The sequence below is a fragment of the Orenia metallireducens genome (genome assembly GCF_003001995.1).
Lineage (GTDB): Bacteria > Bacillota > Halanaerobiia > Halobacteroidales > Halobacteroidaceae > Orenia > Orenia metallireducens_B.
Genome location: NZ_PVNB01000003.1, coordinates 173,014 through 219,874, shown reverse-complemented (window position 1 = coordinate 219,874; position 46,861 = coordinate 173,014). Strand labels below are relative to the sequence as shown.

Sequence of the window (46,861 nt, the reverse complement as noted above, 5' to 3'; positions counted from 1 at the left end):
TGTTTGGTTTGTTGAATTATTGGGAATATTAATCATAGTCAGACATCTCCTAGATTTAGTTTTTATTGACTATGATTATTATCTCTAGGATTTAGGTGTCTGACTTTGTTATTTTTAGGTAAATGTTTTATCTGATTTTTGTAAAGTGGTGATATCAAATAATAAAGAGGGGATTTCTATAGAAAAATATGTGGTTAAAATAAAGTTGATAGATTTGCAATATTTTAAAAGCAATTAATAAATTTCTCTAAGATAAAAGGAGAAAATTTCTTTTTATCGTATTAGATAGAGTAGAGAAGTTATTATTTAATTGTTGAGAAGTCACATTTAGAGCTGATTTGAATAAAGATAAATTGATGGAAGATTATTTTGAGCTATTAGGGAAGGAGATATCTGATGCTTAATTCTGCTAAAATTAAGATTATATTTCCCAATGGGGAGATAGTTAAATGTGATGATTTGATTGCATTGACCCGTAATTATAATGATTTTAAGGAGTTCCAGCAGGTATTTGTAGGTGATTGGAGTTTAGAGGATATAATAGATAATAAGTTATTTTTAAGTCAATTATTTGAGAATCAAATTAAAGAGCAGCTACCTAATGAGGATAAGGCCATATTTGATAGTATTATCTCTAAACAAAAAGAGGTACAAGATGTTATAAAGAGTCGATTGTCCTCAAAAGAGAGGGAACTTTATGATGTTTTATTCCCAGAGAATGAGTTATTTATAGCTAAGAGTAATGATGAGATAGATGAGGATGGATTATTGGACTTTTTTGAAGAACTATTAGATGATTTGGAAAATAAAGAACCTTATCAAAAACAAGACAATTCCTATTCTCAAGCAAAAGTGAATTTCAAAGATAAGATAATAGATTTAGAGGAATATAGAAGGAAGAAGTCTTATTAAAATAAGACTTCTTTTTATCTTTATTTGAAGTAGCCCTTAGTTAATTTAGAGAATTAAGAAGGATATCTTTGAATTGGTGTATAAATATGGACATAATTGGGATAATAACCTACTGTTTAATTTTAAAATTCTAAATAGAAGGCAATAAATATTTGTTGTTTAGAATTAAATAGGGGGTAGAAAGCTATGGAAGATAAACTTTACTGGGTCTGGTTAAATCAAATTAAGGGTTTAGGTCCGATCAAGGTTAAGAATTTATTGGATTATTTTACAGATGCTAAAGGTGTTTGGGAAAGCAATCTAGAAGAAATAACTGCTATTGAAGGAATTGGAAGTTCTTTAGGGAACAGAATTATCACTTCCAAAGGCAAATTTGACTTTGAAAAAGAGTATATAAGTTTAAATAAATTTGGAGTTAAGGTTGTAACTTTGGTAGATAAATGTTATCCTAAATTATTAAAGGAGATATATGATTCTCCTCCTGTACTATATTATAAAGGTGATCTATCCAAGATTAATAGACCATCATTATCGATTGTTGGTTCTAGAAGGTATACTACTTATGGCAAAGCGATAGCTAATAAGCTTAGTAAGAGGCTGACTGAGCTAGGAGTTAATATTGTTAGTGGAATGGCTAGAGGAATAGATACTTTTGCCCATCAAGGGGCTTTAGAAGGTGGCATAACCTATGCAATCTTAGGCTCAGGCATTGATCATATTTATCCTCCTGAAAATGCTGCTCTTGCTAAAAGGATAGCTAAAGAGGGAGCTATTCTCACCCCTTTTCATCTAGGCACTAGACCCTTTGCTAAGAACTTTCCTGCTAGAAATAGAATAATTAGTGGTTTAAGCTTAGGAACGATTGTTGTAGAGGCTACCAGAAAAAGCGGGTCATTGATCACTGCTGATATGGCTTTAGAGCAAGGTAGAGAAGTTTTTGCAATTCCAGGAGATATTACAAAAGAGCAGAGTCAAGGTACCAATAGGTTAATTAAGTCTGGAGCAAAATTAGTACAAAATATAGATGATATTTTAGAAGAGCTGCCTTTATTAGAGGGTATAAATAGTTATGATGAAGAATATGGTATAAATTTACAGAAGGACAATAGTCTAGAAAACAGAAAGAATAAATTGATGAAGGAATTAAGTGAAAAGCAGAAAATAGTATATAGGAGATTATCTTATACCCCCCAGCAGTTTGAATATTTATTAAATACTATCTCTTTGAATTCAGCACAGTTAAATACAGTTTTGTTAGAATTAGAGATTAAAGGGATGATAGAGCAGTTACCTGGCAAGAGATTTAGATTAGCTAACTAGATATTTGTGTATTAATATTATGAAATTTTTGAAATTAATTCTATTCTAGATATCTTTACATAATTATATTAATAATGGAGTAGGTAATCATATTATAGCAACCTTGTTTAGTTAGTTGAGTTATACTTAGCAGATAATTGTCAGAGTATGATATCTTTATATTTAAAGATTAATTATCATAGATAGTTATAATGCAATTTATCCTATATCTATTCTTCAAATAGGATAATTAAGAAGTAGGATTATTAGTATAGTACCTTAATTAACAGCTATATTAGAATGTTTGTTTTACATAAAAGAAGAATTATTAAAGGTAAGGGAAGGAGGAAGTATGGTAAACAATTTTATCATACACATACATAAATATGAATCAGAATATATTTGAAATAATTAGTCAACTAGTAAGAAGATTATTATATGATGGAGATATTGTGAGAGATGAGGAGAGTTTAATTAATTCTTTAAGGGATGAAGGTTATGATTTAGATGAGATTAATCAAGCCTTTGAATTTATATTTTCTTCTTCGGAAATAATAGATTTACCGCAAAAAGATCAAAAAAAGACCAAAGTCAAGGTCAATAAGTTTAGACAAAGGGTACTTGACTTTAGGGAAAAATTTAAGTTTAGTTTAAAGGTGCAAGGGATTATCATCAAGCTTAATACTTTAAGATTGATTAAAGAAGATGAATTAGAAAGAATAATAGCCAGATCATTAGTTGAGCAGAATAGAGTTATTGATGTTACAGAATTTTGGAACATATTAGAAGAAGTAGTTGACAATGATTTGAGACTTTTGGCAATTGCCAATCAAATTAGTGAATTTCAAGAGGTTATTGATACAAAGGATAAATATTTAAATTAATTCAGTTATGGAGGTGTTAAGATGCCTAAATCCAAGAAAAAGAAGAAATTAGTAATTGTAGAATCTCCAGCTAAAGCCAAGACAATTAGTAAGTTTTTGGGCAGAGGATTTGAAGTAGAGGCCTCAATGGGCCATGTAATTGACTTACCTAAAAGTCAATTGGGTGTGGATACTGAAAATGACTTTAAGCCTAAATATATCACTATTAGAGGTAAAGGAAAGACTCTACAAAATTTGAGAAAGAAAGCTAAAAAAGCAGAAGATGTATTATTAGCAACAGATCCTGACCGTGAAGGAGAAGCTATTTCTTGGCATTTAGCTCACGCTTTAAAGATAGATGAGAAGAGTGAATGTAGAATAGAGTTTAATGAGATCACTAAAAGTGCAATACAGAAGGCATTAAAAGAGGTTCGTTCTATTGATTTAGATAGGGTAAATGCTCAACAAGCAAGAAGAATTTTAGATAGATTGGTTGGTTATAAGCTAAGTCCATTATTATGGCAGAAGGTCAGAAAAGGATTGAGTGCTGGGCGAGTCCAATCTGTAGCAGTTAAGATTATCTGTGACAGAGAAGAAGAGATTGATAATTTTGTTGCAGAAGAGTATTGGACAATAGATACTAAAGTTCAGGCAGAGGGTAAAGAAGAATTTGATGCTAAGTTACATAGAATCGACAATAAGAAGTTTAGAATAGCTAGTCAAGAAGAAGCAGATAAAATTGCTCAAGAGTTAAAAGAAAAAGAGTTAAAGATTAATAAGATTGAAGAGAAGAAAAGAAGGCGTTATCCATCTCCACCCTTCACCACAAGTACTTTGCAGCAGCAGGCTGCTAATAAGATTAACTTTACAACTAAGAAGACTATGTATGTAGCCCAACAATTATATGAGGGTTTAGAATTAGGTGCTGATGGAACTGTAGGTTTAATTACCTATATGAGAACCGATTCTACAAGAATTTCAGATGAAGCCAAAGGGGAATTAAGGGACTATATTAAAGGAGAATATGGTGATAAGTACCTATCTAAAAAGCCCAAAAGTTATAAGGCTAAATCAGGCTCTCAAGATGCCCATGAAGCAATCAGACCTACCTCTGTACACAGGACTCCAGATAAGATAAAAGATTACTTAAATAAGGAACAATATAAGCTATACAAATTAATCTGGGAACGTTTTGTAGCAAGCCAGATGAGTCCAGCAGTCTATAAGACTTTAACTGTCAACATTAAAGGCGGCAGATATTCCTTATTAGCCAAAGGTTCAATAGAGCTATTTGCTGGATTTTTGAAGGTAGATACCAGTAAACAAAGCACTAAAGATGAATTGCTACCAGAGTTGCAAGAAGGGGAAGCCATTAATTTACTTAAGATTATTCCTGAACAGCACTTTACTCAACCACCAGCCCGTTATACAGAGGCAAAGCTGGTAAAGGTTTTAGAGCAGAAAGGGATTGGTCGACCAAGTACATATGCAACAATTGTTGGAACTATCCAAAACCGTGGCTATGTAGAAAAGCAGAGTGGTAAATTCATTGCAACAGATTTAGGAAAGATAGTTAATGAACTATTATCAGATCATTTTCCCCAGGTTACCGATATAGAGTTTACTGCTAAATTAGAGAATGATTTAGATGAGATTGAGTCAGGCAAAGTGGACTGGGTCAAATTATTGAATGATCTATACTTCCCTTTTGAACACAGACTTGAAGAAGCCTATGAAAATATGGAAAGTATATCTATGGAAGAAGAGACCGATGAAATCTGCGAAAAATGTGGAAAGAATATGGTAGTTAAATATGGTCGCTATGGCAAGTTTTTGGCTTGTCCAGGATACCCTGATTGCAAGAATACTAAGCCTTTTTTGAATAAAGTAGGAATAGAGTGTCCAGAGTGTGGTGATGGAGAGGTAGTTAAACGTAAGAGTAAGAAGGGAAAGGTCTTTTATGGTTGTAGCAATTATCCTGATTGTGAATTTATAAGTTGGGATGAGCCTGTTGAAGAGGGATGTCCTGAGTGTGAAAATAATTTCTTGTTGAGAAAGAATACTAAAAAAGAGACTAAATTATACTGTAATAATGAAGAGTGCGGATATGAAAAGATTGTTGAGGATGAAGAGTGAAGAGTAAAAAGATATTGTTAAATCTTTTACTATTCATTATTCATTATTAACTATTCACTGAATTTAAAAGGGGTGAAGATTATGTTTGAAGCAACTACTGTAATAGCTGTAAAGAAAGATGATATAGTGGCTATAGCTGGCGATGGTCAGGTTACTATGCAGCATACTGTTATGAAGCATGGAGCTAGAAAGGTTAGAAAGATCTATAATGGGAAGGTATTGGCTGGATTTGCAGGAGCAGCCGCCGATGCATTTACCCTATTTGAGAAGTTTGAAATGAAGCTAGAAGAGTATCGTGGTAATCTACAAAGGGCGGCAGTAGAATTGGCTAAAGAGTGGCGAACCGATAAGATGTTAAGGAAGTTAGAAGCTTTGTTAATCGTTGCTAATAAAGAATCTTTACTTGTTATTTCAGGAACTGGAGATGTAATTGAGCCTGATGATGGTGTGACAGCTATTGGCTCAGGTGGATCCTATGCTTTAGCTGCTGCTAGGGCTTTGATAGAATGTTCTGACTTGACTCCTTCAGAGATTGCTGAGAAGGCTTTGAAGATCGCTGCAGATATTTGTATTTATACCAATGATAATATTACTGTGATGGAGATTTAATAGGGAGGTTATAAAATGGAAGAGTTGACTCCTCAGGAGATAGTAAAGAGTTTGGATAAATATATTATTGGACAAAGTGATGCTAAAAAATCAGTTGCTGTCGCAATCAGAAATAGATATAGAAGAAAGAAGCTACCTGCTGAACTAAAGGATGAGGTTGTACCAAAGAATATTTTAATGATGGGACCAACAGGTGTTGGAAAGACTGAGATAGCTAGAAGGCTAGCGAAATTGGTTCAAGCACCTTTTATTAAGGTTGAGGTAACTAAATTTACAGAGGTTGGTTATGTTGGGCGTGATGTTGAGTCCATGGTTAGAGACTTATTACAGACTGCCATTAGAATGGTAAAGAAAGAGAAGATGGAGCGTGTTGAAGATAAAGCAATCAAACTAGCCGAAGAGAGGATTATAGACCTACTCTTACCAAGACCTAAAAAGAGAGGTAAGAATCCTTTTGGTGCATTATTTGGAGAAGGAGAAGGAGAAGAGGAAGATAATTTTAACGATGAGCAGGAAGAGCGTTTTGAAAGGCAGCGCAATAAGCTCTGTTATCAGCTTAGATTGGGAGAATTAGATGATAGAATTGTAGAGGTTGAAATAGAAGATACTCCTTCCCAGATGGTTGAAATCTTCTCTGGAGCTGGTGTAGAAGAGATGGGGGTTAACTTCCAAGATATCTTTGGAGGTATGTTTCCAAATCAAAAGAAGAAGCGTAAGGTAACTATTGAAGAAGCTAAAGTTATTTTAAAAGAAGAAGAGGCACATAAATTGATTGATATGGATGAAGTCAGTAGAGAGGCTATCAAGAGGGTAGAGGAGTCAGGGATTATCTTCTTAGATGAGATTGATAAGATAGCAGGGCAAAAAGTATCTTCTAATGCAGACGTCTCCAGAGGTGGGGTACAACGGGATATTTTGCCTATAGTAGAAGGCTCTACTGTAATGACTAAATATGGACCAGTGAGAACAGATCATATCCTATTTATTGCTGCAGGTGCCTTCCATGTAGCTAGCCCTACAGATTTAATTCCAGAGTTACAAGGAAGATTTCCAATTAGAGTAGAATTAAATAGCTTATCAAAAGAAGATTTTAAGGAGATATTAATCAAACCACAGAATGCACTAATTAAACAATACAAAGCCTTACTCAAGACTGAGGATGTAGATATAACCTTTACCAAAGATGCTATTGATGAATTGGCAGAGATAGCTTTTAGAGTCAATGAACAGACAGAAAATATAGGTGCAAGAAGGTTACATACTATTATAGAGAAATTATTAGAGGAATTATCCTTTAAAGCCCCAGAAATTGAAGAGAAGAAGATAGTTATAGATAAAAACTATGTTAAGGATAAGTTAGATAATATAGTAGAAGATAAAGATTTAAGTAAATATATACTATAATTATTTGAAATAAAAGTATGATTTGTGTATAATTTGATTAACTCCAATGTAAAATGGGTGAGAGTCAAGGGGGAAAAGTCTATGGAAGAGTTATTAAATAAAACCCGCAAGATAAATAGGTTGATTCAAAGGTCTGCTGGTCATCCTGTTAACTTTAAGGAGATGTCTCATGTCTTAAGTGAGACTATTGAGGCTAATGTCTACATAGTAGATGAAAAAGGAAAATTGTTAGGCTATACTTTAGTTGATGCTTTTGAATGTGATTTGATGTTTGAAGAGGTTATTAGTTCAGAGCAGTTCCCTGAAAATTATAATGATTGGTTATTAGGAATTTATCATACTCGTTCTAATTATGAACAAAAAGAAGGGCTTTGTGTATTCAAAGATAAAGAAGACTGTATATTTAAACATAAGCTGACAACTGTTGTGCCTATCAATGGTGGTGGAGAAAGATTGGGTACTTTAATAGCTGCTAGATTTGGTAAAGAGTTTGATTCTAATGACTTACTATTAGCAGAGTATGGGGCTACTGTAGTCGGTATGGAAATATTAAGGTTAAGAAGTGAGAAGATGGAAGAGGAGGCTCGTAAAAGAGCAGCAGTAGATATAGCTTTACAGACCCTATCATACTCTGAATTAGAGGCTGTTGAACACATTTTTGAAGAATTAGATGGGACAGAGGGGTTATTGGTTGCAAGTAAGATTGCAGATAGAGTAGGTATTACTCGTTCTGTGATAGTTAATGCTTTAAGAAAATTTGAAAGTGCTGGTGTGATAGAGTCTAAATCCTTAGGAATGAAGGGGACATATATTAAAATCTTAAATGATCGTCTAATTGAGGGATTAGATAAGTTTAAGTAAGATTTGCTTAAAGACAAAAAGAGAAAGTATAAGAGTACTCTTATACTTTCTCTTTTTATTGAATCATTAATTGTTTTATCCTTTTATTTTCAACTGTTTTTATAAAAAATCAATATCATAAAAATCATAAATTATTCACAATAACACTCATAATTATAGAAATTATATAAAATTGCTGACTGTATTATTATGGATTATAATCCATAATAATACACGGAATAATATAGCCTAATGATTGAAAATCAATATATATTTAATTAAAAAATTATTTTTATTGAAAAAATTATGATATTTTGATAAAATCATACTGGAATGGATTTCAAATAATTTTTTTTTGCAAAGGGCACACTTACTGAAAGGTGAGGTCGCAAAACTGAGGGTCTAAGGTATAACTATATACTATGATTGCCAGATTACCAAAAAAAGTTAGGGTCTATAGCTTATGCTATTCCTTTCATATATTTTGGGGGGGATAGTTTTTTTATGTTTGAATTCATACATCTATTAAGTAGTTTATTAAAAGATCTTATTTTAAATATTTATTCTAAAAAATATGGTGATTTTTAGGTAATATGTTCTAGACTAATATAATTTTTGTTTTCCTTGGATTAATATTTAAACTTTATAACAATGTACTAGTTTAATGGGGTTTATTAGGTTTGACAATTTATAATGATACCTATAAAATTAAAGAGTAAAATATTATACTTTAAAGTAAATAAATTAATAATAGGACAGTTTGATAATGGGATATTTTAATAAAATGCACTATCATATGTAAGCTATCTTTTATTCTTCTGTAGACATTATTATTAATATAGTTATAAAGAAAGTTAAGATAATTAGTAAGAATAAATCGATTCTTCAGCTATTAGATAAAGTTATAATAGTTTGGGTCGAATTTTTTAAAAATTAATTATTGGTTTAAGATGTAGAAAATACTAGACTAAAGAAGGAGTATTTAGCCCCCTTAAGTAGTATTAGGTAGGTTGAAGTAATATTCAAGCAACAACTAACATATATTGGTTTATTTATCAGAATAGCCCTTACATTTATAGAAGATAAGAGCATTTATGACTAATATTAATTTAAAAAATCCAGTTTCTACTAGTTATATATGAGTCTTGGTTATATTTTTTTGCAGGAATTTTAAAAGTAAAGTCGAAATTAGGAGAGTAAGCAGGTTTTAAGGGGGCTAATAATTTAATATTCACATTATATTAAGCAGAATTTTATTGTAACAAATTGTAATAAAAGGAATATATTAGGCTTGCTATAAAATAAACTCTACTTATTAAATCAACTTATTTATGACTTAATTAAAAAAGGGGGGATATTAGATGAAAATATTTAATAATAGGAGTTTTGGGGTTTTAGAAAAGAGTTTAGATGCATTGTCTAAGAATCATGATGCTATATCTAATAATATATCCAATGTAGATACACCTGGATATAAAAGAGAGTACGTATCTTTTAGGAGTGAATTGGCGAATTTGTTAGAGAATAGAAATGATTTGGCAGTAACTAACAAGAAGCATATTTCTATTAATTCTAAAGATTTAAGTTCTTTTGAGGGAAAGGTGCTGACTGAAGAGAATACTTCTGCAAGAAGTGATGAGAATAACGTTGATATAGATGCTGAGATGTCCATGTTGGCTAAAAATACTTTAGAATATCAGGCGCTGGTGCAGAGAATATCTGGTAAGTTTAAAAATTTACAAATGGTTATACAACAAGCAAGGGGGTAGATTTAATTGGGTTTATTTAATGGGATAAATATAAGTGCTTCAGGACTAACTGCTCAGAGGTTAAGGATGGACCTCATTTCTAGTAATATTGCTAATGTCAATACTACTAAATCTGAAGATGGAGAGCCATATCGCCGTAAAATGCCTGTCTTTGCTGCCAGGCTACAAGAAGAGATGGGTAAAATCGGTAAAGATAACAAAACGACTGGTAATGGTGTAGAGGTTGCTGCTATTAAAGATAGTAAAGAGCCATTTAAGTTGATGTATAACCCAAACCACCCAGAAGCTGATCAGAATGGATATGTAAAGATGCCAAATATTAATATAGTTTCTGAAATGACCGATATGATTTCAGCTACTAGGGCTTATGAAGCTAACGTTACTGCAATGAACTCTGCTAAGGCAATGGCTCAGAGTGCTCTAAAGATTGGTGGTTAAATTTAGAGGGAGGTATGATTGATGAAGGTTGACAATATAACTAACCAAAGTATTCTAAAGATAGATGCATTTGACAATAATCAAGATAGTAAAAGATCTTCTTTTACTGATATGTTAAAGAATTCATTACAGAAGGTAAATAAATTACAAGAGGCTTCTGACAAAGCAAATCAAGATTTGGTTTTAGGTCGAGTTGATAGTATTCATGAGGTAATGATAGCTGGTCAGAAAGCAAAAACTTCATTAGAACTAACAACTGCTATAACAAGGAAGGCGATAGATGCATATAAAGAAGTTATGAGGATACAGGTTTAATGTATTTGTTCAGTGAGATTGGGGTGTAAACATGGTTAAAAATTTATCGCAGATAAGGGAACAGATGCAAAATTTGTGGAATAATTTTGACAAAAAAGCTAAAGTAGTAATCATTGTATCTGTTTTATTTACATTTGTTGGGATGTTGTTATTAGCAAATTGGGCTAGTAAACCAGAATATACAGTTTTATTCAACAACCTAACTGTAAAAGATGCTGGTGGTATTGTAACTAAATTACAAGAGAAGCAGATTTCTTATAAACTTGAGAGTAATGGTACTACAATTTTAGTTCCTAAAAAACAGGTTCACAATTTACGATTGGATTTGGCCAGCCAAGGATTGCCAACAGGTGGTAGTGTAGGCTTTGAAATATTTGATCGTAATCAATTAGGGACTACTGATTATGAAATGAAGATTAATCATATGCGTGCTTTATCTGGTGAGTTGACAAGAACTATTCAACAATTAGATAAGGTTATTTATGCCAAAGTGCAGATTACTCCAAGTAAAACTAGCCTCTATACTGATAATGAAGAACCAGCAAAGGCATCTATAGTAGTAAGGTTAAAAGAATATAGCAAATTGACAACTAAAGAGGTTAGAGCTATAGCCAATTTAGTTGCTAGTAGTGTAGAAGGATTAGCTCCTGAGAAAGTAACTATTGTAGATACATCAGGAAACCTATTATCAGCTATGTTAGAGAAGAATGAAGAGAAGTCTGATGTCAGTGATAAATTGGACTTAAAGAAGAAACTTGAAGATGATATCGAGAGAGATTTAAATGTAATGCTAACAAAGGTGTTAGGGGTGGACAAGTTCTCCTTGACAGTTAATGCAGATTTAAACTTTGATAAGAGAAATGTAGAGAGTAAGAGGTATAAGCCAGTTGTAGGTGATGAGGGTATTGTACGTAGTGAGCAGACCAAGGAAGAGAGTAGTGTGGGTACTACTATTAACCCAGAAGGTGTACCAGGAACTACATCCAATATACCTCAATATAGAGTAGATAATCAGCAACAGAACCAGCATGACAAAGAAGAGCGGATAGTAAATTATGAAATCAATGAAGAAGTAGAGAGGTATGTTCAATCTCCTGGGACTATTGAGAGATTATCTGTGGCTGTAAGTGTTGATACTGCTCAAGAAGAGCTAAGTACAGAGAAAAAAGATGCGATTACACAATTAATTTCTACTGCTGTAGGATATGACTCTAATCGTGGAGACCAAATTACTGTTATCGGTTATGACTTCAACAATGATTTAGACCTTATGACTCAACAAGAGATTGAAGCAGAAAGAGCAAGAAAGAGAATTTTCTTATTCTCATTATTAGGTATTGTAGGATTTTTAATTATTCTATTAATGATTATGATGGTTAGAAAGAGAAGGTCTCAATTTGAAGATGATAGCAATCAAGCAGGAGAGAATATTAATTACTTGATTGATGAAGCAGAAGAAGAATTTGCTGTGTCTAATAACTTGACACCAGAAGAGAGAGAAAGGCAGAAATTACAGAATCAATTACGCAATATAATTAGTGAACAACCAGAAGAGATTGCTGGATTAATTAAAAGTTGGTTATCTGAGGATTGATAGGAGGGAAGAGAGATGGCGAATTTAACTGGCAAAGAGAAAGCAGCTATATTATTAGTTTCCTTAGGTCCTGATGCGTCAGCAGAGATATTTAAACATTTAAATGATGATGAGATTGAGGATCTTACCTTAGAGATAGCTAACTTAGATAAGGTTTCATCAGATGTAAAAGATGATGTTTTGGATGAATTTCATCAAATGTGTGTTGCCTATGATTATATCAGTCATGGTGGTATGGATTATGCTAGAGAGGTGTTAGAGAAGGCTTTAGGTCAGAATAAGGCCAATGATATTATAGACCGCTTAACGGCATCATTACAAGTAAGACCCTTTGACCAATTAAGAAAGACTGACCCTAGTCAGATCTTAAACTTTATTCAAAATGAGCATCCTCAAACTATTGCTCTAATTTTAGCTTATTTAGATCCTCAACAATCTGCTATTATCATGTCTTCTTTACCATATGAGAAGCAGACAGAGGTAGCTAAGAGAGTGGCTACTATGGAAAGAACTAGCCCTGATGTGATTAAAGAGGTTGAAAGAGTATTAGAACAGAAGCTATCATCTCTAATGACTAATGAATATACAGTTGCTGGTGGAATTGATACAATTGTAGATATCTTAAATCTAGCTGATCGAGCTACAGAGAAGAAGATATTAGAAGACTTAGATGAACAGAATCCAGCTTTAGCTGAAGAAATCAGGCAGAAGATGTTCGTCTTTGAAGATATTATAATCTTAACTGATAGAGATATACAGATTTTATTGAGACAAGTCGATACTGATGATTTGGCACTAGCTCTTAAAACAGTAAGTGATGAGGTTGCTGAGAAGATATTCAACAACCAATCTAAGAGAGCTGCTGAGATGCTAAAAGAAGACATTGAATATTTAGGTCCTGTAAGAATTAGTGATGTAGAAGAGGCACAACAGAGGATTGTAGGTCAGATTAGAAAATTAGAAGAGGCTGGCGAAATCATCATTAATCGTGGTGGAGAGGATGAGGTAGTTGTTTAATATTATCAAATCACCGCTGGTTAAATCAGGTAAGAAAGTAATTATTAATAATAATGGGATGGAAGAAGTTGTAGATGATAAGAATAAGATTGATGATGATCAGCTTAGCATAGAAAGAGACAAGCTGTTAAAAAATGCTAAAGATGAGGCTAAGAGTATTATTAGTCAAGCTCAAGCAGAGGCTAGGGATATATTAACCAAAGCTGAAGAAGAGGCTACGAGTTTAAAATCTCAAGCCCAGCAGGAGATAGAAGTCGCAATTGATGAGGGCAAAAGTGAAGGTTATCAGCAGGGTCTACAGGCAGGTAGAGAAGAAGGTTTAAATGAAGGTGTTATCCAGTTACAAGAGTTGATAAGTAGCCTTAATAAGCAAATGGTTGATTTTAATCAAAGCTTAGTAGAGAGAGAAGCAGAGCTTAAAGAAGATTTGCTAAGATTAGCTGTTGCAATCAGCAAGAAGGTAATTGGTAGAGAGTTAAAAATTGATAGTGAATTGCTTAAAGGGATAATCCAAAGAACTATTAGCTTACTAGATGGAGAAGAAGAAATTGTAATTAAAGTTGCCCCTAGCGATTTAGAAGTCTTAGCTGATTATAAGCAAGAGTTGTTATCTTCAAATAATAGTTTAGAGAGAGTTAAAATAGTTAGTGATGAAGGAATTAAAAGTGGTGGTTGTATTATCGAAACCGACTTTGGTGGTTTTGATGCTACAATAGCTTCACAATTAGCAGAGGTTGAGGCTAAGTTATTGGAAGTGGATAATGATGAATGATCAATTATTGAGTATAGATAATTTGCTTAAACAGCTAGAAGGTATTAATACAATCAAAAGCTTTGGTAAGGTCAAAAGGGTGGTAGGCCTGATTATCGAATCTGAAGGACCTAATGTACATTTAGGTGAGAAGTGCTTAATTCAACCAAAATTTAGTCAAGAACTTATTCAAGCAGAAGTTGTAGGTTTTAAGGATAATACTGTATTATTAATGCCTTTGGGTGAGATGAATGGAATTGGACCAGGCTGTAAGGTCTTGGCTACTGGACAATCTTTGATGGTAAAGGTTGGAGACCAGCTCTTAGGTCAAGTATTAGATGGGCTGGGTAATCCTATCTCTGATTTTGAAGCTGGTGAAAGATTAGATGAGTATCCTGTAGATAATACTCCTCCTAATCCACTTACTAGAAAAAGAATTACAGAACCTTTATCTTTAGGGATTAGAAGCCTTGATGGTCTTTTAACCTGTGGTAAAGGGCAAAGACTTGGTATCTTTGCTGGTAGTGGGGTAGGAAAGAGTACAACCTTAGGAATGATTGCCCGAAATACCGATGCAGATATAAATGTAATTGCTTTAATTGGTGAGCGTGGAAGGGAACTTAGAGATTTTATTGAACGTGATTTAGGGGCTGAGGGCTTAAAGAAGTCTGTGGTAGTTGTGGCTACTTCTGATCAGCCTGCCTTAGTAAGGTTAAAAGGAGCATTGGTTGCTACTACCATCGCTGAGTACTTTAGAGATCAAGGAAGAGATGTAATGTTGATGATGGACTCTGTAACTAGATTTGCTATGGCTCAACGTGAAGTAGGCTTGGCTGTAGGTGAACCACCTGCTACTAGAGGATATACTCCATCGGTATTTGCTATATTACCAAAACTAATGGAAAGAGCAGGAACAAATAAAAAGGGTACTATTACAGGATTATATACAGTATTGGTAGAAGGTGATGATATGAATGAGCCCATTGCAGATGCTGTTAGAGGTATTTTAGATGGACATATTATCTTATCTAGAAGCTTAGCAGCTAAGAACCATTATCCTGCTGTTGATATCTTAGAGAGTACTAGCCGTGTCATGGGAGAGATTGTTAGTGATGAGCATAAAGAGGCAGCTAACAAATTAAGAAGTGTTTTAGCAACTTATGAAGAAGCAAAGGACTTGGTTACTATAGGTGCTTATGAGGCAGGTAGTGATCCTAAGTTAGATTATGCCCTTGATAAATTAGATGAGGTGAATAGATTTTTAAGGCAAGGAGTTAATGAGGCTAGTAGCTATGAAGATACAATCAATTGGTTGACAAGTATCTTTGCTGGAGAGTGATCTAATTGAAAAAATTCAACTTCAGATTACAATCAATTTTGGATTTAAAGGAGCAAGAAGAAGAGGCTATTAAAAAGGAGTTAGCTACTTTAATGCAAGAACGCCGAAAGGTAGAAGATAAAATCAACTCTTTTAATAATGATAAGGATCAAATGCAGAAAAAATTAGAGGAGTCTGAGAAGAAAACTGTAGATTTAGTTAAGGCTCTAAGGTCTCGTGAATATCTTAAGTACTTACAAGATATGATAGCTGATTTGAAATTGAAGCTGGAGCATTGGGATGAAGAGATTAGTAAATGCCGTAAAAAGTTACTTGCTAAGACAAAAGAGAAGAAGGTTCTAGCCAAATTAAAGGAAAGAAAGCAAGAAGAATATTGGAAGAAGTTTTTAGCAGAAGAACAGAAATTAAATGATGAGCTCGCTACAAATAAATTTAACCGAAAAGATAATAGTTTAGATGGACTTATCTAATAACTTATATAATTATATATTTTGACTAAGATTTTATGATTATTACTCTGCTTATATATAATATTAATTTAATGTTTGATAACTATCTAGATAAATACAAAATCAGGAGGAAGTAATCTATGAAAAAGATACTCCTAGGAATATTGATATTATTGATTTTAGCTGGAGCAACATTATTTTTATTGGATTATTTTAAAGTCTTTACATTTGAAACTATTAAAGAACAGGCATTAACAAAAGTGAAGAGTATTCCTGTAGTTGCTGAGTACATAGTAACTAAGGATAAAAATAAAGAACTAGAAGGGCAACTGGAAAAATTACAAGGCGAATTATCTAAGGTAGAAGAGCAGAATCAAAGTTTGTTAGAAGAGTTAAAATCCCGTGACAATCTAGTGGCAGAGCAGGAAGGTACTATTAGCAATTTACAGTCAGATATCAAAAAAGTTACTGAAGATACAAGAGACTATAAAGCAAAAGTAAAACGCCTAGCAGATGTATATGCTGAAATGGAAGCAGCCAAAGCTGCTGAAATATTGCCTCAATTAGATATACAACTAGTAATTGATATATTAAATAAGATGGATGAAGAGATAGTAGCTGAGATACTATCTGAAATGGATACAAGTGTAGCTGTTGATATCTCTACTCAATTATCTTATTGAAAGGAGGTGAAAAGATGAATAGTATGGTTTCAATGATGAACTCAATTGGTACCAATTCTGTTTCTAAGTCAAATAATAACAGTGTAAAGCAGAGTGATAAGAATGATGACTTTATCTCTTCATTAGAAAGAAATATTAACAACAATTCTAATAAAGTTTCTGATAAAGACTCTAACAAGTCTTCTGAGCCTTCTAATGTCTCTGATAAATCTGAAGAAGATAATAAGGTCAAATTAGATCAAAAAGATATCGAAAAATTAGAGGAAGTGGTTAAAAAAGATCCTGAAGAGCTAAGTCAAGAGGATATAGAAGGGGCAATGGTTGCTTTGGCTAATATTATTGATAAGCTTAGTGAGTTTAAGCTATCAGCAGATGGTACTAAAGGTGAAGAGTTAGCATTAAATCAATCCCTTAAAGGTTTAATTAAAGGTTTGAAAGAATTTAAATCTAAATTGATGAAATTTGATTTAAAAGACTCTAAACTCTTTGCTAAAGATGAATTAAAAGAGCTATTAACTAAACTAAAAGGGAAATTTGTCAATAGTGAAGGTAGTGAAAAACATCGTATTATACACCATAGAGCAATCAATCAAGGTAATATAGCCAAGCTAAGCAGAGATAATCAGAATAAAGTGGAACGTAATATAGATATAAAAGGAAAAGATTTGGTTGTAGAAGATAATAAGAAAATTATTAAAAGTGAACAGGTCTTTGCTGAAAAGTTAAAAGATAGTACTGTCAATACTAGTAATAGGGGAAATACTGAGCAGCAGGGAAGTAAAGAGGTTGATTTTAGTTCTGTTAAGAACTTTGCTGTTAACAATTCTCAAAATTTAGAGACTACTAACCCTAATAAAGTAGTTGTGGGTAATAAAGAGATAACCTTTAAGAACATAGCTAATCAAATCCAAAATCAAGTTGATGTAAGTTCTAACACTAAAGGTAAAGATATTAGTATCGAATTAAGACCAGAAGCTTTAGGAAGATTACACCTCAAAGTTACTGTTAAGGATGGTGTAGTATCAGCTAAAATCTTGGCTGAAAATGGTCAAGTAAAGGAGTTATTAGAAGGTAACTTAGCTAAGCTAAAGCAGAGTTTAGGTCAAAAGAACTTACAGGTAGAGAACTTTGATGTCTCTACTGGTCATAATGGTGAAGAGTTAGCCCAAAGTTTTAGTGAGAATAGGCAGTTTGGTTTCTCTCAAAATAATAGAAAGCAAGGTGGAAGTGGATTTAGCTTAGATGTAGAAGAACTAGCTGATGAAGAGTTTATAGTTGAGGAAGTTAAAGAAGAGGCAGGCGTCATTGAGAATGATGATGTAGATTATATTGCTTAATAGGAGGTAAAGAGATGAGTACAGAAGAAGTAACATGGCAGAGTATTAGTGATGTAATGCAAGCAAACAGCACTACAAACAATACTGATACTGATAATGGGTTAGGTAAAGATGCATTCCTGAAACTGTTGGTTACTCAGTTGAAGTATCAAGACCCTATGAATCCTATGGAGGATAAAGAGTTTATCTCCCAAATGGCTCAGTTTAGTTCTTTGGAGCAGACTCAAAACTTGAATACAAATATGGAGAATTTCATGTTATTACAGCAGAGTAATTTAAAGTACCAGCAGATATTACAGTCAGGTGATTTGGTAGGAAAAGAGGTTAAAGTTATTAAACCAGTAGAGAATGAGGATACAGAAACTGAAGAAACAACAGATACCACAGAAAGTGAAGAAAGTACAATTACTGGAGTTGTAGAAAAAGTAGATTTTTCTGAGGGTACTCCTCAACTAATTATTGATGGTGAGAGTTATCCATTGGGTAATATTCAAGAGATATTGTCTTAAGAGAGAGGGGGGGTAGTGTGAATGAAATTTACTCCAGTCACCCTTTGCGTTTGTCTCAAGACTCAAAGCTAAAATCTAACAATATAAATAATAAAAAACAGACCAGTATATTTAAAGACTTATTAAATAATAAACTTGAAAATAGAACTGATTTAAAACTATCTAAACATGCCCAAAAGCGTTTGCAGTCAAGGAGTATAGACTTTAGTAAAGATGAAATTAATAAACTAGAAGCAGCCATTAATAAGGCAAAAAGCAAAGGTGCAAAAGAATCACTAGTTCTAATCAATAATAATGCTTATATTGTCAGTGTCAATAATAATACAGTAATAACTGCAATGGATAAAGATAGTATGGAAGATAATTTATTCACTAATATAGACAGTGCAATAATTATGAAATAACCGGACCCTTATGGGAGGTTATTGATCGCGGAATGATAGAAGCGATTAAAGTTCAGTTTACAGAGTACAGTTATAATATATTGAATTGGCAAGTAATCATTAACTAGAAAATTTTTAAATTCTTATTATTTATTACTTCATTATTTTTAATTGTCAATTATCAACTGTCAACTAATAAAAAACAGGAGGTTATATATATGTTACGTTCGCTATATGCTGGAGTATCAGGGTTGAAAGCTCACATGACCAAGATGGATGTTATTGGTAACAATATTTCCAATGTTAATACTACAGGCTATAAATCAAGTAGAGCTACCTTTAAAACCATGTTTAGTCAAACTGTTCAGGGAGCATCTGCACCTCAAGAGGGTAGAGGAGGAACCAACCCTCAACAAGTTGGTTTAGGTGTATCTTTAGGTAGTATTGATAAAAATATGGGGCAAGGTAATTTACAATCTACGGGGATCAATACTGATTTAGCAATAGATGGTGAAGGCTTTTTTATTATGGAATCTGGAACAGGACCTGTTTATAGTAGAGCAGGAGCTAGTACTTTTGATAGAGATGGTTATCTGGTTAATTCAACTACTGGTTATAGAATGCAAGGTTGGATGGCCGACGCTAATGGAGATATTAATCTTAATGGTAATTTAACAGATATTACTTTAAAACAATCAATGCCTGCTCAAGCAACTGACAAAATCCCTTATTCTGGGAATTTGGATGCTGATGCTGAAGTTGGCAAGGCTGATGCAACTAATATAACTACTGTGGATGTTTATGATTCTTTAGGAACAACTCATAAAGTGCAGTTAGAGTTTACTAAAACAGCTAATAATGAATGGAATTATGAGATAACTGATATTGGTGGGGTAGATGATATTAATAATGCTACTTTAAATGGTAATGGAGATTTAACTGGTACTATAACCTTTGATGAGACTAATGGTAATATAGCAACTATTGATGGGGAATCAATTGGAGATATTGAAAATGGTAATGCAGATTTTCCAGTGCTAAGTTTTACTCCTAGTGGTGGTGGTATAATTCCGACAGATCCCATTTCAGCAGATAGTCCAACTCCAATTACTTTAGACTTTTCTTCAATAAAACAGCGTTCTGGTGCTATGTCTGCTGATGCAGATACACCAACAGGATATAAAGCTGGTTCGATTAAAAAGTTTGCTGCTGATAGCTCGGGGACAATTACTGGACTCTATGATAATGGTATGAAGCAGACAATTGGTAGAGTTGCATTAGCTACATTCAACAATCCAGCTGGTTTAACAGAAGAAGGATCTACTGTATATAGAACTTCTAATAACTCTGGTTTAGCTAGGGTAGGTTCACCAGGGGATAATGGAGTTGGTGTGGTAAGAGCAGGTAGTCTAGAGATGTCTAATGTAGATTTATCAGGAGAAATGACTGAAATGATTACAACTCAACGTGGATTCCAAGCCAACTCTAAGATTATTTCTACTGGTGATCAAATATTAGAGCAATTAGTAAATCTTAAGAGATAAGTTTAGCTAAAATATTTAAATCTATAAGTAAAGGGATATCCCTTTACTTATAGATGATATATTATGAAATTATAAATTTATTTATTATCTTAATACTTGTTTGATAAAGGATGTGAGTCTTATTATAGAATTAACCAGATTAAATGATTCTAAGCTAGTAATTAATGCAGAGCTGATTGAGACTATAGAGTCCACCCCTGATACTGTAATTACGTTGACTACAAACCATAGATTGGTAGTCAAAGAGGATGTTGAGGAAGTGGTTGCAAAGGTAGTTGATTATAAGAAAAAGATAGCCTTTCGACCTGAATAAAAGTGAGGTGACAGAATGGATTTAGCATCAATTGTTGGATTAGCATTAGCGACTATACTGGTTTTAATGGGAATGTTTCAGCAGGGTAGCTTGATGATGTTTTTGAATATTCCTTCTATTTTGATTGTACTTGGAGGAACCTTAGGTGGCATTATTCTATCTTATTCTTTTAAGCAGTTAAAGAATGCCATAGCATCAATGAAGATAGTGTTCTCTGGGCAGAGCAATGAAGCTGGAGATATCATCTCTATTCTAGTGAGTTTTGCAGAGAAAGCAAGAAGGGAAGGACTACTAGCTTTGGAAGAAGAAGTATATGAATTAGATGATGATTTTCTAAAGAAGGGTGTACAGTTGATAGTTGATGGTACTGACCCACAGCTTGTAAAGAGTATTATGGAAACAGAATTGAACTTTATAGAAGAACGTCATTCAGTTAATAAAGGGGTATTTGACACTGGTGCAGAGTTATCACCAGCCTTTGGTATGATTGGTACTCTCGTAGGATTAATTGGTATGTTAGCTGGCTTGGATGATCCAGGTTCTTTGGGAGCTGGAATGTCGGTAGCTTTGATTACAACCTTATATGGTTCAATGATGGCTAACATGTTCTTTCTTCCAGTAGGAGCAAAATTAAAGGTGAAAAGTGAGCAAGAGATCTTATCTAAAGAGGTAATGATCGAAGGAATCTTATCTATTCAAGCTGGAGAGAACCCACGAATTGTAGAAGAGAAGTTAAAGGCCTTCTTATCACCAAGCTCTAGAACTGGTCTTAATTCAGAAGAAGGAGGGGGTCTGAATGCCGAGGGATAAGAAGCCCAAGCAAGAGGATAGTGGTGGTTCTTGGCTAACTACCTATGGTGATATGATGACATTATTACTATGCTTCTTTGTATTATTATACTCTTTTTCTAGTATTGATGCTGAAAAGTTTCAAATGATGATGGAGGGGTTACAGGGTAAGCTTGGTGTATTAACTGGAGGTAAGACTATAGTAAAAGGTTCTCTGATAGATACTGGATTTGATGCTCAAAATCCAAGTTTTAAAGAATTTGATAATCTACAAGGTAGAATTAGTAATTATATTGAACAAGAAGGTTTGGCAGAGGATATTAGTTTAGAGATAACTGATCGAGGTTTGACTATCCACTTTACTGGAAAGGTATTATTTGATTTAGGTCAAGCAGAGATAAAGGGTAGTGCCCATCAAATCTTAAATAAAATGTCCAGCTTTATTGAAGGTCTGGACAATGAAATAGTAGTAGAAGGGCATACCGATAATTGGCCTATTAGTAACTCTAAATATCCATCTAACTGGGAACTATCTACAACAAGGGCTACTAATGTAATTAGATATTTTATTGAAAAGAATGGGATTGACCCTGTTCGCCTCTCGGCAGCAGGATACTCTAAATATAAACCATTGGTAGATAATGATACTGAAGATCATAGAGCAAGAAACCGACGAGTAGATTTAATAATATTGAAACTCGATGAAGAGGAGGGTATGAATGATGAGTGAAGAAAAGGGAGGTAACAATATAATTATAATAGTGTTAGCTATCTTTATATCTGTCTTGTTAGCTAGCGGGGCGTCCTACTTTATATTTACTAAGTTTGCAGTAGGAGCTAATAACAATAGAGCACAGGTTGATAGCACCTCTAAAGAGTTAGGAACGACTACACCTATTGGTCAATTTTTAGTCAATTTGGCTGATGGTAGAAGATTTATTAAAGTTAATATTGTCTTAGAGGTTAGCAATGATAAAGTAGTTACTGAGCTTACAGAAAGACAGCCTCAAGTTAGGGATGCAATCATTACAATTTTAAGAGCAAAAGATAATAATCAAATTAACTCTAATGAAGGTGTTAGAAAGCTAAGAACTGAGATTATGAATAAGATAAATCAAAACTTGATTAAAGGTAAAGTAACGAATGTCTTCTTTACTGATTTTGTAGTTCAATAATTATTGATGAGATTATAATTTTAGAGGGAATTTTTTATTATATTAAGAAAGATGATGATTTATGAAGGATTAAATATAATTATATTTAATTCTTTAATGGAGTAGGGGGAGAAATATGTCATCAAATAGAGTGTTATCCCAAAATGAAATAGATTCTTTATTGGAAGCAGTGTCCTCAGGGCAGCTAGAAACAGAAGAGCTAAAGGATGATGGGTCGGAAGTAGTAGAGGTTTATGACTTTAAGCATCCTAATAAATTATCTAAAGATCAGCTAAGAACTCTAAGAATGGTTTATGAAGGATTTGCTAGATTATTAACTACTACTATTTCTACCCAATTAAGAACAATGACCAAGTTTGAGTTAGCATCAATTGATCAACTATCTTATGAGGAGTTTGTAAGTTCTTTGCCCCAACCTACAATTTTGTCTGTTTGTGATTTCTATCCTCTTCATGGAGAATTTATTATTGAGATTAATCCTAGAATAGGTTATGCTATTATTGAGCGCCTATTTGGAGGAAACATTGAAGGAACATTGAGTATGGTGAGGGAATTTACCGATATTGAAGAGGTAGTATTGAAGAAGATTAATAAAAGTATTCTAGATAGTTTTAGTGAAGCTTGGGAGAATGTGGTTGATTTAAGACCTAGAGTAAAAGAACTTGAATCTAATCCGCAGTTTACTCAAATTGTTCCTAATAATGATATGGTTATCTTGGCTACCTTTGAAGCAGCAATTGGCAAGGTGGATGGGCTGATAAATATTAGTATACCATATATTGTTTTAGAACCAATTGTATCTAAATTAAGTGCTCAATATTGGTTTTCATCAGCAAGAAAGGATAAGGCTGTTGAGAGCTTAAATAAGATAAAACAAAGGTTAGGTAAAGCTAAGTTACCAGTTGAAGCAGAATTGGGTAGAACAACTATTACTGTAGCTCAACTATTACAATTGGGAACAGGAGATGTTGTTAAGCTCAATACTAAAACGAATGAAGATTTAATAATATATATTAATAATAAGAAGAAATTTTCTGCAAAACCAGGAAAGCGTGGGAGCAAGTTGGCTATAGAAATTACTTCAGCTATTCCTGAAGATGATTGGGAGGATGAAGACCATGAATGATGCTTTGTCACAAGAAGAAATCAATGCTTTGTTAAATGGTGGTATGGAAGATGAGGTAGAGGATAATAATGCAACAGATATGGAAGATATCTTAACAGATTTAGAGAAGGATGCTTTAGGCGAGGTTGCTAATATCTCTATGGGTTCAGCTGCTACGGCTTTATATGGTTTATTAAATCAGAAAGTAGAGATTACAACCCCTCGTGTAGAGTTCAGTACAGTAGAAGATTTGGTTGATAGTTATAATAGACCTTGTATTGTAGTAGATGTGCAGTATGTTGAGGGGTTAAAAGGGAGTAATCAATTGATACTTGAGGTCAGTGATGCTGCAATTATTACTGACTTAATGATGGGAGGAGATGGTACTGCACCTCCTGAGGAGTTAAGTGAGCTCCATATTAGTGCTGTAGGAGAAGCGATGAATCAGATGATGGGTTCAGCATCCACTTCAATGTCTGACTTTTTTGAAGGAGATAAGATCAATATTTCTCCACCTAAGGCAGAACTTTTAGAATTAAGCAGTGATATCTTCAATCTAGAAGGTGTCGGTGATAAAGATGTAGTTGTAAAGGTAGTCTTTGATATGCATATTGGTGATTTAATTGATAGTCAAATCATTCAAGTTATGACTATTGATTTTGCCCAAAAGCTAGCAAATGCGTTAATGGGGAGTATGGATACTAGTGGAGCAGATGAACCAGCTAATCAAGGTCAAAGTTCTAATTCTAATCAAACACAACAACAGCCTCAACAAGGTCAGCAGCAACAAGCTCAACCACAGATGAATCAGCAACAAACTCAACAGCAGGGGCAACCAATGTACCAACAGCCGATGTATCAGCAACCCATGCCACAACAGAATGTTGAAGTACAGTCAGTAGAGTTTAATGAATTAGGTATGCCACAGGGTCAGGGGTTAAATAATGATATTAGATTAATTCACGATGTACCTTTAGAATTGACAGTTCGCTTAGGAAAGACTAGGATGTCAATCAAGGATATCTTGGAATTAGGTCCAGGCTCTGTGATTGAGTTGGATAGACTGGCAGGAGAAGCAGTAGATTTATTGGTTAATGGTAAACTTATTGCTAAAGGAGAGGTTGTTGTTATTGATGAAAACTTTGGTTTTAGGGTAACTGATATTGTAAGTTCTGAAGAGCGCTTAAGAAAATTATAAGCTAAGGATTGATAATATGGAGTATGCTTTTGAACTATTAAAGGTATTACTAGCTTTGCTAATTGTACTAGCTATCTTTTATGCCATAGTTAAATTCATGAAGGATAAAAGAAATCTCTTTAATCAAACAAACCAGCTTCAAGTGTTAGAGAAGTGTTATTTGAGTACTGACCATATTTTGTATCTGGTTAAGGTGGTAGATAAGGTCTGGTTATTATCTTCTACAAAGGAGAAGATTGAATTTATCGAAGAGATTGACACAATAAATTTAAAGCTTCAAGAGAAAGGGGAATCAACCCTCTTGAAGAATAGTAAGGACTGATTTAATGAAGCAGAGATGGGTGCAAATCATACTATTAACTTTGATGATAGTTATAATAACACAAAATAGTGTTCTTGCTGAAACTAAATTTACTATCCCTAATTTAAAGATTGAAATTGGTGATGGGACAGAAGGTGGTGGACCACAGGATTTAGCTCTTTCGTTAAAGATACTCTTCTTACTGACAACACTAACTCTAGCTCCAGCGATTTTAATTCTAGTAACTTCTTTTACTAGAATTATTGTTGTGCTGTCACTCTTAAGAAGAGCCCTAGCAACTCAACAGATGCCACCTAATCAAGTTATAATTGGTTTAGCAATCTTTATGACAATCTATATTATGGCTCCTGTGTGGACACAGATTAATGATCAAGCATTACAACCATATTTAAATGAAGAGATAAATCAAGGTGTTGCTTTAGAAACGGCATTAAATCCATTAAGGGAATTTATGTTTAAACAGACTCGTGAAAAAGATTTAGCTCTTTTTGTTAATATGTCTAAGGTTGATAGACCTAATAATAAGGATGATATTCCAACCTATGTATTAGTACCTGCCTTTGTTATCAGTGAGCTAAAAACTGCTTTCCAGATTGGCTTTATGATTTATTTACCTTTTATAGTGATAGATATGATAGTGGCAAGTACCTTGATGTCTATGGGAATGATGATGTTACCTCCAGTAATGATCTCATTGCCTTTTAAGATACTTCTGTTTGTTTTAGTTGATGGATGGTACTTGGTAATCAAATCCTTGGTAGAGACCTTTCATTAAAGGAGGATTTTAGATGAATCAGACATTAGTAATTGAGTTAGGGACAAGGGCATTAATTACAGTAATTAAAGTAGCGGCACCCATGTTGGGGTTGGGTATGGCTGTAGGTTTATTGGTCAGTATTTTCCAAGCAACTACTCAAATTCAAGAGCAGACTTTGGCCTTTATTCCTAAGATTTTAGCAGTATTATCCGCCATTATCTTTTTTGGACCCTGGATGTTAAATGTTTTGGTAGACTTTGTTACTGAGTTATTTACTAATATCCCTAATTATATCGGTTGATAGGGGTGAAAAGAGATGTTAGCAGAAGAATTGACAAATCAAGTCTATTATTTTGTGTTAATTTTAGCAAGGGTTCTGGGATTTTTGGTAGTTGCCCCTATCTTTGGGAGTAAATCCTTACCTAATAGATTGAAAATAGGACTAGCGGTATTTATTACGATTATCATATTACCGATTACTTCTTTCTCAGCTATTAAAGCACCAGAAGGGTTATTAATTATCTCTTTTCAACTTATAATTGAGTTATTTATTGGATTTATAATAGGTTTTATTATGTTATTAAACTTTATGGCACTGCAACTAGCAGGACAATTTATTGATACAAGGATAGGTTTTGCTATGGCTAGTGTAATTGACCCTCAAAATGGGATGCAAGCCCCTTTAGTTGGTCAATTTAAAAATATATTGGCTACACTGCTCTTTTTGGTTATTAATGGGCATCACTATCTATTAAAAGCATTAACTGATAGCTTCACTATAGTTGGAGTGACCAAATTTCACGGCTCTTCAGAGCTGGTCTGGGCTTTGTTTAGAATTGTTGGTGATCTATTTCCATTGGGATTTAGGTTGGCTTTACCAGTGATAGCTATTTTGTTTATAGTAGATGTAGCTTTTGGGCTAGTAGCTCGAGTTGTTCCTCAAATAAATGTCTTTATGATGGGAATGCCTACTAAGGTACTTGTAGGTATAATATTTCTAATTATTATTTTACCAAGTTATATAAATACTTTACAAGACCTCTTTAATGGAACAACTAATGATATCTATAAGATATTAAAATTAATGATAGAAAGAGGATAAGAATATGGCATCAGGAGAGAAAACAGAAAAGGCCACCCCCAAGAAGAGAAGTGAAGCTAGAAAAGAGGGACAGGTTGCTAAGAGTAAGGAGTTAAATAGTGCTTTTACTCTCTTATTTAGTTTTTTGATGCTATCTTTTTGGTTTAGATATATGCTTCAAGAGATTATTACTTTTACTAATAAAGTATTTATTAATTATTTTCAGATGGAATTATCTATTAATAATTTTCATGCCCTTTTAATCGAGATAATAGCTTTTATTGCAAAGATAGTTGCTCCATTATTGTTAGTAGCAGCCTTGGTGGGGGTGGCAGTAAGCTATCTACAGGTTGGTTTTCTCTATACTCCTAAAGTCTTAGTTCCTAAGTTTAGCAAGCTAAATCCCTTAAAGGGGGCTAAGCAGATGTTTTCTAAACGTTCTCTGGTAGAGATGCTGAAATCTATTATGAAGATAATTATTGTTGTATCAATAGCATATAGTACTATTAAAAAAGTTGCAGATAAATTTGCAGTGCTAGTTAATAGTAGTTGGGCAAGTTCATTAAACTTAATAGGAGACACTGCCTATTCTTTAGCTATGAAGATAAGTGCAGTTTTTATTATATTAGGGATAGTAGATTTTATGTATCAAAAATGGCAGCATGAAGAAGACCTTAAGATGAGTAAAGAAGAGGTTAAGCAGGAAAGAGAGAATGCTGAAGGTAAACCGGAAGTCAAATCTAAGCGTAGGCAGAAGCAACAAGAGATGGCTATGAGTAGGATGATGCAGGATATACCTGATGCTTCAGTTGTTATTACCAACCCAACCCATTTTGCGGTAGCGATTAAGTTTGATATGGATGAGATGGATGTTCCTATTGTAGTAGCTAAAGGTCAAGATGAGTTGGCACTTAGAATTAGGGAGGTTGCTAAAGAGAATAATATTGAGATTGTAGAAGAGAAGCCTTTAGCTCGGGCTTTATATAGAATTGTTGATATTGGTGAAGAGATACCCCTTGATTTGTACCAAGCAGTAGCTGAAGTTCTAGCTTATGTTTATCAATTAGATCAAGAAAGGAGGTCATAGTAAATGGCTACCCCTTTAGAAAGTGTACAGAGAAGAAATTTAGGTCAATATAATGATGTATTGTTTGCTATAGCCGTTATTTTAGTAGTAGTAATGTTCATTATTCCATTACCGACCTTTTTATTAGACCTATTATTAACTTTAAATATTAGTTTAGGTTTAACAATTTTATTAGTATCGATGTATCTAGTAAATCCACTAGAACTATCGGTATTTCCGTCATTACTATTGATAGCTACTCTATTTAGATTGGCATTGAATGTATCGACCACTCGTTTGATATTAGGACAGGCCAATGCTGGAAAAGTAATTGAAGCCTTTGGTGATTTCGTTGTTGGTGGTAATTATGTAGTAGGTTTTGTTATCTTTGTTATCTTAGTTGTTATCCAGTTTGTTGTAATTACTAAAGGTTCTGAACGTGTATCTGAGGTAGCAGCTCGCTTCACCTTGGATGCTATGCCTGGTAAGCAGATGAGTATCGATGCTGACTTGAGTTCAGGGTTGATTACTGAAGCTGAAGCTAGAAAGAAGAGAGAGGAGATCAGGCAAGAAGCTGATTTTTATGGTGCAATGGATGGTGCCAGTAAATTCGTAAAAGGTGATGCTATTGCTGGTATTATTATCACCTTAATCAACGTGCTGGGTGGATTGGTTATTGGGGTTATTCAATTGAATTTGCCTATTTTAGATGCATTACAGACCTATACTCTATTAACAGTAGGTGATGGGCTGGTAAGTCAGATCCCTGCTTTATTAATCTCTACTGCAACAGGTATTGTTGTTACTAGAGCAGCCTCAGAAGGAAATTTAGGTCAAGACTTTACTAAGCAATTATTCAATCAGCCAAAGACGTTAATGATGGTTTCTGCTGTAATCCTTTTGTTGGGAGTATTGACTCCATTACCTACCTTTCCTTTTCTATTACTATCCGTAATTCTTGGAGTAATAGGCTATATAATTTATCAGGCTGGTAAAGAGAAGGAAGAAGAGATGGTCTTTGACCAAGAGGAAGAGGAGATAGAAGAATACCGAGAGCCAGAAAATCTATCCCAATTATTACAGGTTGACCCCATGGAGTTGGAGGTTGGCTATAACTTAATACCCTTAGTTGTTCCTGAGCAGGGGGGTGACTTATTAGATAGGGTTTCAATGATTCGTCGCCAATGTGCTTTAGAATTAGGGATTATTATCCCACCGATTCGCATTAGGGATAATATGCAATTAGAACCAAATTACTATAGAGTTAATCTACGGGGGATTGAGATTGCTCAACATGATATCAAGGTTGATGGCTATTTAGCTATGGACTCTGGAATGGTTACTGAAGAGATTAATGGTAGAGAGACAACTGAGCCAGCTTTTGGTTTACCAGCTATCTGGATTGATGAAGATGATAGAGAAAGAGCTGAGATGGCAGGTTATACAGTAGTAGACCCACCTTCTGTAATGGCAACTCATTTGACAGAGTTAATTAAGTCTCATGCCTATGAATTATTAGGTAGACAAGAGGTTAAGGAGTTGATTGATAATATCAAGGAGGATTACTCCGCAGTTATTAATGAGCTGATTCCAGATCTATTAACAATTGGTCAAGTTCAGAAAGTATTACAGAACTTATTGAAAGAAGGGATTTCAGTTCGGGACTTAGTCTCTATTTTAGAGGTATTAGCTGATCAGGCTAAGAATACACATGATATAGGAATCTTAACTGAATATGTAAGACAAGAAGCCTTATCTAGACATATCTCTAAAAAATATAAGGGAGATAATAATGAGCTTTATGTTATTACCTTAGCTCCAGAGCTGGAAGAAGAGATATCCAACTCTATTCAGCATAGTGATCAGGGGTCATATATTGCTTTAAACCCAAATAAAGCACAGCAGATCTTCAATAGTTTATCTGAAAAGGTTGAGCAAATAGCCGCTCAAGGTATTGAACCTATTGTGTTGACTTCACCAATAGTTAGATATCATTTTAAGCAATTGACAGAACAGGTAGCACCAAACTTGACAGTATTGTCCTTTAATGAACTAGAGTCATACCTTAATGTTCAAACAGTAGGGATGGTGAAAGTATAGATGAAGATAAAAAAATACCGCGCTGAGACGATGCAAGAAGCGATATTAAAAGTCAAGTCTGATTTAGGGGCTGATGCTATTATTTTGCATACCCGTAAATTTAAGCAGGGTGGCTTTTTTGGTCTCTTTGCCAAGAAGATGGTAGAAGTGATAGCCACAGTTGATCAGGATAATAAGAAGAGAAAAGAAAGCAAGCTAAGTGAGAGCAGGCAAGCAAATGAAGATAATATTTTAAAGTCAGAATTATCACAAATGAAGCATATGATGAATGACATGATGGGAGAGCTTAAAAATAAGAATCAACAATCTTTACACCTAGTAGTGAATCCATCTTTAGAAAGGTTAATTGATGCTTTATGGACTTTAGGTTTGAGTCGTAAGATGGCAAGAGAGTTGGCTGAGGAGATTGCTGATAAAGTAGATTTAAAAGATTTAAACAGTGAAGAGATTAAGGATGTTTTAAGAGAGAAACTAAAAAAAGAATTTATAGATATTAAGCCAATTGAATTGGAGTCAGGTAAGACCAAGATTATATCCCTAGTAGGACCAACAGGAGTCGGTAAGACTACAACTTTAGCAAAACTGGCTGCAAGATTTTCGTTATTTGAGAATAAGAAGGTAGGACTGATTACTGCTGATACCTATAGAATTGCAGCAGTAGAGCAGTTAAAGACTTATAGTGAGATTATAAATTTGCCGCTAGAGGTCGTCTTTACTCCTCAAGAATTATTAAATGCTATTGAAGGTTATCAGGGTTATGATCTAGTCTTGGTTGATACTGCTGGTAGAAGCCAGAATAATCAGCTTCATATCTCTGAACTAAAAGGTTTTATTAATAATGTTCCGATTGATGAGATATATTTAGTATTAAGTGCTACTACTAAAGTAAATGATCTTATGAAGATTATAGAAGTCTATAATGAAATTGATTTGGATAAATTGATTATCACTAAGCTTGATGAAACTAATTCTTGGGGGACTATATTGGAAGCAACTGCTAAGGCTAAAAAACCTTTATCCTATATAACTGTTGGGCAAGATGTTCCAGAGGATATTAAGTTACCAGAGTCTGAACAATTAATAGAGGATATATTAAAGGGGCTAGAACTATGAAAGACCAAGCAGCCAAGCTGAGAAATCTAGTAGAAAAAATGAAGGTAGAAAAGGATAAAGGAAAGAAAGAAAGAAATACAGAAGGTAAAGGTGCTTATATTTATACTGTTACTAGTGGTAAAGGTGGGGTAGGAAAGTCCAACTTTACTGCCAATTTGGCCTTGGCTTTGAATGCACTAGGAAAGAAGGTAATAGTTCTTGATGCTGATTTGGGTATGGCTAATTTGGATGTTATCTTAGGTGTGACTCCTACCTATAATTTAGAACATGTGATTCAAGGTCGTAAGACTTTAGAAGAAGTTATTGTTGAAGGTCCTAATGGATTATCATTAATTCCTGGAGGTTCAGGAATACAAGAGCTAGCAAATTTATCTCAATATCAAATCAATAATTTAATCAGTGAGTTTGTTAGGCTTGGAGAAGAATTTGATATTATTTTAATTGATACAGGTGCGGGGCTAGCCCATAATGTAGTTAATTTCATTTTAGGTGCTGATGAAGTTATTGTTATCTCTACTCCTGAGCCGACTTCTATAACTGATGCTTATGGAGTTGTTAAGGTTATTAGTAAACATGACAAGCAAGCCACTATTAAGCTTGTAATCAATCAAGCTGAGAGTGAAAAGGAAGGGGAGAGAATAGCTAAGCGCTTGATTAAAACTGCTTATGATTTTCTTGAACTGGATATTGAGTTATTAGGGGTTATACCAAAGGATAATGCTGTAGTAAAATCTGTAATGAGTCGTAGCCCATTTCTTTTGGAATTTCCAAGGGCTAGGGCATCTAAAAGTATTAATCTTACCGCAACTAAACTAGTAGATACAGAAGCTCCCCAAGAGTCTAAAGGGATTAGGGGATTATTTAATAGAATATTAGGTATTTAATTGGGACTTGAGTAGGAGGTGTTGGAGTTTGAAACGAAACTCCCAAGTAGTAAAGAGATTTGATCTTAATAGAAAAGTGAATATTAATCAGAGGATAGATGTAGTTGTTCCCTTCGGAAACTATGAGGGACAATATTCCTCGCAAGTGGCTGATATTATAAGTGACTCTATTTTTGCTATAAATACTCCTTTTACAGAAGGTAAAGTTGTTAATATAGCAATTGGAACTAAAATAGATATTATGCTTAGAGAGAGTACTGGCTTATATAAGATACCAGTAAAGGTTATTAGGAGGGAGGTTGAAGTTACCCCTTTATTAATAGTAGAGTTGATTGGAGAAGTTAGTAAGATACAAGAGAGAAATTTTTTTAGATTGGATATCTATCAAGAAGCAAAATTTAGAGTGATTGGAAACGAAGAAGATCTAAAAGAGTTGGATGAAAATGTAGGTATAGAAGAGATTCTTTCTGAAAAATCACTAAATTCCGATAGTACTAATCTGTATAATGCTATTATTCGAGATATCAGTGCTAGCGGGCTGAAGATGGTTACTAGAGAGAGTTCTGTAAGGGAGGGACAGATTTTAGAAGTAGATTTTAGTTTTGCTAATCTACCTTTTGATAAACTCTTAGCTAAAGTGGTTAGAGTTTTTGCAGAGTTTAAGCAAGGAGAAAAGCGATATAGTATAGGAGTTGAATTTATTCACCAAGATACAGGTAAGCGAGATGAAGTTATGCAATGGTTATTTGCTAAACAGCGTGAATTAAGAAAGAAGGGGCTTATTTAATTTAGGTTTTGGTTTATTATTTTAAATGGAGGTATGTTCTATGGCAAAGAGACCTCAATTAAAGCTTAACCAAAGGGTAAGAATAAAGATAGAAGATGGTCCTTATAAAGGTGAATATGGATCAAAAATATTGGACTTTGATGATAAGACTATAGAAATAGAGCTTCCATTTGATGAAGATAATAGACCACTATCTATTAAAAAGAAGACTCCTTTAAAGATAATTTTTACAGGAGCAACAGCCTTGTATCAGATGGAAAGCAAGGTAAAGAAAAGAAAGAAGAAACCGGTATATTCTCTGGTAGTTCTTAATTCTAGTGAGGTTGAAAGAATTCAAAGAAGACGGTTTGTAAGGATTTCTGTCCAAGAAGAGATTGAATATAGAGTTGTAGCTTACTGTGATATTAAAGAAAAGCAAGAGTATAATGATTATTCAGAAGAGTTTAATAAAGCATTAGCTGCTGATATTAGTGGTGGAGGTCTTATGATAGTTATAAAAGGCGCCAATAACTTTGAAATAGGTCAAGTACTAGAGCTCAAGATAGACTTTATAGAATTATCTATTAGTCTATTAAATGGTGAGATTGTTAGAGTTGAAGAAAGAAAAGAGGATGGGACTGATAAAATAACTACTGTTTATGGGGTTAAGTTTGTTGATATATCTACTGAGTTGAGAGAAGAGATAATTGAATGGGTATTTGCTAAACAACGAGAATTAAGAAAGAAAGGTTTAATTTAGATATTAAATAATTTTAGAGGTGAGAGTTGATGAATCATATTGATGATAAGTTGGCTAAATTGGGTCCTATACAGCTAGATGCATTAAGAGAAGTTGCAAGTATTGGTGCTGGAAATGCAGCTACTTCACTTTCAGAGATGCTAAATGATAAGATTCAGATGAAAGTTCCTAAGGTAAGCATCTTACCAATAGATTTAGTCCCAGAAATTATGGGAGGGGCAGATAATTTAATAGCTGCTATTTTAGTTAGAATAATGGGAGATATTAATGGAGGTGTTCTATTTACCTTAGGAAATAATAGTGCAAACAAGTTAATCTCTTTATTAATCGGTGAAGAGGTCAATATTGAAGATAACATAGGAGAATTAGAAGAGTCCGCTCTTAAAGAAGTAGCAAATATACTAACAGGGTCTAATTTGAATGCTTTCTCTCAAATGCTTGATATTAAAATAATGCCTGATGTTCCAGCTTTGGCCCATGACATGGCTGGTGCTATTTTAGAGGTGGCTTTTATAGAATTAGGTCAGATAGGTGATTATGCATTAGTAATCGAAACAGAGATTTTAGGGAATTTAGAGGTTAATGGTCAGTTTTTTGTAATTCCCAATCCTGAATCTTTAGACTTTATGTTAAAGAGGCTAGGTGTTGATGTTGATTAGTAATAAGATTAGAGTAAGGATGGCTGACCTTAAAGTGGGAAAAGAGAGTGATGTTTTGATTACGTCAGGCTTGGGCTCTTGTGTTGGATTGACCTTGTATGATAGTATTAGTAAAATTGGAGGGATGGCTCATATTATGTTGCCAGAGTTTCCATCAAACCGTAAACAGGGTAAGCCTGAAAAATATGCAGATACAGCAATAGATATTTTAATTGAAGAGTTGAGAAAAGCAGGAGCTAATATTAGAAATTTAGAGGCCAAGATGGCTGGGGGAGCCCAAATGTTTAACTTCTCAAGCTCTAATGATAGAATTAGGATAGGGGCTCGCAATATTGAAGCTGTTGAGAGTATCATGAGGAAGAAGAGGATTCCAATAATTGGGGCTGAAGTAGGAGAGAATTATGGAAGAACAATGGAATTATACAATAATAGTGGAGAGGTAGTTATTAAAACGGTTAAACAAGATGATAGAATATTATAGTAAATTTGAGTTTAAGGTTAACTTATACTCAAATTTATACTTAAACCGTCGATTTAAGATTAGTTTAGAATATTGCATTTATATTATAATTAATTAGTAAAGGAGGGGATTATAAATAGTGAGTTCCCTTACCAAGCAATTTATGGTGTTATTTGCTATTGTAGCTATTATTATAGTCTTAATGGTTTCAATAATTATGAATTTGGATTTAACAACTATTATCAAGAGAGTCTTTATTGGTGGATTAATTTTTAGTATAATAGGTGGTATAATAGGGCAATTGATAAATTCAAATTTAAGTGATATTATGGAAGAGGAGATGAAAAGCTCGATTAAGCAAGTAGCATCTAATTCAGAAGGTAGTAACTCTAAAGAGGCTCTAAAAGAGGAAGGATTAGATAGGATGACCTCTTTAGAGTTTGAAAGTATAGATAATAAGAATACAAATATTATTAATGAGGATTCAGACAAACTGGCGAAAATTATCAAAGGTATAAAGCAGGAATAGTAGGAGGAATCCTTAAATGAAGAGATCAGATAACTTAAAAGAAGATATTTTATGGAAGAAGTATAAAAAGAATAATTGCCAACAATCTAAAGAAGATTTAATTCTAAGCTATACCCCTTTGGTAAAGCATGTTGCAGGAAAGATCATTACTAAGATACCCGATGGATTTACTTTTGATGATCTGTTAAACTATGGTTTTTTGGGGCTAATAGATGCTATGAATAGATATGATATAGATAGGGGGATTAAATTCTCTACCTATGCTGTTCCGCGAATAAGAGGTGCGATTTATGATGAGATTAGGAAGTTAGATTGGGTTCCGCAATCAATTAGAAGAAAGTCAAAAAAGCTTAGTAATACTTATAATAAATTACAGAAAAAACTAAGAAGAAACCCTGATGATGAAGAGGTAAGAGCAGAGTTGGGACTAAGTTGTGAGGAATTTAATAATTTATTGGTTGATGTCAATATTCCGGAGAATATCTCTTTAGAGTCCTTTTTTAATGTTAAAGGTGGAGATAAGATAGAACTAAAGGATTTAATCAGTGACTCTGCTGACAAGGAGCCTGATAACCTCTTTTTCTATGATCAAATGAAAGAACTTTTAGGTGAATCGATAGATAAATTGCCTGAGAAAGAAAGATTGGTTGTCTCCCTTTATTATTATGAAGATTTGACATTAACCGAGATAGGGGAGATTATGGACTTAACAACTGCTCGTATTTCACAGTTGCATACTAAAGCTATCTTCCGATTAAGAGGATATCTTAGTAGGAAGAAAGATTTATTATTTGCTTGATTTAATAGGGAGGAGGGGTTATTATGACAATCATTGAAAAGGTTGAGATTGAAGCAAAGAATAAAAAGATTGCATTGGAAGAGGCTTATAGGATATTTAATGAAAAAGTAGATGATGAATTTAGTCTAGAGGATATCTCGATAGAGTTACTTGAAGAGAAGAAAAAGTTCTTTGGATTACTTGGTGGTTTAAACTCATATCAAGCCACTTTAGAGTTAATAGAAGAAGTTGAAAGTAAAGATGGTGAATTTAGAGTTGAGATATCTGATGATGGAATATTTTTGATAGTAAAACAACCTGTAGGTAATGGTAGACAAGTAAAGATGGATGCTATTGAAGAGACTCTTGAGAAAAAGGAGATAGTTGAAGTCGACTATACTGCAGTAAGTGAAGCTTTAACTTTAGATGGAGAGAAGATCAAAATAGCTGATAGAAAAGCTGAGTTAGATCGTGATGCTAGTTTAGAATTTAAGTTAAGTAAGGATAAGATGGAAGCTTATATAAGCCATATTCCACCCCTTGGAGGAAGAGGATTTACAGTTGAAGATATAATGGAAGAGTTGAATAAAGAAGGTATAGTTTTTGGTATAAAGAAAGAAGAATTTACTGAGATTTTTAATTCTAAAAAGCCACTAGAGGATTTTTTAATAGCAGCTGGACAAGATCCTGTTCCTGGAGAGGATGGCAGAATTGATTTTAAATTTGATATTAATAGTTCTGAGAAGAAGGTTAATCTGTTAGATGATGGTAGTGCAGATTTTCGTAATCTAGGTAGAATTGTTAACGTCGATCCTGGAGACTTATTAGCTACTAAAGTCTTAGCAGTAGAGGGGGAGCCAGGCAAGAACGTGATGGGAGAAGATGTTGCTCCGCCACCTGTAAAAGATATAGATATACCTGTAGGCGAAAATGTACAATTAAGTGAAGATGGAATGTCATTAACTGCAGTAATTGAGGGTCAAGTAGTTTATAATCATAATTCTATTAGTGTTTTAGATGTATATACTGTCAGGAGTGATGTTGATTTATCAACAGGAAATATTGATTTTACAGGGAGTGTAATAGTAAGTGGAAATCTAAATGATGGTATGGAAATTAAATCCCAAGGAAATGTTTTGATAGAAGGTAGTGTTTATGGAGGAAATATAGAAGCCGATGGTCAAATTATTATTAAAAAAGGCTTTATTGGTGCGATTAAAGGAACTTTAAGAGCAAAAGGAGATATTAATGTTAAATTTATTGAGAATGGAACAGTTATAACTGAAGGAGATTTAATAGTACAGGATGCTATTATGCATAGTACTATTGATGCTGGTAACAAGGTGGTTGTAGAGGAGAAGAAGGGATTAATTGTTGGTGGTAAGATCAGGGCTACTAAAGAGATAGTAGCGAAAAATATCGGTTCTAATCTAGCTACTCCAACAGAGGTCTCTGTAGGGATAACCCCTGGAACAAGGGATGATTATAATAATAAGAATAATCTCTTTAAAGATAAACAAGATAAGTTGGATCAGGTTATTAAGAATATAAAGTTACTAAAGGAGCAAAGGGAGAAAAATAATGGTAAGCTTTTAGCTAATAAACAAGATTTATTGAATCAACTTACTAGGATGAGATTTTCTATTGCTGCTGAAATTGAAGAGATTAAAGAAGATAAGAAGAAGTTAGAATCTAAGTTAGAAGAAGGTAAGGAAGGAAAGATTAAGGTTCAGGATACTATTTATACAGGAGTTATTGTAAATATAGGAACCCTTGTTAAAAGAATAGATGAGGTTAATAAATTTGTTCAGTATTATCTAGATGATGATCAAATTAAATCAAAACCTTACTCTTAAAAGGAGGGAGGCTTATGGTAGAGCCTATCAACCCTAAGACTATACTTTCTCGTTCTTTAGATGTCAGTAAGTTAGAACAGAGTAGAAAAGCTAAACCAAATATTTATCAAAATCAATTACAGCAGGAGTTAGAGCAAAAGGATGTCAGAAAGCAGGATAGGGTAAATAAATCTGAAAAGACAGAGCATAAGAAGATTAAAAAAGAGGATGATAAGAAAGAGAAGAGAAGGCAAAAGAGGAAGAGAAGAATAGAGAATGGAAATGGTGATAATGAAGAAGAGGAAGGTCAAAACGAGGCTAAGGTATTAAATGCAGGACGATATATTGATATCAAGGTATAAATGGAGGTAATAGATTTGGAATATATTTTGTTTGCTGTAGGTTTAGTAGTGATTATGATCTCTTTATTCTTAACCTATCGTTCTCAACAGGATAATGATGACTATTATTTAGCAACTGAGATGTTATCAGAGATTAGAAATTTAAAAGAAGAGTTAGAGGATGAGATAAACTCAATAGTAGGAAGTAATGATTTTGGTCAGCTGCTAAATCATAAATTGGATAATGGTAGATATAAAGAAGAGATAATCATCTTAAAAGATAGGGTTGAGAAATTAATTGATAAAGTTGAAAAGGTTGATATTAAAATGGACATTCTAGATGAAAATATTAAGAATATTAATCTCTTAAATAGTCAAACAAATACTAAACCTACACTTAATCCTACAAATGGAAATCCTGCTTATCAACAGATAAAGAGACTTAAAGAAGAAGGCTTAAGTATGGCAGAGATAGCTAAGAAGATGAATATGGGAAGTCGGGAAGTCGAATTGATTTATAAATTCAATAATCGGAGGGAAAATTAATGTTACGCCATACTCTGTTAGGGATAGGGATTACACTTGTGATTATGGCATTACTATTATCTTTAGATTTGAATCTATTTAATTTAAATTCACCAAAAGAGACTGTGATGACTGAAGAAGAGATTATAAAAGAGGCTAGAAAGCTAGGGATGAGCTTTCCTGCAGAGAGTTATAGTGATCAGGATATTAAATTAAAGAAGAATTATGATTTAGAAGGGGCGTTTGCTTCTGTAAAAGAAGATAATATTGATAAAGAAATAAAGGGTGAAGAATTAGTAGATCAAAGTTTATTAATTCAAGACAATAATATAGTTAGAGAAGAGAAATTAAAATCAGAAAAGGCTGATATAATTTCAGAAGTTGGAGTGTCACAGACAAAAGATAATAATAACTCTAAAGAGGCGATTGATCTTAAGGCTGAGGATGAAATAGAGACAGCCATAGAAGATGCTGTAGAAAAGGTACAAGCAGATAGTGATGATGTTAAAAAGAAGCTTAGAGAGGAATTGACTAGAGAATTAAAAGAGCAGTTAAAAAAAGAGCTAAAAAAGGAAATAAAAGAAGAGTTAGAAAGGGAAAATAAAAAAGTTCTATTAACTATTCCAAAAGGGATATCCAGTCGAGAGGTATCTACTTTACTGCTCTATCAGGGGGTAATTGAGGATAAAGATGAATTTATTGCTATGGTAGATGAGTTAAATCTTGAAACTAAGATTAAGGCAGGCACCTACTCTTTTCAATTACCTATATCAGTTAAAGAGGTATTACTACAAGTAACTTCAAATAATTGAATGATTTAACTGTTTTAGGACATCATAATGATGTCTTTATTTTTTTGCAACTCAAAAATAATGTTTTATCTAATTCTATAAAGTTATTTAATAATACCTTATCGTGTTTGCTTTACATAATTTGAATCTAATTTTAAGTAGAGAATCTACTCTATTTTATTGAACTTATATAGTCTTAATCTTAGTTTAATTATAGCTCTAATCCTAAGAACTTTGTTTAATTTAAAAATAATTAAAAATCTTGTTGATATTATTTTTTTTATGTGGTATACTGTTTAATGGTGTTAGAAGAACATCAATCACACACACTTTTGGACTTTGCTAGAGGTGCCCTTAGGGTTTTAGCAGAGGAAGAAGAGAGTGGAGGATTAAAAACCGAGAGGAGGTGCCGCAGTAATGGGTGTAGTAAGTATGAAACAATTATTAGAATCTGGAGTTCATTTCGGACATCAAACTAAGAGATGGAATCCAAAGATGAAACCATACATCTTTACAGAAAGAAATGGGATCTACATAGTGGATCTACAGCAAACAGTTAAATTAGCTGAAGATGCTTATAACTTCGTTCGTGAACTAGCAGCTGAAGGGAAAACAGTTCTTTTTGTAGGAACTAAAAAGCAAGCTAAAGAGACTATTAAGCAAGAAGCTGAAAGATGTGGAATGCCTTATGTTAATGAGCGTTGGTTAGGTGGTATGCTAACTAACTTCAAAACTATTCGTAAACGTATTGAGCGTTTAGAAGAGTTAGAACAGATGGAAGAGGATGGAATCTTTGAGGTCTTACCTAAGAAAGAGGTAATGCAGTTAGAGAAGGAAAGAACTAAATTAGTTCGTAACTTAGGTGGAATTAGAGATATGAATGGTCTTCCTGATGTGTTATTTATTGTTGACCCTCGTAGAGAGGAGATTGCGGTAGCAGAGGCTAAGAAGTTGGGTATCCCAGTAGTAGCTATTGTAGATACAAACTGTGATCCTGATGATGTTGATTATTTAATTCCAGGAAATGATGATGCTATTAGAGCTGTTAAATTATTAACTGGAGTTATCGCTGATGCAGTTGTAGAATCTCAAGAAGGCGAACAAGCTGAGATTGAAGAAGCTGCAACTACAGAAGAAGACCAACAATAAGAATAATAAATAAAGGGCGTGTAATGAGGATGTAAATCGTCCTTGTGAAGCGCCTTTTTTTTAAATAAGTTTTTTCATAAACTATAAGGAGGTTCAATAATGGCAATTACTACAGCTGATATAAAGAAGTTAAGAGAAATGACAAATGCTGGGATTTTAGATTGTAAAAAAGCTTTACAAGAGACAGATGGAGATATGGATAAAGCTGTTGAATACTTAAGAGAAAAAGGTATCGCTTCTGCAGATAAGAAAGCTGGAAGAACTGCTGCTGAAGGTTTAGTAGCTTTTAAAACAGTGGATGATACAGCTGCTATTTTAGAGGTCAACTGTGAAACTGATTTTGTTGCTAGAAATGAAAATTTTAAAGTGGTTGTTGATGCTTTAGCAGATCACGTATTAGCAGAAAATCCTGCTGATGTAGAAGAAGCTCTTAGTCAAACTTTAAAGGCAGAAGACAAAACAGTAGAGAAATACTTAAAAGAGTCTATTGCTAAAATTGGAGAAAATATCTCCTTTAGACGCTTTCAAATCTTTGAAAAGAATGCTGAAGAGATCTTTGGTACATACTTGCACATGGGTGGTAACATTGGAGTTTTAGTTCAACTTCAAGGTGGAGATGAAGATTTAGCTAGAGATATTGCTATGCATATTGCTGCTGTAAAACCAAATTACTTATCAAAAGAGGATGTTCCTAGTGAAGATCTTGATAAGGAGAGAGAAATCCTTACAAAGCAAGCTCTTGCAGAAGGAAAGCCAGAGCATATAGTAGAAAAGATGGTTGAAGGTAGATTAGGTAAATTCTATACATTAAACTGCTTGTTAGAACAAGAGTTTGTTAAAGATTCAGATATAACTATTCAACAATTAGTTGATCAAAATGATGCTAGTATTGTAAACTATGTTCGATATGAAGTTGGAGAAGGTATTGAAGTGGAAGAGACAGATTTTGCAGCAGAAGTAATGGGTGAAATTAATAAATAATATCTATCTAAAAAAAGAGGACACTCTCGTGTTCTCTTTTTTTAGAGTCAGTTAGTTTTCTAAGTTTTATCATTTATTTTATTATGCTTTCAATTTTAAAAGTTAGATTAAAAGCTATTGTGATAAAGTTAATAGGTGATAAAATATAATATATATATCAATATTTAATAGTGATCGTTAAATAATATAGTAAAATTTTTAATCATAAAAAGGGATTTAGGGTATATTATAGAAATATAAAAGGGGACTGGGGGTTGGATTGATGTCAAGAGCAAAGTTTTCTAGAGTAATTATAAAGTTAAGTGGGGCTGCTTTAGCTGGTGAGCAGGATTATGGAATCGATCCTCAATTTATTAATTCAATAGCTAAAGAGATTAAAAATGTCCTGACCACTGGGGTGGAAATAGCAATAGTGGTAGGTGGAGGTAATATATTTAGAGGTATTGCAGGAAGTGCTAAGGGAATGGATAGAGGAACTGCTGATTATATGGGAATGTTAGCTACAGTTATCAATTCTCTAGCCCTACAGGATGCTCTAGAGAAGTTGGGTGTTGATACTAGAGTACAGACCGCTATTGAAATGCGACAAGTTGCAGAACCTTATATTAGACGTAGAGCAATGAGGCATTTAGAAAAGGGGAGAATTGTTATTTTTGCTGCAGGAACTGGTAATCCATTCTTCTCTACTGACACAACAGCAGCTTTAAGAGCAGCTGAAATAAATGCTGATGCTATTTTAATGGCTAAAAATGTAGATGGAGTATATGATTCAGACCCAGTTAAGAATCCAAATGCTGTCAAATACAAAGAGTTAGAATATATCGATGTATTAAATAAAGGTTTGGGAGTTATGGACTCTACTGCGGTATCTTTATGTATGGACAATAATATTCCATTAATAGTCTTTGGGGTAAAAGAGATGAATAATATTAAAAGAGCAATATTAGGCGAAGAAGTAGGTACTTTTGTAAGATAATATATAAACATTTAGATAAAGGGAGGTTATACATATGATTAAAGAGGTTGCTAATCAGGCTAAAAAGGATATGGATAAGGTGATTGAGAATACTAAGCAGGAGTTTACAAAAATACAAACTGGAAGAGCTAAAGCATCTTTGTTAGATGGTATTAAGGCTGACTATTATGGTGCTCCTACACCAATTAATCAAATGGCAAAGATCTCTGCACCAGAACCAAGACAATTACTAGTAGCTCCTTTTGATAAGACTGTAATAGGTGATATTGAGAAAGCTATTTTAAAATCTGATTTAGGACTAAATCCTAATAATGATGGTGATTTAATCAGAATCAATATTCCTCAGCTGACTGAAGAGAGAAGAAAGCAACTAGTTAAGGTTGTTAAGCAGAAAGCAGAAGAGGGCAAAATTTCTATTAGAAATCTTCGACGCGAGGCAAATAGTGAATTAGAAGAGCTAGAGAAGGAAGGAGAGATTTCTGAGGATAATTATCGCCGTGGTTTAGATAATATCCAGGAAATTACTGATGAATATATTGCTAAAATAGATTCCTTGCTAGAGAATAAAACTGCAGATATAATGGAAGTATAACTATGAAAAATGTTATTGCCTTAAATTATAATTCTGCCAAGGATTTATTAACAAGGGATAACTATAAACTTCAAATTCGTCATACCAGACCTCCAAGAAAGTTAGTTGGTCTAGGTGAATTAAGGGTAATTGGACAAAGGCTAATTAATAAAGAAGTTGTAGAGTTAATAATCAGTCATGAAGATTATTACTTAGGGGTAGATAATAAATAATAACCCCAGTTACTAAACCCCCTCTATATGGTTGAGAGGGGGTTATTTCATAAATATAGGAGGATTATTAATGTGGGGTATTGTTGATAAGGCATTAGATAAATTCAAAAACAATAGTACTTTTGAAGAGTTAGTATCGGAAGTTAAACAGAAAGAAGTACCTACACATGTAGCATTTATAATGGATGGTAATGGTCGTTGGGCTAAAAAAAGGGGATTTCCCAGAAGTGTTGGACATCAAGCAGGGGTAAAGACCTTAAAAGAGATCACAAAAATATCTAAAAATTTAGGGGTTAAATATATTACTACCTATGCTTTCTCTACAGAGAATTGGAAGCGACCTGAAAAAGAGGTTAATTTTCTGATGAAGTTATTTGAAAAGGTCTTTTTAGAAGAACTTGATGAATTAGATCAAGAGGGTGTGAGGCTTAATATAATTGGATATAAGAACAGGCTACCCCAAGGGGTTAAAGAGAAAGTAGAGCAGGCTATGGAAAGAACCAAGAATAATAATACTTTAGTTCTTAATATTGCTTTAGATTATGGAGCTAGAAGTGAAATCATAGAGTCAGTTAAGAATATTGGAAGAGACCTAATTGATGGCAAGATAAGCCTTGAAGATATCGATGAGCAATTAATATCCCAAGGGTTATATACCAACCAACAACCTGATCCTGACTTATTAATCAGACCTGGTGGAGAAAAGAGAATCAGTAATTTCTTATTATGGCAGCTTGCTTATACAGAGTTGTGCTTTACTGAAGTATATTGGCCTGATTTTAATAAAGAAGCTTTTTTAGAGATTATAAAGGATTATCAAGAAAGGGAAAGAAGGTTTGGCGGACTTAAGAAAAAGTAGGTGATATTAATGTTGAAAACAAGGATTTTAAGTGCAGTAATAGCTATTCCTATATTGATTATTATCTTAAAAATAGGCAATATTCCCTTTTTATTATTGAATCTGGTGGTTGTTGGATTAGGGATGGATGAATATTACAAGCTGGTAAAAGCTAAAGGAATAAAGGCAAACAGGTTTTTAGGAATCTTGATTGGTCTAATTTTAGTTCTTCTTACATATCTAAATAGTAACGATTTATCAGTTGTATATGGTTTCTTGATCTTGTCTTTTTTAGTCATTTTATTAAAGCAGGTGATTGTCGGGGTAGATAACTCTGCTATCTTTACAACAGCTATTACTTTTTTTGGGGTCTTTTATGTCGCAGGTTTATTTAGCCATTTGATACTACTGTATAACTTAGAGCTCAGTAATGGTAAAGGTATTGGCACTTTATTTGTTTGGTTACCAATCTTGGCAACTTGGATAACCGATACTGGAGCATATTTTACAGGAATGAACTTTGGTAAAAGCCCTTTGGCACCTAAAATTAGTCCAAAAAAGACTATAGAAGGGGCGGTTGGTGGATTGACCTTTAGTATAGCGCTTACTATGATTATTAGTGTATACTTGGGTTTTGGATATTTACATGGCATAGTATTAGGAATTCTAATTGCTCTTTTTGCTCAATTAGGTGATTTATCTGAATCGGTCTTTAAACGTGATGCTAATATCAAGGATTCTGGTGATATTATACCAGGGCATGGAGGAATATTAGATAGAATTGATAGTTTGTTATTTACTTTACCTGTTGTTTATTATTATTTACAGTGGGTTGTGTTAAGGTAAGAGGGGGAAGATATGAAGAAAATCTATAAGCTATCTTTAGGATTGGTTTTGTTAATAGTTATTAGTATCTTTTTCTTAAAGTATATATTAAGTTATCTCCTTCCTTTTGTGATAGCAGCTATTATAGCAAGTTTAATTGATCCTGCTGTAGAACTACTTGAAGAGAAGGCTAATCTGCCTCGGGGTCTTTCGATAATAATTATTCTATCTATAATAATTATCTTTATAAGTCTAATATTAACAGTCAGTTTTTCTAGATTATTTATTGAATTGAATAATCTGCTAAATGATTTACCAGATTATCAGGGGTTTAGTAAACAACTAGATTGGATATCAGAGCGGAATCAACAGTTGAGTAGAGTTATAGAAGAGTTGAAGATTCCAGAGTCCTTTAAAGAGAGTATCAATAGTAATTTTCAATATTTTTATGATAAAGCCAAGGAGATTATCCAATTAGCTAGCTCTACTTTATTAGGTGTAGTTAAAAAGCTTCCTAATTTTGCGACTATTTTATTAATCAGTTTAATAGCTACCTTCTTTATCAGTAGAGATAAGGAGCTTATTTTAGAGGCCTTGTTAAAACCTTTTCCTAATAAATGGCGCCATAAGATAAAACAGGTTCAAGGCGATATAATGAAAGCAGGTATTGGATTTATTCGAGCACAAATTCTTTTAATTACTATTACAACTTTAATTTCAATTATTGGTCTAAGTATTCTAGGTAGTAGTTATTCGATTGTAGTGGGCTTAACTGGAGGACTGTTAGATTTGATTCCTGTTATTGGTCCTAGTCTGATCTTTATTCCTTGGGCAATTTATAACTTGATAGTAGGAAATGTTAGTTTTGCTATTGGACTCTTTATCTTATATGGTGTAATGGGGGCTACACGCCAAATATTAGAAGCGAAGATAGTTGGTAGAAGTATTGGTATCCATCCATTGGCTATCTTAGTTGCTATGTATTTGGGAGTCCAATTATTTGGTGTTGCTGGATTCTTTATCGGTCCGGCTTCTTTAGTAGTCTTAAAAGCGGTATTTCAAGCAGGATTTATTTCAATTATTATTGATGAGTAGGGGGATGTTCTATGAAGAAGATAGCGATTTTGGGCTCAACAGGCTCTATTGGGCAACAAACGTTAGAAGTAGTTGATGAATTAAATTGTGAGTTTAAGGTGATGGCTCTTACAGCAAATAGTAGCATTGAAATTTTGGCTGAACAGATTAATAAATTCAAACCTAAATATGCAGTTTTAATGAATGACTCTTTGGTTAATGAGTTAAAATATAAGCTAAGCTATAATAAAACCCAAATACTAACGGGATTAGAGGGATTGATTAAAGTTGCTACATTAGATGAAGTTGAGTTGCTGGTTAATGCTGTAGTTGGTGCTATTGGAGTAAAGCCTACTTTAGCAGCAATTAGAGCAGGTAAGGATATAGCTTTAGCCAATAAAGAGACATTGGTTACAGCAGGAGCTATTGTAATGAGAGAGGCTAAAGAGAATGATGTTAGGATATTACCTATAGATAGTGAGCATAATGCTATTTTTCAGGCTTTACAAGGAGAGGATAGAGCAGGGGTTAAGAAGATTATTTTAACGGCTTCTGGAGGCCCTTTTAGAACTATATCGGCTGATAAGTTGTCAGAGGTTAGCGTGGAAGAGGCTCTTAATCATCCTAATTGGGATATGGGTGGGAAGATTACAATTGATTCAGCTACTTTAATGAA

53 protein-coding genes and 1 riboswitch (1 of these 54 cut by a window edge) are annotated in these 46,861 nt (G+C 33.6%); all 53 genes read left to right on the top strand.

Annotated features, from left to right (window positions below; translation table 11 throughout):
• The first annotated feature begins 396 nt into the window (after window positions 1–396).
• Window positions 397–912, top strand: coding sequence for a hypothetical protein (locus BX659_RS03675; RefSeq protein ID WP_097016472.1), 516 nt, complete (start codon window positions 397–399; stop codon window positions 910–912).
• A gap of 186 nt (window positions 913–1,098) precedes the next feature.
• Complete coding sequence (dprA, locus tag BX659_RS03670; RefSeq protein WP_097016471.1) at window positions 1,099–2,232, top strand: DNA-processing protein DprA; 1,134 nt, start codon at window positions 1,099–1,101, stop codon at window positions 2,230–2,232.
• Window positions 2,233–2,597: 365 nt separating this feature from the next.
• Entirely contained in the window at window positions 2,598–3,095 is a 498-nt protein-coding gene (locus BX659_RS03665) for a DUF494 family protein (protein ID WP_097016470.1), read from the top strand.
• Window positions 3,096–3,116: 21 nt separating this feature from the next.
• On the top strand, window positions 3,117–5,210 hold the full coding sequence (topA, locus tag BX659_RS03660; protein WP_097016469.1) for a type I DNA topoisomerase: 2,094 nt from the start codon (window positions 3,117–3,119) through the stop codon (window positions 5,208–5,210).
• Window positions 5,211–5,291: 81 nt separating this feature from the next.
• Window positions 5,292–5,819, top strand: coding sequence for an ATP-dependent protease subunit HslV (hslV, locus tag BX659_RS03655; RefSeq protein WP_097016468.1), 528 nt, complete (start codon window positions 5,292–5,294; stop codon window positions 5,817–5,819).
• 15 nt (window positions 5,820–5,834) lie between these two features.
• Window positions 5,835–7,223: an ATP-dependent protease ATPase subunit HslU gene (gene hslU, locus BX659_RS03650; RefSeq protein WP_097016467.1), complete on the top strand. Its 1,389-nt coding sequence runs from the start codon at window positions 5,835–5,837 to the stop codon at window positions 7,221–7,223.
• Between the two features lie 81 nt (window positions 7,224–7,304).
• Window positions 7,305–8,084 (top strand): GTP-sensing pleiotropic transcriptional regulator CodY, encoded by a 780-nt coding sequence (codY, locus tag BX659_RS03645; RefSeq protein ID WP_097016466.1) that lies wholly within the window; start codon window positions 7,305–7,307, stop codon window positions 8,082–8,084.
• Window positions 8,085–8,416: 332 nt separating this feature from the next.
• A riboswitch (cyclic di-GMP riboswitch) is annotated at window positions 8,417–8,505 on the top strand.
• Between the two features lie 919 nt (window positions 8,506–9,424).
• Window positions 9,425–9,832 carry a flagellar basal body rod protein FlgB gene (flgB, locus tag BX659_RS03640; RefSeq protein WP_097016465.1) on the top strand — a complete coding sequence of 136 codons (408 nt, stop codon included), beginning with the start codon at window positions 9,425–9,427 and terminating at the stop codon, window positions 9,830–9,832.
• Between the two features lie 6 nt (window positions 9,833–9,838).
• Window positions 9,839–10,270 (top strand): flagellar basal body rod protein FlgC, encoded by a 432-nt coding sequence (flgC, locus tag BX659_RS03635; protein ID WP_097016464.1) that lies wholly within the window; start codon window positions 9,839–9,841, stop codon window positions 10,268–10,270.
• A 21-nt stretch (window positions 10,271–10,291) separates the two neighbouring features.
• Window positions 10,292–10,585 carry a flagellar hook-basal body complex protein FliE gene (fliE, locus tag BX659_RS03630; protein ID WP_097016463.1) on the top strand — a complete coding sequence of 98 codons (294 nt, stop codon included), beginning with the start codon at window positions 10,292–10,294 and terminating at the stop codon, window positions 10,583–10,585.
• 31 nt (window positions 10,586–10,616) lie between these two features.
• Entirely contained in the window at window positions 10,617–12,179 is a 1,563-nt protein-coding gene (gene fliF, locus BX659_RS03625; RefSeq protein WP_097016462.1) for a flagellar basal-body MS-ring/collar protein FliF, read from the top strand.
• 15 nt (window positions 12,180–12,194) lie between these two features.
• Window positions 12,195–13,196, top strand: coding sequence for a flagellar motor switch protein FliG (gene fliG, locus BX659_RS03620; RefSeq protein ID WP_106231618.1), 1,002 nt, complete (start codon window positions 12,195–12,197; stop codon window positions 13,194–13,196).
• Entirely contained in the window at window positions 13,189–13,968 is a 780-nt protein-coding gene (locus BX659_RS03615; protein WP_097016460.1) for a FliH/SctL family protein, read from the top strand. Before fliG ends, BX659_RS03615 begins: the two co-directional genes overlap by 8 nt.
• Window positions 13,961–15,286, top strand: coding sequence for a flagellar protein export ATPase FliI (gene fliI / locus BX659_RS03610; RefSeq protein ID WP_097016459.1), 1,326 nt, complete (start codon window positions 13,961–13,963; stop codon window positions 15,284–15,286). The genes BX659_RS03615 and fliI overlap by 8 nt, the downstream gene beginning before the upstream one ends.
• 5 nt (window positions 15,287–15,291) lie before the next feature.
• Window positions 15,292–15,756, top strand: a complete 465-nt coding sequence (gene fliJ / locus BX659_RS03605) for a flagellar export protein FliJ (RefSeq protein ID WP_097016458.1) — start codon at window positions 15,292–15,294, stop codon at window positions 15,754–15,756.
• Between the two features lie 119 nt (window positions 15,757–15,875).
• Window positions 15,876–16,418: a DUF7365 family protein gene (locus tag BX659_RS03600; protein WP_097016457.1), complete on the top strand. Its 543-nt coding sequence runs from the start codon at window positions 15,876–15,878 to the stop codon at window positions 16,416–16,418.
• Between the two features lie 14 nt (window positions 16,419–16,432).
• Window positions 16,433–17,755 carry a flagellar hook-length control protein FliK gene (locus BX659_RS03595; protein WP_097016456.1) on the top strand — a complete coding sequence of 441 codons (1,323 nt, stop codon included), beginning with the start codon at window positions 16,433–16,435 and terminating at the stop codon, window positions 17,753–17,755.
• 14 nt (window positions 17,756–17,769) lie between these two features.
• On the top strand, window positions 17,770–18,264 hold the full coding sequence (locus BX659_RS03590; RefSeq protein ID WP_253250651.1) for a flagellar hook assembly protein FlgD: 495 nt from the start codon (window positions 17,770–17,772) through the stop codon (window positions 18,262–18,264).
• 17 nt (window positions 18,265–18,281) lie between these two features.
• Window positions 18,282–18,668 (top strand): TIGR02530 family flagellar biosynthesis protein, encoded by a 387-nt coding sequence (locus BX659_RS03585; RefSeq protein WP_097016455.1) that lies wholly within the window; start codon window positions 18,282–18,284, stop codon window positions 18,666–18,668.
• A 197-nt stretch (window positions 18,669–18,865) separates the two neighbouring features.
• Window positions 18,866–20,191, top strand: a complete 1,326-nt coding sequence (locus BX659_RS03580) for a flagellar hook protein FlgE (protein ID WP_097016454.1) — start codon at window positions 18,866–18,868, stop codon at window positions 20,189–20,191.
• 112 nt (window positions 20,192–20,303) lie between these two features.
• On the top strand, window positions 20,304–20,504 hold the full coding sequence (locus BX659_RS03575) for a flagellar FlbD family protein (RefSeq protein WP_253250650.1): 201 nt from the start codon (window positions 20,304–20,306) through the stop codon (window positions 20,502–20,504).
• Between the two features lie 15 nt (window positions 20,505–20,519).
• A complete protein-coding gene (locus BX659_RS03570) occupies window positions 20,520–21,314 on the top strand; it encodes a motility protein A (RefSeq protein WP_097016453.1) in 795 nt (264 codons plus the stop codon).
• Window positions 21,301–22,023 carry an OmpA/MotB family protein gene (locus tag BX659_RS03565; protein ID WP_097016452.1) on the top strand — a complete coding sequence of 241 codons (723 nt, stop codon included), beginning with the start codon at window positions 21,301–21,303 and terminating at the stop codon, window positions 22,021–22,023. Before BX659_RS03570 ends, BX659_RS03565 begins: the two co-directional genes overlap by 14 nt.
• On the top strand, window positions 22,016–22,468 hold the full coding sequence (locus tag BX659_RS03560; protein WP_097016482.1) for a flagellar basal body-associated FliL family protein: 453 nt from the start codon (window positions 22,016–22,018) through the stop codon (window positions 22,466–22,468). Before BX659_RS03565 ends, BX659_RS03560 begins: the two co-directional genes overlap by 8 nt.
• A gap of 115 nt (window positions 22,469–22,583) precedes the next feature.
• Window positions 22,584–23,594: a flagellar motor switch protein FliM gene (gene fliM, locus BX659_RS03555; RefSeq protein WP_097016451.1), complete on the top strand. Its 1,011-nt coding sequence runs from the start codon at window positions 22,584–22,586 to the stop codon at window positions 23,592–23,594.
• Window positions 23,578–24,771 (top strand): flagellar motor switch phosphatase FliY, encoded by a 1,194-nt coding sequence (fliY, locus tag BX659_RS03550; RefSeq protein WP_253250649.1) that lies wholly within the window; start codon window positions 23,578–23,580, stop codon window positions 24,769–24,771. Before fliM ends, fliY begins: the two co-directional genes overlap by 17 nt.
• 16 nt (window positions 24,772–24,787) lie before the next feature.
• Window positions 24,788–25,093 (top strand): flagellar biosynthetic protein FliO, encoded by a 306-nt coding sequence (locus BX659_RS03545; protein WP_097016449.1) that lies wholly within the window; start codon window positions 24,788–24,790, stop codon window positions 25,091–25,093.
• 4 nt (window positions 25,094–25,097) lie between these two features.
• Complete coding sequence (fliP, locus tag BX659_RS03540) at window positions 25,098–25,868, top strand: flagellar type III secretion system pore protein FliP (protein WP_097016448.1); 771 nt, start codon at window positions 25,098–25,100, stop codon at window positions 25,866–25,868.
• 13 nt (window positions 25,869–25,881) lie between these two features.
• A complete protein-coding gene (fliQ, locus tag BX659_RS03535; RefSeq protein WP_097016447.1) occupies window positions 25,882–26,151 on the top strand; it encodes a flagellar biosynthesis protein FliQ in 270 nt (89 codons plus the stop codon).
• A 15-nt stretch (window positions 26,152–26,166) separates the two neighbouring features.
• Window positions 26,167–26,952: a flagellar biosynthetic protein FliR gene (gene fliR, locus BX659_RS03530; RefSeq protein WP_097016446.1), complete on the top strand. Its 786-nt coding sequence runs from the start codon at window positions 26,167–26,169 to the stop codon at window positions 26,950–26,952.
• 4 nt (window positions 26,953–26,956) lie between these two features.
• Window positions 26,957–28,018, top strand: a complete 1,062-nt coding sequence (flhB, locus tag BX659_RS03525) for a flagellar biosynthesis protein FlhB (RefSeq protein ID WP_097016445.1) — start codon at window positions 26,957–26,959, stop codon at window positions 28,016–28,018.
• A gap of 3 nt (window positions 28,019–28,021) precedes the next feature.
• Window positions 28,022–30,097 carry a flagellar biosynthesis protein FlhA gene (gene flhA, locus BX659_RS03520; RefSeq protein ID WP_097016444.1) on the top strand — a complete coding sequence of 692 codons (2,076 nt, stop codon included), beginning with the start codon at window positions 28,022–28,024 and terminating at the stop codon, window positions 30,095–30,097.
• On the top strand, window positions 30,098–31,210 hold the full coding sequence (gene flhF, locus BX659_RS03515; RefSeq protein ID WP_097016443.1) for a flagellar biosynthesis protein FlhF: 1,113 nt from the start codon (window positions 30,098–30,100) through the stop codon (window positions 31,208–31,210). It begins immediately after the preceding gene.
• Window positions 31,207–32,094 carry a MinD/ParA family protein gene (locus BX659_RS03510; RefSeq protein WP_097016442.1) on the top strand — a complete coding sequence of 296 codons (888 nt, stop codon included), beginning with the start codon at window positions 31,207–31,209 and terminating at the stop codon, window positions 32,092–32,094. The genes flhF and BX659_RS03510 overlap by 4 nt, the downstream gene beginning before the upstream one ends.
• Window positions 32,095–32,122: 28 nt before the next feature.
• On the top strand, window positions 32,123–32,881 hold the full coding sequence (locus BX659_RS03505) for a flagellar brake protein (protein ID WP_172431801.1): 759 nt from the start codon (window positions 32,123–32,125) through the stop codon (window positions 32,879–32,881).
• 40 nt (window positions 32,882–32,921) lie between these two features.
• Window positions 32,922–33,620, top strand: coding sequence for a flagellar brake protein (locus tag BX659_RS03500; RefSeq protein ID WP_172431800.1), 699 nt, complete (start codon window positions 32,922–32,924; stop codon window positions 33,618–33,620).
• A gap of 29 nt (window positions 33,621–33,649) precedes the next feature.
• Window positions 33,650–34,279 (top strand): chemotaxis protein CheC, encoded by a 630-nt coding sequence (locus BX659_RS03495; RefSeq protein ID WP_097016439.1) that lies wholly within the window; start codon window positions 33,650–33,652, stop codon window positions 34,277–34,279.
• Window positions 34,269–34,760, top strand: coding sequence for a chemotaxis protein CheD (locus tag BX659_RS03490; RefSeq protein WP_172431799.1), 492 nt, complete (start codon window positions 34,269–34,271; stop codon window positions 34,758–34,760). Before BX659_RS03495 ends, BX659_RS03490 begins: the two co-directional genes overlap by 11 nt.
• A 142-nt stretch (window positions 34,761–34,902) precedes the next feature.
• On the top strand, window positions 34,903–35,268 hold the full coding sequence (locus BX659_RS03485) for a hypothetical protein (RefSeq protein ID WP_181186407.1): 366 nt from the start codon (window positions 34,903–34,905) through the stop codon (window positions 35,266–35,268).
• Window positions 35,269–35,284: 16 nt separating this feature from the next.
• On the top strand, window positions 35,285–36,067 hold the full coding sequence (locus tag BX659_RS03480; RefSeq protein WP_097016437.1) for a FliA/WhiG family RNA polymerase sigma factor: 783 nt from the start codon (window positions 35,285–35,287) through the stop codon (window positions 36,065–36,067).
• A 23-nt stretch (window positions 36,068–36,090) separates the two neighbouring features.
• On the top strand, window positions 36,091–37,902 hold the full coding sequence (locus tag BX659_RS03475; RefSeq protein WP_097016436.1) for a DUF342 domain-containing protein: 1,812 nt from the start codon (window positions 36,091–36,093) through the stop codon (window positions 37,900–37,902).
• A gap of 14 nt (window positions 37,903–37,916) precedes the next feature.
• The gene (locus BX659_RS03470; protein WP_097016435.1) at window positions 37,917–38,243 is read left to right on the top strand and encodes a hypothetical protein; all 327 of its coding nucleotides are present in this window, start codon (window positions 37,917–37,919) and stop codon (window positions 38,241–38,243) included.
• Between the two features lie 15 nt (window positions 38,244–38,258).
• Window positions 38,259–38,768, top strand: coding sequence for a hypothetical protein (locus tag BX659_RS03465; protein ID WP_097016434.1), 510 nt, complete (start codon window positions 38,259–38,261; stop codon window positions 38,766–38,768).
• Complete coding sequence (locus tag BX659_RS03460; RefSeq protein ID WP_097016433.1) at window positions 38,768–39,559, top strand: hypothetical protein; 792 nt, start codon at window positions 38,768–38,770, stop codon at window positions 39,557–39,559. The genes BX659_RS03465 and BX659_RS03460 overlap by 1 nt, the downstream gene beginning before the upstream one ends.
• 396 nt (window positions 39,560–39,955) lie before the next feature.
• Complete coding sequence (gene rpsB, locus BX659_RS03455) at window positions 39,956–40,687, top strand: 30S ribosomal protein S2 (protein ID WP_097016432.1); 732 nt, start codon at window positions 39,956–39,958, stop codon at window positions 40,685–40,687.
• Between the two features lie 99 nt (window positions 40,688–40,786).
• On the top strand, window positions 40,787–41,668 hold the full coding sequence (tsf, locus tag BX659_RS03450) for a translation elongation factor Ts (RefSeq protein ID WP_097016431.1): 882 nt from the start codon (window positions 40,787–40,789) through the stop codon (window positions 41,666–41,668).
• 262 nt (window positions 41,669–41,930) lie between these two features.
• Window positions 41,931–42,644, top strand: coding sequence for a UMP kinase (pyrH, locus tag BX659_RS03445; protein ID WP_097016430.1), 714 nt, complete (start codon window positions 41,931–41,933; stop codon window positions 42,642–42,644).
• 34 nt (window positions 42,645–42,678) lie between these two features.
• Window positions 42,679–43,236, top strand: a complete 558-nt coding sequence (frr, locus tag BX659_RS03440) for a ribosome recycling factor (protein WP_097016429.1) — start codon at window positions 42,679–42,681, stop codon at window positions 43,234–43,236.
• A 2-nt stretch (window positions 43,237–43,238) separates the two neighbouring features.
• Window positions 43,239–43,448, top strand: a complete 210-nt coding sequence (locus BX659_RS03435; RefSeq protein WP_097016428.1) for a hypothetical protein — start codon at window positions 43,239–43,241, stop codon at window positions 43,446–43,448.
• Between the two features lie 70 nt (window positions 43,449–43,518).
• Window positions 43,519–44,307 carry an isoprenyl transferase gene (locus BX659_RS03430; RefSeq protein WP_097016427.1) on the top strand — a complete coding sequence of 263 codons (789 nt, stop codon included), beginning with the start codon at window positions 43,519–43,521 and terminating at the stop codon, window positions 44,305–44,307.
• A gap of 9 nt (window positions 44,308–44,316) precedes the next feature.
• On the top strand, window positions 44,317–45,132 hold the full coding sequence (locus tag BX659_RS03425) for a phosphatidate cytidylyltransferase (RefSeq protein WP_097016426.1): 816 nt from the start codon (window positions 44,317–44,319) through the stop codon (window positions 45,130–45,132).
• Window positions 45,133–45,144: 12 nt separating this feature from the next.
• The gene (gene ytvI, locus BX659_RS03420; RefSeq protein WP_097016425.1) at window positions 45,145–46,206 is read left to right on the top strand and encodes a sporulation integral membrane protein YtvI; all 1,062 of its coding nucleotides are present in this window, start codon (window positions 45,145–45,147) and stop codon (window positions 46,204–46,206) included.
• Window positions 46,207–46,217: 11 nt separating this feature from the next.
• Window positions 46,218–46,861, top strand: the 5' portion of a protein-coding gene (locus tag BX659_RS03415) for a 1-deoxy-D-xylulose-5-phosphate reductoisomerase (RefSeq protein WP_097016424.1). The gene runs 514 nt beyond the window's last position; only the first 644 of its 1,158 coding nucleotides appear in the window; its start codon is at window positions 46,218–46,220; the stop codon falls past the right edge of the window.

Excerpts from the sequence above, each read along its gene's own strand:
- BX659_RS03675 (WP_097016472.1), top strand. The coding sequence starts at position 397 with ATGCTTAATTCTGCTAAAATTAAGATTATATTTCCCAATGGGGAGATA.
- dprA (WP_097016471.1), top strand. The coding sequence starts at position 1,099 with ATGGAAGATAAACTTTACTGGGTCTGGTTAAATCAAATTAAGGGTTTA.
- BX659_RS03665 (WP_097016470.1), top strand. The coding sequence starts at position 2,598 with ATGAATCAGAATATATTTGAAATAATTAGTCAACTAGTAAGAAGATTA.
- topA (WP_097016469.1), top strand. The coding sequence starts at position 3,117 with ATGCCTAAATCCAAGAAAAAGAAGAAATTAGTAATTGTAGAATCTCCA.
- hslV (WP_097016468.1), top strand. The coding sequence starts at position 5,292 with ATGTTTGAAGCAACTACTGTAATAGCTGTAAAGAAAGATGATATAGTG.
- hslU (WP_097016467.1), top strand. The coding sequence starts at position 5,835 with ATGGAAGAGTTGACTCCTCAGGAGATAGTAAAGAGTTTGGATAAATAT.
- codY (WP_097016466.1), top strand. The coding sequence starts at position 7,305 with ATGGAAGAGTTATTAAATAAAACCCGCAAGATAAATAGGTTGATTCAA.
- flgB (WP_097016465.1), top strand. The coding sequence starts at position 9,425 with ATGAAAATATTTAATAATAGGAGTTTTGGGGTTTTAGAAAAGAGTTTA.
- fliE (WP_097016463.1), top strand. The coding sequence starts at position 10,292 with ATGAAGGTTGACAATATAACTAACCAAAGTATTCTAAAGATAGATGCA.
- fliF (WP_097016462.1), top strand. The coding sequence starts at position 10,617 with ATGGTTAAAAATTTATCGCAGATAAGGGAACAGATGCAAAATTTGTGG.
- fliG (WP_106231618.1), top strand. The coding sequence starts at position 12,195 with ATGGCGAATTTAACTGGCAAAGAGAAAGCAGCTATATTATTAGTTTCC.
- fliI (WP_097016459.1), top strand. The coding sequence starts at position 13,961 with ATGAATGATCAATTATTGAGTATAGATAATTTGCTTAAACAGCTAGAA.
- BX659_RS03600 (WP_097016457.1), top strand. The coding sequence starts at position 15,876 with ATGAAAAAGATACTCCTAGGAATATTGATATTATTGATTTTAGCTGGA.
- BX659_RS03595 (WP_097016456.1), top strand. The coding sequence starts at position 16,433 with ATGAATAGTATGGTTTCAATGATGAACTCAATTGGTACCAATTCTGTT.
- BX659_RS03590 (WP_253250651.1), top strand. The coding sequence starts at position 17,770 with ATGAGTACAGAAGAAGTAACATGGCAGAGTATTAGTGATGTAATGCAA.
- BX659_RS03580 (WP_097016454.1), top strand. The coding sequence starts at position 18,866 with ATGTTACGTTCGCTATATGCTGGAGTATCAGGGTTGAAAGCTCACATG.
- BX659_RS03570 (WP_097016453.1), top strand. The coding sequence starts at position 20,520 with ATGGATTTAGCATCAATTGTTGGATTAGCATTAGCGACTATACTGGTT.
- BX659_RS03565 (WP_097016452.1), top strand. The coding sequence starts at position 21,301 with ATGCCGAGGGATAAGAAGCCCAAGCAAGAGGATAGTGGTGGTTCTTGG.
- BX659_RS03560 (WP_097016482.1), top strand. The coding sequence starts at position 22,016 with ATGAGTGAAGAAAAGGGAGGTAACAATATAATTATAATAGTGTTAGCT.
- fliM (WP_097016451.1), top strand. The coding sequence starts at position 22,584 with ATGTCATCAAATAGAGTGTTATCCCAAAATGAAATAGATTCTTTATTG.
- fliY (WP_253250649.1), top strand. The coding sequence starts at position 23,578 with ATGAAGACCATGAATGATGCTTTGTCACAAGAAGAAATCAATGCTTTG.
- BX659_RS03545 (WP_097016449.1), top strand. The coding sequence starts at position 24,788 with ATGGAGTATGCTTTTGAACTATTAAAGGTATTACTAGCTTTGCTAATT.
- fliP (WP_097016448.1), top strand. The coding sequence starts at position 25,098 with ATGAAGCAGAGATGGGTGCAAATCATACTATTAACTTTGATGATAGTT.
- fliQ (WP_097016447.1), top strand. The coding sequence starts at position 25,882 with ATGAATCAGACATTAGTAATTGAGTTAGGGACAAGGGCATTAATTACA.
- fliR (WP_097016446.1), top strand. The coding sequence starts at position 26,167 with ATGTTAGCAGAAGAATTGACAAATCAAGTCTATTATTTTGTGTTAATT.
- flhB (WP_097016445.1), top strand. The coding sequence starts at position 26,957 with ATGGCATCAGGAGAGAAAACAGAAAAGGCCACCCCCAAGAAGAGAAGT.
- flhA (WP_097016444.1), top strand. The coding sequence starts at position 28,022 with ATGGCTACCCCTTTAGAAAGTGTACAGAGAAGAAATTTAGGTCAATAT.
- flhF (WP_097016443.1), top strand. The coding sequence starts at position 30,098 with ATGAAGATAAAAAAATACCGCGCTGAGACGATGCAAGAAGCGATATTA.
- BX659_RS03510 (WP_097016442.1), top strand. The coding sequence starts at position 31,207 with ATGAAAGACCAAGCAGCCAAGCTGAGAAATCTAGTAGAAAAAATGAAG.
- BX659_RS03500 (WP_172431800.1), top strand. The coding sequence starts at position 32,922 with ATGGCAAAGAGACCTCAATTAAAGCTTAACCAAAGGGTAAGAATAAAG.
- BX659_RS03495 (WP_097016439.1), top strand. The coding sequence starts at position 33,650 with ATGAATCATATTGATGATAAGTTGGCTAAATTGGGTCCTATACAGCTA.
- BX659_RS03490 (WP_172431799.1), top strand. The coding sequence starts at position 34,269 with ATGTTGATTAGTAATAAGATTAGAGTAAGGATGGCTGACCTTAAAGTG.
- BX659_RS03485 (WP_181186407.1), top strand. The coding sequence starts at position 34,903 with ATGGTGTTATTTGCTATTGTAGCTATTATTATAGTCTTAATGGTTTCA.
- BX659_RS03480 (WP_097016437.1), top strand. The coding sequence starts at position 35,285 with ATGAAGAGATCAGATAACTTAAAAGAAGATATTTTATGGAAGAAGTAT.
- BX659_RS03475 (WP_097016436.1), top strand. The coding sequence starts at position 36,091 with ATGACAATCATTGAAAAGGTTGAGATTGAAGCAAAGAATAAAAAGATT.
- BX659_RS03470 (WP_097016435.1), top strand. The coding sequence starts at position 37,917 with ATGGTAGAGCCTATCAACCCTAAGACTATACTTTCTCGTTCTTTAGAT.
- BX659_RS03460 (WP_097016433.1), top strand. The coding sequence starts at position 38,768 with ATGTTACGCCATACTCTGTTAGGGATAGGGATTACACTTGTGATTATG.
- rpsB (WP_097016432.1), top strand. The coding sequence starts at position 39,956 with ATGGGTGTAGTAAGTATGAAACAATTATTAGAATCTGGAGTTCATTTC.
- tsf (WP_097016431.1), top strand. The coding sequence starts at position 40,787 with ATGGCAATTACTACAGCTGATATAAAGAAGTTAAGAGAAATGACAAAT.
- pyrH (WP_097016430.1), top strand. The coding sequence starts at position 41,931 with ATGTCAAGAGCAAAGTTTTCTAGAGTAATTATAAAGTTAAGTGGGGCT.
- frr (WP_097016429.1), top strand. The coding sequence starts at position 42,679 with ATGATTAAAGAGGTTGCTAATCAGGCTAAAAAGGATATGGATAAGGTG.
- BX659_RS03435 (WP_097016428.1), top strand. The coding sequence starts at position 43,239 with ATGAAAAATGTTATTGCCTTAAATTATAATTCTGCCAAGGATTTATTA.
- BX659_RS03430 (WP_097016427.1), top strand. The coding sequence starts at position 43,519 with ATGTGGGGTATTGTTGATAAGGCATTAGATAAATTCAAAAACAATAGT.
- BX659_RS03425 (WP_097016426.1), top strand. The coding sequence starts at position 44,317 with ATGTTGAAAACAAGGATTTTAAGTGCAGTAATAGCTATTCCTATATTG.
- ytvI (WP_097016425.1), top strand. The coding sequence starts at position 45,145 with ATGAAGAAAATCTATAAGCTATCTTTAGGATTGGTTTTGTTAATAGTT.